The organism is Nocardioides sp. J9 (genome assembly GCF_007829375.1).
Taxonomy (GTDB): Bacteria; Actinomycetota; Actinomycetes; order Propionibacteriales; family Nocardioidaceae; genus Nocardioides.
In genome coordinates, this window is record NZ_VLJQ01000132.1 from 42,484 (window position 1) to 85,735 (window position 43,252).

At 73.1% G+C, this 43,252-nt stretch carries 40 protein-coding genes and 1 pseudogene; 12 read left to right on the top strand and 29 right to left on the bottom strand.

Annotated features, from left to right (window positions below; genetic code table 11):
- Nucleotides 1–721 (top strand): HAD family hydrolase (locus L615_RS21895; RefSeq protein ID WP_222430660.1); only part of this gene is annotated, 721 nt, incomplete at its 5' end.
- A 25-nt stretch (nt 722–746) separates the two neighbouring features.
- On the opposite strand, the gene proC is transcribed toward L615_RS21895, so the two are convergent.
- The 7 genes from proC to L615_RS21925 all read right to left on the bottom strand — a co-directional run bounded on the left by proC (nt 747) and on the right by L615_RS21925 (nt 5,915).
- Nucleotides 747–1,547, bottom strand: coding sequence for a pyrroline-5-carboxylate reductase (proC, locus tag L615_RS21900; RefSeq protein WP_028655583.1), 801 nt, complete (start codon nt 1,545–1,547; stop codon nt 747–749).
- Between the two features lie 13 nt (nt 1,548–1,560).
- A complete protein-coding gene (locus tag L615_RS21905; protein WP_145726463.1) occupies nt 1,561–1,956 on the bottom strand; it encodes a hypothetical protein in 396 nt (131 codons plus the stop codon).
- Between the two features lie 647 nt (nt 1,957–2,603).
- Entirely contained in the window at nt 2,604–3,338 is a 735-nt protein-coding gene (locus L615_RS21910) for an ABC transporter permease (RefSeq protein ID WP_145726464.1), read from the bottom strand.
- The gene (locus L615_RS21915; protein WP_145726465.1) at nt 3,335–4,054 is read right to left on the bottom strand and encodes an ABC transporter ATP-binding protein; all 720 of its coding nucleotides are present in this window, start codon (nt 4,052–4,054) and stop codon (nt 3,335–3,337) included. The genes L615_RS21910 and L615_RS21915 overlap by 4 nt, the downstream gene beginning before the upstream one ends.
- A gap of 13 nt (nt 4,055–4,067) precedes the next feature.
- The gene (locus L615_RS24790) at nt 4,068–4,343 is read right to left on the bottom strand and encodes a TIM barrel protein (RefSeq protein WP_396954783.1); all 276 of its coding nucleotides are present in this window, start codon (nt 4,341–4,343) and stop codon (nt 4,068–4,070) included.
- A 52-nt stretch (nt 4,344–4,395) separates the two neighbouring features.
- On the bottom strand, nt 4,396–4,980 hold the full coding sequence (locus L615_RS24795; RefSeq protein WP_396954781.1) for a sugar phosphate isomerase/epimerase: 585 nt from the start codon (nt 4,978–4,980) through the stop codon (nt 4,396–4,398).
- Nucleotides 4,977–5,915, bottom strand: coding sequence for a Ppx/GppA family phosphatase (locus L615_RS21925; RefSeq protein ID WP_145726466.1), 939 nt, complete (start codon nt 5,913–5,915; stop codon nt 4,977–4,979). The genes L615_RS24795 and L615_RS21925 overlap by 4 nt, the downstream gene beginning before the upstream one ends.
- Nucleotides 5,916–5,985: 70 nt before the next feature.
- On the opposite strand from L615_RS21925, the gene L615_RS21930 reads away from it, so the two are divergent.
- The 3 genes from L615_RS21930 (at nt 5,986) to L615_RS21940 (ending at nt 8,220) form a co-directional block, all read left to right on the top strand.
- Entirely contained in the window at nt 5,986–6,747 is a 762-nt protein-coding gene (locus L615_RS21930; RefSeq protein ID WP_145726467.1) for a hypothetical protein, read from the top strand.
- Between the two features lie 122 nt (nt 6,748–6,869).
- Complete coding sequence (locus L615_RS21935; RefSeq protein WP_028655576.1) at nt 6,870–7,505, top strand: VOC family protein; 636 nt, start codon at nt 6,870–6,872, stop codon at nt 7,503–7,505.
- A gap of 10 nt (nt 7,506–7,515) precedes the next feature.
- Nucleotides 7,516–8,220 carry a class I SAM-dependent methyltransferase gene (locus tag L615_RS21940; RefSeq protein WP_028655575.1) on the top strand — a complete coding sequence of 235 codons (705 nt, stop codon included), beginning with the start codon at nt 7,516–7,518 and terminating at the stop codon, nt 8,218–8,220.
- Nucleotides 8,221–8,253: 33 nt separating this feature from the next.
- On the opposite strand, the gene L615_RS21945 is transcribed toward L615_RS21940, so the two are convergent.
- Nucleotides 8,254–9,792 carry a S8 family serine peptidase gene (locus tag L615_RS21945; RefSeq protein ID WP_028655574.1) on the bottom strand — a complete coding sequence of 513 codons (1,539 nt, stop codon included), beginning with the start codon at nt 9,790–9,792 and terminating at the stop codon, nt 8,254–8,256.
- A 48-nt stretch (nt 9,793–9,840) separates the two neighbouring features.
- Nucleotides 9,841–10,872 (bottom strand): LacI family DNA-binding transcriptional regulator, encoded by a 1,032-nt coding sequence (locus tag L615_RS21950; protein ID WP_232221753.1) that lies wholly within the window; start codon nt 10,870–10,872, stop codon nt 9,841–9,843.
- 67 nt (nt 10,873–10,939) lie between these two features.
- Between L615_RS21950 and radA the strand changes: the two genes are divergently transcribed.
- Together radA and disA are read left to right on the top strand one after the other, a co-directional pair.
- Complete coding sequence (gene radA, locus L615_RS21955; protein WP_145726468.1) at nt 10,940–12,379, top strand: DNA repair protein RadA; 1,440 nt, start codon at nt 10,940–10,942, stop codon at nt 12,377–12,379.
- A 137-nt stretch (nt 12,380–12,516) separates the two neighbouring features.
- Nucleotides 12,517–13,590 carry a DNA integrity scanning diadenylate cyclase DisA gene (disA, locus tag L615_RS21960; RefSeq protein WP_028655571.1) on the top strand — a complete coding sequence of 358 codons (1,074 nt, stop codon included), beginning with the start codon at nt 12,517–12,519 and terminating at the stop codon, nt 13,588–13,590.
- A 24-nt stretch (nt 13,591–13,614) separates the two neighbouring features.
- On the opposite strand, the gene L615_RS21965 is transcribed toward disA, so the two are convergent.
- Nucleotides 13,615–14,406: a hypothetical protein gene (locus L615_RS21965; RefSeq protein WP_028655570.1), complete on the bottom strand. Its 792-nt coding sequence runs from the start codon at nt 14,404–14,406 to the stop codon at nt 13,615–13,617.
- 98 nt (nt 14,407–14,504) lie between these two features.
- Here L615_RS21965 and L615_RS21970 point away from each other — a divergent pair, with 98 nt between their 5' ends.
- Nucleotides 14,505–15,386, top strand: a complete 882-nt coding sequence (locus L615_RS21970) for an A/G-specific adenine glycosylase (protein ID WP_145726469.1) — start codon at nt 14,505–14,507, stop codon at nt 15,384–15,386.
- Between the two features lie 283 nt (nt 15,387–15,669).
- Here L615_RS21970 and L615_RS21975 read toward each other — a convergent pair whose 3' ends face one another.
- A complete protein-coding gene (locus L615_RS21975) occupies nt 15,670–18,234 on the bottom strand; it encodes an ATP-dependent Clp protease ATP-binding subunit (protein ID WP_028655568.1) in 2,565 nt (854 codons plus the stop codon).
- Nucleotides 18,235–18,379: 145 nt separating this feature from the next.
- Between L615_RS21975 and L615_RS21980 the strand changes: the two genes are divergently transcribed.
- Nucleotides 18,380–19,579, top strand: coding sequence for a hypothetical protein (locus L615_RS21980; RefSeq protein WP_051485739.1), 1,200 nt, complete (start codon nt 18,380–18,382; stop codon nt 19,577–19,579).
- Nucleotides 19,576–20,757: a DUF6270 domain-containing protein gene (locus L615_RS21985; RefSeq protein WP_145726470.1), complete on the top strand. Its 1,182-nt coding sequence runs from the start codon at nt 19,576–19,578 to the stop codon at nt 20,755–20,757. The genes L615_RS21980 and L615_RS21985 overlap by 4 nt, the downstream gene beginning before the upstream one ends.
- On the opposite strand, the gene L615_RS21990 is transcribed toward L615_RS21985, so the two are convergent.
- Nucleotides 20,744–21,865: a glycosyltransferase gene (locus tag L615_RS21990; RefSeq protein WP_036517585.1), complete on the bottom strand. Its 1,122-nt coding sequence runs from the start codon at nt 21,863–21,865 to the stop codon at nt 20,744–20,746. The genes L615_RS21985 and L615_RS21990 overlap by 14 nt on opposite strands.
- A gap of 156 nt (nt 21,866–22,021) precedes the next feature.
- Between L615_RS21990 and L615_RS21995 the strand changes: the two genes are divergently transcribed.
- Both L615_RS21995 and L615_RS22000 read left to right on the top strand, forming a co-directional pair.
- Nucleotides 22,022–24,115 (top strand): acyltransferase family protein, encoded by a 2,094-nt coding sequence (locus tag L615_RS21995; protein WP_145726471.1) that lies wholly within the window; start codon nt 22,022–22,024, stop codon nt 24,113–24,115.
- A gap of 1 nt (nt 24,116) precedes the next feature.
- A complete protein-coding gene (locus L615_RS22000; protein ID WP_145726472.1) occupies nt 24,117–26,723 on the top strand; it encodes a CDP-glycerol glycerophosphotransferase family protein in 2,607 nt (868 codons plus the stop codon).
- A 538-nt stretch (nt 26,724–27,261) separates the two neighbouring features.
- Here the strand turns inward: L615_RS22000 and L615_RS22005 are convergent.
- The 13 genes from L615_RS22005 to folP form a co-directional block, all read right to left on the bottom strand.
- Nucleotides 27,262–28,281 carry a sulfotransferase family 2 domain-containing protein gene (locus L615_RS22005; RefSeq protein ID WP_145726473.1) on the bottom strand — a complete coding sequence of 340 codons (1,020 nt, stop codon included), beginning with the start codon at nt 28,279–28,281 and terminating at the stop codon, nt 27,262–27,264.
- Between the two features lie 504 nt (nt 28,282–28,785).
- Nucleotides 28,786–29,127: an Lsr2 family protein gene (locus L615_RS22010; protein ID WP_028655564.1), complete on the bottom strand. Its 342-nt coding sequence runs from the start codon at nt 29,125–29,127 to the stop codon at nt 28,786–28,788.
- A 144-nt stretch (nt 29,128–29,271) separates the two neighbouring features.
- Nucleotides 29,272–30,045 (bottom strand): type III pantothenate kinase, encoded by a 774-nt coding sequence (locus L615_RS22015; RefSeq protein WP_145726474.1) that lies wholly within the window; start codon nt 30,043–30,045, stop codon nt 29,272–29,274.
- Nucleotides 30,042–30,962 carry a carboxylating nicotinate-nucleotide diphosphorylase gene (gene nadC / locus L615_RS22020; RefSeq protein ID WP_028655562.1) on the bottom strand — a complete coding sequence of 307 codons (921 nt, stop codon included), beginning with the start codon at nt 30,960–30,962 and terminating at the stop codon, nt 30,042–30,044. The genes L615_RS22015 and nadC overlap by 4 nt, the downstream gene beginning before the upstream one ends.
- Nucleotides 30,959–32,638, bottom strand: a complete 1,680-nt coding sequence (locus L615_RS22025; RefSeq protein ID WP_145726475.1) for an L-aspartate oxidase — start codon at nt 32,636–32,638, stop codon at nt 30,959–30,961. Before L615_RS22025 ends, nadC begins: the two co-directional genes overlap by 4 nt.
- Before the next feature lie 25 nt (nt 32,639–32,663).
- Complete coding sequence (panD, locus tag L615_RS22030; protein WP_028655561.1) at nt 32,664–33,083, bottom strand: aspartate 1-decarboxylase; 420 nt, start codon at nt 33,081–33,083, stop codon at nt 32,664–32,666.
- A complete protein-coding gene (gene panC / locus L615_RS22035; RefSeq protein ID WP_145726486.1) occupies nt 33,083–34,021 on the bottom strand; it encodes a pantoate--beta-alanine ligase in 939 nt (312 codons plus the stop codon). Before panC ends, panD begins: the two co-directional genes overlap by 1 nt.
- A 5-nt stretch (nt 34,022–34,026) precedes the next feature.
- Nucleotides 34,027–34,947, bottom strand: coding sequence for a Rossmann-like and DUF2520 domain-containing protein (locus tag L615_RS22040; protein ID WP_145726476.1), 921 nt, complete (start codon nt 34,945–34,947; stop codon nt 34,027–34,029).
- Nucleotides 34,948–35,118: 171 nt separating this feature from the next.
- Nucleotides 35,119–35,712 carry a hypothetical protein gene (locus L615_RS22045; RefSeq protein ID WP_028655560.1) on the bottom strand — a complete coding sequence of 198 codons (594 nt, stop codon included), beginning with the start codon at nt 35,710–35,712 and terminating at the stop codon, nt 35,119–35,121.
- 327 nt (nt 35,713–36,039) lie between these two features.
- On the bottom strand, nt 36,040–36,552 hold the full coding sequence (locus tag L615_RS22050) for a DUF3180 domain-containing protein (RefSeq protein WP_261376817.1): 513 nt from the start codon (nt 36,550–36,552) through the stop codon (nt 36,040–36,042).
- Between the two features lie 10 nt (nt 36,553–36,562).
- Complete coding sequence (gene folK / locus L615_RS22055; RefSeq protein ID WP_028655558.1) at nt 36,563–37,132, bottom strand: 2-amino-4-hydroxy-6-hydroxymethyldihydropteridine diphosphokinase; 570 nt, start codon at nt 37,130–37,132, stop codon at nt 36,563–36,565.
- Nucleotides 37,129–37,539 (bottom strand): dihydroneopterin aldolase, encoded by a 411-nt coding sequence (gene folB / locus L615_RS22060; RefSeq protein ID WP_145726477.1) that lies wholly within the window; start codon nt 37,537–37,539, stop codon nt 37,129–37,131. The genes folK and folB overlap by 4 nt, the downstream gene beginning before the upstream one ends.
- Nucleotides 37,536–38,378, bottom strand: a complete 843-nt coding sequence (gene folP, locus L615_RS22065; protein ID WP_145726487.1) for a dihydropteroate synthase — start codon at nt 38,376–38,378, stop codon at nt 37,536–37,538. The genes folB and folP overlap by 4 nt, the downstream gene beginning before the upstream one ends.
- Nucleotides 38,379–38,527: 149 nt before the next feature.
- Between folP and L615_RS22070 the strand changes: the two genes are divergently transcribed.
- The gene (locus tag L615_RS22070; RefSeq protein ID WP_028655557.1) at nt 38,528–39,436 is read left to right on the top strand and encodes a polysaccharide pyruvyl transferase family protein; all 909 of its coding nucleotides are present in this window, start codon (nt 38,528–38,530) and stop codon (nt 39,434–39,436) included.
- Between the two features lie 44 nt (nt 39,437–39,480).
- Here the strand turns inward: L615_RS22070 and folE are convergent, their stop codons facing one another.
- From folE to L615_RS23630, 4 genes and pseudogenes are all read right to left on the bottom strand, one after another.
- Nucleotides 39,481–40,098, bottom strand: coding sequence for a GTP cyclohydrolase I FolE (gene folE / locus L615_RS22075; protein WP_028655556.1), 618 nt, complete (start codon nt 40,096–40,098; stop codon nt 39,481–39,483).
- 7 nt (nt 40,099–40,105) lie between these two features.
- On the bottom strand, nt 40,106–42,169 hold the full coding sequence (gene ftsH, locus L615_RS22080) for an ATP-dependent zinc metalloprotease FtsH (RefSeq protein ID WP_028655555.1): 2,064 nt from the start codon (nt 42,167–42,169) through the stop codon (nt 40,106–40,108).
- A 234-nt stretch (nt 42,170–42,403) separates the two neighbouring features.
- The gene (hpt, locus tag L615_RS22085; RefSeq protein ID WP_028655554.1) at nt 42,404–42,955 is read right to left on the bottom strand and encodes a hypoxanthine phosphoribosyltransferase; all 552 of its coding nucleotides are present in this window, start codon (nt 42,953–42,955) and stop codon (nt 42,404–42,406) included.
- A gap of 5 nt (nt 42,956–42,960) precedes the next feature.
- Nucleotides 42,961–43,252: pseudogene (locus tag L615_RS23630) on the bottom strand (tRNA lysidine(34) synthetase TilS); the annotation flags it as partial.

Sequence of the window (43,252 nt, forward strand, 5' to 3'; positions counted from 1 at the left end):
GCTCGCCATGACGATCCAGGCCCTGCTCCTCGACCTGGACGACACGCTGGTGGACCACCGTGGCGCGGCCGAGCGCGGCGTGCGCACGTGGCTCAGCGGGCTGGGCCTGGCGGAGACGCCGGCGCAGCTGGAGGAGCTCGTCGAGCGGTGGTTCGTGCTGGAGGCGCGGCACTACGAGCGCGCCCAGCGGCGGGAGCTGACGTACCTCGAGCAGCGCCGGGTGCGGATCCGCGAGTTCCTGCCGGGGTGGGACCTCGCCGACGACGCGCTGGCCGACGACGTGTTCGCGGGCTTCCTGGGCTGCTACCAGGCGGCGTGGCGGGCGTTCGACGACGCGGCGGCCACGATCGAGCGGGCGCTGCGGGCCGGGGTGCCGGTCGGCATCCTCACCAACGGCGACCAGGCGATCCAGACCGAGAAGCTGCGCCGCACCGGCCTGCTGCGCCCCGACGTGCCGGTGTTCGCGTCCTCCGGCCTGCCGGCGGCGAAGCCGGACCCGCGCTCCTACCTCGCCGCGTGCGAGCGGCTGGGGTCGGCGCCGGCGCGGACACTGATGGTCGGCGACTCGCTGCGCCACGACGTCGTCGGGGCGCGTGACGCCGGCCTGCAGGCGCGCCTGCTGGACCGCTACGGGCGCTACAGCGGCCGCCGGGCGGTGCCGGGCGTGGTCGCGCTGCGCGGGCTGGCCGAGCTCGACTGGCCCGCCGCAGCGGCGAGCTGACCCCGGTCGCCGCCGGGGCGGGGACTCAGGAGCCGAGCTCGGCGGAGCGGTCCCGGGCGGCCTCGAGCGCGGCGAGGAAGGCCGCGCGCACGCGGTGCACCTCGAGCTCGCGCAGCGCGGCGGCCGTCGTACCGCCCGGCGAGGTGACCTGCTCACGGAGCACGGCGGGGTGCTCGTTGGTCTCGCGCAGCATCGCCGCGGACCCGACGAGGGTCTGCACGGCCAGCTCGTGCGCGGTGGTGCGCGGCAGGCCGAGGTGCACGCCGGCCTCGATCATCGCCTCGACGACGAAGAAGACGTAGGCCGGGCCGGAGCCGCTGATCGCGGTGACCGCGTCCTGCTGCTTCTCCGGCACCCGTACGACGCGGCCGACCGAGCTCATCAGCGCCTCGGCCTCGGCGAGGTGGTGGTCCTCGCAGTGGGAGCCGGGCGAGATGGCGGCCATGCCCTCGTCGACGAGGGCGGGGGTGTTCGGCATGACCCGGACGACCGCGATCCCGGACGGGACGTGCGACTCGATGAAGGAGGTGGTGATGCCCGCGGCGAGCGAGACGATCAGCTGGCCGGGGCGCAGCGCGGGGCCGATCTCGCCGAGCACGTCGGCCATGTCCTGTGGCTTGACGACCAGGAGCACGGTGTCGGCCTCGGCAGCGGCGGCGACGTCGGGGACCACCGGCACGCCGTACTTCTCGACCAGCTCGGCGGCGCGCTCGGCGCGCTTCTCGACGACGACGAGGTCGTCGGCGCTGCGGCCGGCGCGGATCAGGCCGGAGAGGAGGGTCTCCCCCATCACGCCAGCACCGATGACGGCGGTGCGCTTGCTCACTGCGGCAACTCACTCACTTCTTGGGGACCAGGGACGTCAGGAAGGGTGACAGGTTCCGGGGATGCTCCGCCAGTCGTCGGGCGACGTGGCCGTACCACTGCGGTCCCCACGGGAGGTGGACCCGGACCCGCTCCCCGGTCGCGACCAGCCGGCGCACCTCGGCCGGTCGGGCGTCGTAGGGCAGCTGCAGGTCGTAGGTGCCGGGCGCGCGGCCGTAGCGGCTGGCGAGGGCGATGGCGATCTCGACCAGACGCGGGTCGTGGGTGGCGACGACCGGGTGGCCCCCGCCGTCGAGGAGCACCTTGAGACACCGCACCCACGCCCGATCGAGCTCGGCGGGGTCGGTGATCGCGACGTCGGCCGGCTCGTCGCGGGCGCCCTTGGCGAGCAGGACGCGGCTGCGCAGCACGACCCCGGTGTCCGGGAAGTCGGCGCGNCCGCACCCACGCCCGATCGAGCTCGGCGGGGTCGGTGCTGCCGGCACCGGCGAGCGCGCGGCAGTCGTCCTCGGTACGCCGCAGGTGCGCGCGCAGCACGACCCCGGTGTCCGGGAAGTCGGCGCGAAGGGCGCCGAGAAGCGCGAGCACGACGTCCGTCGAGGCGTGGTCCTCCGAGTCGAGGGTGACCGTGACCCCGGCACGGGCCGCGGTCCGGCAGACCTGGCGGGCGTGGGTGAGGGCCAGCGCCTCGCCGCCCGGGAGGTGCAGCCCGACCGCCGCCGGCCGCAGGACGACGTCGACCTGCGCACCGAGGCCGGCGTCGGCGACGCGGTCCAGCAGCACCCGGTGTTCCTGCGCGACCGCCCTCGACCCGGCCTCGTCCCGCGCGTCGCGGCCGAGGTGCGCGACGGTACAGGCGAGGCCGTCGGCAGCGAGCTGCCCGGCCACGGCGACCGCCTGCCTGACGTCCGCGGCCGGCACGAACGCTCGCACGACGGGCGCCGGGACGGGCACCGCGGAGGCGACGGACTCCGCGACGGCGCTGCGCGACAGCGCCCGCAGGGCACTGCGCACAGGTCTCATGTCCCCGAATCTACGGGGGTTCCGCACCTCCCGGTCACTCGGTACGACGTCGCAGGGTCGCCGCCCCGAGGGCGAGTGCCGCGACGGCGAAGGCGGCGACGACACCGATGTCGCGCCACACCTGCCCGGTGGCGCTGGTCGTCGCCAGCTGCTCCATCGCGTCGACCGCCCAGGACAGCGGCATCACGTCCGAGACCACCTCGAGCACCCGCGGGAGGTCCTCCCGCGGGACGAGCAGCCCGCAGAGCAGGATCTGCGGGACCACGACCGCCGGCAGGAACTGCACGGCCTGGAACTCGGTGCGCGCGAACGCCGAGACGAACAACCCGAGCGCCGTGCCCAGCACGGCGTCGGCGACGCCCACCACCCCCAGCAGCACCGCCGGGCCGCGGACGTCGAGGTCGAGCAGCGTGAGCGCCACCGTGGCGGCGATCGCGGCCTGCAGGGCGGCGACCGCGCCGAAGGCCAGGGCGTAGCCGCCGAGCAGGTCGAGGCGACCCATCGGCATGGTGAACAACCGCTCCAGCGTGCCGCTCGACCGCTCGCGCAGGGTGGTGATGCTGGTGACCAGGAACATCACGAAGAACGGGAAGATCGCCAGCAGGGCCGGGCCGATCCGGTCGAACACCAGCGGCGTCGCCTCGAAGATCCACCACAGCAGCGCCTGCAGCAGGCACGGCAGCACCAGCAGCATCGCCAGCGTGCGGTGGTCGCGGCGCAGCTGCGTGAGCACCCGGGCGGCGACGGCGAGCGTGATCCGTGGTGTCACCGCGCACCACCCGCCCGCTCGACGAGCGCCAGGAACGCGCTCTCCACGTCGCTGGCGCCGACCCGTGCCTTGATCGCCGACGGCGTGCCCTGCGCGATGATCCGGCCCTCGCGCATCAGCAACAGCTCGTCGCACCGCTCGGCCTCGTCCATGACGTGGCTGGAGACGAGCACGGCCGTGCCGGACGCCGCGACACGGTGGAAGAGCGCCCACAGGTCCCGTCGCAGCACCGGGTCGAGCCCGACGGTCGGCTCGTCGAGCACCAGCACGTCCGGTCGTCCCAGCAGCGCGACCGCCAGCCCGACACGGGAGCGCTGCCCGCCGCTGAGCCGGTGGACGACGTGGTCACGGTGGGAGGTGAGGTCGACCTCGGACACGGCCTCGTCGACGCTGCCGGCCGGCCGGCCGAGCACCCGGGCGAAGAAGCGGAGGTTCTCGGCGACCGTCAGGTCGTCGTACACGCTGGAGGACTGGGTCTGGTAGCCGACCCGGTCGCGCAGCGGCGCGCTCCCGGCAGGCTCGCCGAGCACCGTGACGCTGCCGCCCGCGACCCGCTGCACGCCGACGATGCTGCGCAGCAGCGTCGACTTGCCGCACCCGGACGGGCCGAGCAGCCCGGTGACGCCGGGACCCACGGCGAGGTCGAGGCCGTCGAGCACCACCCGCCCGCCGCGTACGACGCGGAGGCCGATGGTCGTGACGACGGCTCCCTCCACGCCGGCCCCAGCCTCAGGCTCCGTGCGCGGGGCGGGCGACCTGCTCCCCGGTGTCCGCGGCACCGGCGGTGAGGTGCTCGATCGCGAACTCCAGCGACTCCCGCAGGTCCGCCTCCCGCTCCTCGCGGGTCGTGCAGCGGCGGGTGTTGATCTCGAGGACCACCTCGCCGGCGAACCCGGTGCGCGCCAGGTGCTGCAGGAAGTCCGCCGCGCCGGTGGTGCCGCGCCCGGGGACGAGGTGCTCGTCCTTCGCGGAGTCGGTGCCGTCGGTGAGGTGGACGTGGCGCAGCCGCGGGCCGAGCTGCCCTCCCCGGGCTCCTCCGCGACGTGCGGCTCCTCGTTCAGTGCGCTGCCTTCCCGCGCGGGCCGAGCCGCTCGGCCATCGCGACCACGTCGTCGCGCGCGATCGCCGCGTGGGACAGGTCGATCGTGGCGTTGGCGTAGGGCTCGGTGGAGGGGTCCCAGCCCGGCTGGTACATCTGCATCTGCCGGCGGGACGTCCGCCAGGGGTACATGTTCTCGACGGCGAAGGCGATGCCCGAGGACTCCTCGAGCGCCGCGATGCCGTTGACGAAGTCGCGGGCGTACTCGCGCTGCCAGCGGAACGGCGGGTGCACGACGACGACCTCGGCGCCGACCGCGCCGGCCATCGCGGCCGACCGCTCGAGCTTGCCCCACGGCTCGACGCCCCAGACCCGTTGGGTGAAGAGCAGGCAGGGTGCGTGGACCGCGCTGACCGGGAGCTGGTGGTGCTCGGAGAGCTGGCGCACGGCGTCGACCTGCTGGGAAAGCGCGTCGATGCCGACCATCACCTCGACGGCCTCGTAGCCGACCTCGGCGGCCCAGCTGAAGGCGTGCGCGGTGGACTCGGGGTAGACCGAGCTCGTCGACAGCCCGATCCGCGGGCGGCGTGCGGCAGCGGTCATGGCTCGTCGGTGACGCTCAGCTGGTCGATGCGCTCGAGGATGACGCCCTCCCGCAGCGCCCACGGGCAGATCTCGAGCTCGGGCAGGTCGAAGATGTCCATGCACGCCTCGGCGACCAGGGCGCCCGGCACGATCTGGTGCGTGCGGCTGGGCGAGACGCCGGGCAGGTCGGCCAGCTCCTGCGGCGACATCGCCACCAGCTTGGGGATCCAGCCGCGCAGCTCGGCGAGCGGCAGGGTCCGCGGCACCAGCGGGCCGTCGCCGGACGGTGCTGCGCCGCAGATCCGGGCGAGGGAGCGGAAGGTCTTCGACGTGGCGGAGGCGCGGTGGGTGGTCCCCGCGCGCAGGAGGTGCCCGGCGTCGCGGGCTATGTCGGTGCGGATCCGGCGGCGGATCGCGCGCAGCCGCTCCTCGTCGAGCGGCTCGGCGAACTCGGCCCGGGCCAGCCGGGCCGCACCCAGCGGCAGGGACCAGGCGACGTCGGGCCGCTCGTCGGCGCCTGCGGCGATCTCGAGCGAGCCGCCGCCGATGTCGAAGACGGCGAGCCGGCCGGCGGACCAGCCGAACCAGCGGCGCACGGCGAGGAAGGTCAGGCGCGCCTCGTCCTCGCCGGACAGCACCTCGATCTGCACGCCGGTCTCGCGCTGCACGCGGGCCAGCACGTCCTCGGAGTTGCCGGCGTCGCGCACCGCGGAGGTCGCGAACGGCAGCATCTCCTCGCAACCCTTCTCCTCCGCGACCCGCAGCGCCTTCGCGGTGAACGCGGACAGCGCCGCGACGCCCGTCGACGACACGTCACCGGCGTCGTCGAGGTGCTCGGCGAGGCGCAGCGGCTCCTTGTAGGAGTACGCCGGCAGCGGGGCTGCGCCGCCGTGGGCATCGACCACGAGGAGGTGGCCGGTGTTGGAGCCGATGTCCAGGACGCCCAGGCGCATGCGTCCACGGTACTAGCGCCGGTGGGAGCGGGCATGCGGCGTGACGCGGGGGCTCGACTAGATTGGTCCGGTGCCAGAGGTGTCGCTCGACTTCCCCCGTGCGTGGGTCGAATTCGTCAACCCCGCCGACGAGGGCGAGGTGATCAAGGCCGACCTGACGTGGCTCACGTCGGCCTACACGTGCATCTTCGGCAGCGGTTGTGCCGGCATCTACGCCGACTCCCCCGACGTCGGCTGCTGCACGCTCGGCGCGCACTTCGCCGACAAGGAGGACGAGCGCCGGGTCGAGGCGTACGTCCAGCAGCTCACGCCCGCGCACTGGCAGGCCCACCCCGGCCGGCCGGTGAAGCGCAAGGACTGGGTGGAGAAGGACGAGGACGGCGAGCGGAAGACCCGCATGCACGTCGTCGACGGCCAGCGCTCGTGCGTGTTCGCCAACCGCCCCGGCTTCGAGGGCGGATCGGGCTGCGCGCTGCACGCGCTCGCGCTCGAGCAGGGCCGCAACCCGCTGGAGACCAAGCCGGACGTGTGCTGGCAGCTGCCGATCCGTCGTACCTTCCGCGAGGTCGAGCGGATGGACGGCACGTCGTACGTCGAGGTGACGATCACCGAGTACGACCGCCGGGGCTGGGGCCCGGGCGGCCACGACCTCGACTGGTACTGCTCGGGCAACACCGAGGCGCACGTCGCCGTCGAGCCGCTCTACGTCACCAACGAGCCGGAGCTGGTCGAGCTCATCGGCCGCAAGGCGTACGACGAGCTGGTGCGTCACTGCGAGGCGCACCTGCGCTCCCGCTCGGCCCTCGCGCTGCACCCCGCCGACCCGCGCTGACGCGCGCCGGCGCCCGTCGGGGCGCGCCCCGTCGCCGGGTTCCTCGCTGTCGGCACATCTCGACGTCAAGAGACCAGCACCCCGGATGCACGTTCCGGGCGCGATGAGCACAGAATGTCCACATGCGCCTGGACCACCTCTCCTACGCGGCCGGACCCGACGGACTCGAGAGCACGGCCGAGCGCCTGGGCTCTGCGCTCGGGTGCGAGTTCGCCGACGGCGGTGTCCACCCCCGCTTCGGGACGCGCAACATGATCCTCCCGCTGACGGACAAGACCTACATCGAGGTCGTCGAGGCGCTGGACCACCCGGCGTCCGACAAGGCGCCCTTCGGCCAGGCCGTCAAGGCCCGCTCCGGGCTCGGCGGCGGCTGGCTCGGCTGGGCCGTGGCCGTCCCGGACATCACGGTCATCGAGGAGCGCCTCGGCCGCCCGGCCGTCCCCGGCTCGCGGCACCGCCCCGACGGCGTGGAGCTGCGCTGGCGCCAGATCGGCATCAACGGCCTCATCGCCGACCCGCAGCTGCCGTTCTTCCTGCAGTGGGACGACGTCGACCTGCACCCCTCGCACGGCGCCGACGGCACCGTGTCGCTGGCGGGCATCGAGATCGCGGGCGACCCGCAGCGGGTCAGCGAGTGGCTCGGCGAGACCGTCGAGGCGCCGCTGGAGGACGTGAAGGTGGAGTGGGTGGCGCCGCACGGCACCCCCGGCATCCTCGCCGCCCAGGTCCTCACCCCCAACGGCGTCGTCCGCATCTGACCCACCCGCGGTGAAGCCGGTCCGGGGAGCGATCCCCAGCCCGAACATCTGGAACCACACCGCGACCTACGAGCTCGAGAACCGGGCCGCCGACCCCGACGGGCGGCTGTGGGCCGCGATGGAGGCCCGCGCCGACTGGAGCGGTCGCGTCGTGCTCGACCTCGGCTGCGGCACCGGTTTCCACCTGCCCCGCTTCGCCGAGCAGGCCTCGTCGGTCGTCGGCGTCGAGCCGCACCCCGGCCTGGCCCGGCTCGCCCAGCGCCGGCTGCGCTCACGCGGCGTCACCAACGCAGAGGTGCGCGTCGGCGCCGCGCAGGAGGTGCCGCTGCCGGACTCCTCCGTCGACGTCGTGCACGCCCGCTGGGCCTACTTCTTCGGTCGGGGCTGCGAGCCCGGCCTCGCCGAGCTCGAGCGGGTGCTGCGGCCCGGCGGCGTCGCGCTGGTCATCGACAACGACGGGTCACGCTCGACTTTCGGGGCCTGGTTCCGCCGCGGCTTCCCGCACCTGGACCCGCCCGCGGAGACCGAGCGGTTCTGGAGCATGCGCGGGTGGACCCTCGACCGCGTCGACATGGGCTGGCGCTTCGAGGACCGCGCCGACCTCGAGGCCGTGGTGCGGATCGAGTTCAAGCCGGACGTCGCCGACGAGATCATCCGTCACCACGAGGGCCTCGAGGTCGACTACGCGGTCAACCTCTGGTCGCGGGCCTACTGATCAGCAGGCCCGCGACCGGGCAGGGACCGACGGTCACTGCACGGCGTCGAGCGCGTCGACCACGCCCTCGCCGTAGTAGCTGTTCTCCGCCGCGGTGCCCACGCACGGCGCGCCGGCGGTGGCCGCGACGCAGTCGTGGTCGTCGGCCTGGGCGCGCAGCGTGGCGACCATCTGCTCCGGTGTCCAGCCCGGGTGCACCGACTTCATCAGGGCCAGCACGCCGGCGACGTGCGGCGAGGCCATCGACGTCCCGGACTTCAGGCCGTACCCGTTGCCGGTCACGACGGTCGAGAGGATCCGTGAGCCCGGGGCGGCGACGTCGATGACGCCGAGGCCGCGGTTGCTGAAGCTCGAGAGCCGGTTGTCCAGGGACCCGGCCGGGAACCGCTCGAGCGAGGAGACGGTGACGACGCCGTCGAGCTCCGTCGGGATGTCGCGGCAGCCGCTGTTGATGGTGCGGGCGACGGGGGTGCCGTCGTTCGGGCTGCTGTTGTTGGTCGTCTTGCTCGACAGGTCGTACGCCGAGTTTCCGGCCGCAGCCGCGTGGACGACGCCCTGGTCGGTGGCCCAGGCGACCGCGCGGCGTACCGCCTCCATGGCGGCGGCCTGGTCGGGCTGGTCGTTGCACCAGAACTCGAACGGGTCGACGTAGTAGCTGTTGTTGGTCACGTCCATGCCGTGCTGGCCGGCCCAGACGAACCCGCACACGGCGTACTCCGGGTAGATGTAGCCGTCGTTGTTGACCACCTTGACCGAGGCCATCCGCACGCCGGGCGCGACACCGACGATGCCGGTGCCGTTGCGCGCGGCGCCGATGGTGCCGGCGACGTGGGTGCCGTGGTCACTGGTGGTGGGGTGCCAGCCGGTCGCCGAGGTGTCGGGCCGGCCCGCGTCGGAGCAGTTGACCGAGCTCGCCACGTCGATGTTGGCGGCCAGGTCCGGGTGGTCGGGGTCGATGCCGCTGTCGAGGACGCCGACGAGCACGTCGCGCGAGCCGTCGGTGACCTCGTGGGCCTGGTCGGCCTTGATCATCGCGAGGTCCCACTGCTCGGACTCACGCGGGTCGGGGACGACCGCGAGGGTGGCCTCGGTGCCGGTGGTGTCCTGCGCGCGGTCGGCCTTCGCGCCCTTGACGGCCGTGCGCAGCTGGCCCTTCCCGGGACCCCACGGCGCCTGCACGCCCTCGGGCGTGCCCTCGCTGACCGGGACGGTGCGGGTGGCGCCGACGGACTCGAGCGCGTTGCCGGCGGCGCGGCGCACGTCAGCGCGGAAGGCGGCGCGGTCGCTGTGCGCGACGACGACGCCGACCTGGGGCCAGGTCTGGACGACGACGCCGCCGGCCTGCCGGACCGCGCGCTCGACCAGGCGGGTCTGGCCCGGGTTGGCGTGCTTCGCGTTGAGCACGTACGACGACACGACCCCGTCCGGGGTGCTGATCGGGACCGGGGTCGAGACCGGCTCGTCAGCCGGGGCCGCGGTGGCTCCGCTGGTGGTGACCGCCAGGCCGGCCACGGTGAGGCCGGTCGCGACGGAGAGGGCGGCGGCACGCAGCCGCCGGGTACACAAGGACATCGAGGATCCTCCCGAGAAGTGGCGCAGGTCTTCCTGCGCCGCACATCCTCACACGGAGGTCTGCCGGATGGCGAGGGTCGGCGCGAGAAGGACTTCGCGTGTCGGGCGACCGGTCGCCGAGAGCACGTCGACGAGCGCAGCGACCAGCTCGACCGCCACCTGCTCCAGCGGCTGGCGGACCGAGGTCAGGCCCATGACCTGGGCGACCTGGGAGTCGTCGAAGCCCACGACGGCCACGTCGCTCCCGGCGCGCAGCCCACGGTCGCGGAGCGTGTGCAGCACGCCGACGGCGAGGGTGTCCGACGCGCAGACGAACGCCGTCGGCCCGGTCGCGTCGAGCAGGCGGGCCGCCGCCCCGCGCCCGGCGTCGACGGTGTCCGGCACCGCGGCCTCGAGCCCGGCGGTGGCCAGGCCGTGGCCGGTCATCGACCGGTACCACCCGGCCCGCCGGTCCTCGCCGATCCGCGAGCCGGGCTCCCACCCGAGCCAGGCGATCCGCTCGTGGCCGAGCTCCCGCACGTGGTCGGTGGCCGCCGCGACACCGGCCGCACCGTCGACGTCGACCCACGGGTGCGTCGCGTCCGGGTCGTCCCACGGGCGGCCGAACGCCACGAACGGAGCCCGTCGCCGGGTGAGCTCGACGGTCTGCGGGTTGCCCAGGTAGGTGTCGGTGACGACGAAGGCGTCCACGGAGGTGGAGCGGAACAGGTCGTCGTACCCGCCGAGGGGGTCGGGGACCTCGCCCTCGGCGACGGGGCCGCCGGAGAACAGCAGCACGTGGTAGCCGACCTCGCGGGCGGCCTCGACGAGCGCACGCACGAAGCGGTCCATGGCCATGTTGGCGGTGAACTCCTGCGCGGGCATGAGGCGCAGGCCGACCAGCCGCGAGGTGCGGGTACGCAGGTGGCGGGCCGCCTGGTTGGGCGTGTAGCCGAGTCCCTCGATCGCCTCCATGACCCGGGCGAGCGTGTCGGCCCGGAGCAGGTCCGGGTTGTTGATCGCGTTGGACACGGTCTGGCGGGAGACACCGGCACGTTCGGCGACGTCGGCCAGGGTGGCCGGCGGGCGGGGGTTCTCCACAGCCGAGATCCTGCCACGCCGGGGCCCTGCCACGGATCTGTCGGAGCCGTGCCCTACGGTCAGGGTCATGGCCTCTTCGAAAGCACGTTCGAACTACCGCTGCGGCGAGTGCGGCTGGACCACCGCCAAGTGGGTCGGCCGCTGCGGCGAGTGCCAGGCGTGGGGGACGGTCGAGGAGGTCGCCGCCGCGGCGACGGCCGGCAGCAGCCGCACGTCGGCCGCCCCGGTCACCCGCAGGGCGGTGCCGATCGGGCAGGTGCCCGCCCAGCACGCCGTGCACGAGCACTCCGGGGTGCCCGAGCTCGACCGGGTCCTCGGCGGCGGCTTCGTCCCCGGCGCGGCGGTGCTGCTCGCCGGCGAGCCGGGCGTCGGCAAGTCGACGCTGCTGCTCGAGGTCGCCGCGCGCACGGCGAAGCGGTCGGTGCGCACCCTCTACGTCACCGGCGAGGAGTCCGCCGCCCAGGTCCGCCTGCGCGCCGACCGGACCGACGGCATCCACGACGAGCTCTACCTCGCTGCCGAGACCGACCTCGGCGCCGTGCTGACCCACATCGACCAGGTCCGCCCGACAATGATCGTCATCGACTCGGTGCAGACCATCGGCGCGGCCGAGGTCGACGGCGTGCCCGGCGGCGTCACCCAGGTCAAGGAGGTCGCGCAGGCGCTGGTGCGGATGGCCAAGAGCCGCGACATCACGGTGGTGATGATCGGCCACGTGACCAAGGACGGCGGGATCGCCGGACCCCGCGTGCTCGAGCACCTCGTCGACGTCGTGCTGCACTTCGAGGGCGACCGCAACTCCCGCTTCCGGATGGTCCGGGCGGTCAAGAACCGCTTCGGCCCGGTCGACGAGGTCGGCTGCTTCGACCTCGGCCCCGACGGCATCCGTCCGGTCGAGGACCCCACCGGGATCTTCACCGAGCGCCACCACGGCCGGGTCCCCGGCACCTGCGTCGCGGTGACCATGGAGGGCCGCCGCCCCCTGCTGGCCGAGGTCCAGGCGCTGGTCACCCTCTCCCCCGCCGAGCGACCGCGGCGCACCACGTCGGGCCTCGACGGCTCGCGGCTGGCGATGATCCTCGCCGTCCTCCAGCAGCACTGCGGCATCAAGCTGCACCAGCACGACGTGTTCGCCTCCACCGTCGGCGGAGCCCGGCTCACCGACCCCGGCAGCGACCTCGCCGTGGCCGTGGCACTGGCCTCCTCGACGTTCGTGAGCGCACCGCCGGCGGGCGTGGTCGCGATGGGCGAGATCGGCCTGTCGGGCGAGCTGCGCCGGGTGCGCGACCTGCCCCAGCGCATCGCCGAGGCCGCGCGGCTCGGCTTCGAGATGGCCGTCGTGCCGGCCGACCCCGGTCGGGCCGCTGGCGACCGCCGTCCCGCGCGGGACCGGGAGGTCGAGGGCATGCGGGTGATCGAGGCGCCCGACGTGATCTCCGCCCTGCGCCTGCTCAACCTCGACCGCCGCACCAAGCACGCGCTGGAGGTCGTCGACGGGGCGGAGTGAGGGCCGATCCCGGCCGGCCGACAGCCCCGACGCCGATTTCTTCACCTTCTCCTGCGAGACCGCCGGACGTTCGGCGCCTCCCGGACCCCGTGCGCGGATAAGGTACGAGCGTCCGTCCCGGCGAGAGAGGAGCGCGAGTGGTCACGTCGGCCGATCCCCGACTGCGCGAGACCCTTGCGCGGATCGCCCCTGGCACGCCGCTGCGCGACGGCCTGGAGCGCATCCTGCGCGGGCGTACGGGCGCGCTCATCGTCATCGGGCAGGACCGGCTGGTCGACAGCCTCTGCACCGGCGGCTTCGAGCTCGACGTGCCGTTCACGGCCACCGGCCTGCGCGAGCTGGCCAAGATGGACGGCGCGATCATCATCGACGGGAGCCTCACCCGGATCATCCGCGCCGCGGTGCACCTGATGCCGGACCAGTCGATCCCCTCCGAGGAGACCGGCACCCGCCACCGCACCGCCGACCGTGTCGCCAAGCAGACCGGACACCCGGTCATCTCGGTCTCGCAGTCGATGCAGATCATCGCGGCGTACGTCGGCGAGACCCGCCACGTGCTCGAGGACTCCGGCCAGATCCTGTCCCGCGCCAACCAGGCGCTCGCGACCCTCGAGCGCTACAAGCTGCGCCTCGACGAGGTCTCCAGCACGCTGTCCGCCCTCGAGATCGAGGACCTCGTCACCGTCCGCGACGTCGCCGTCGTCGCCCAGCGGCTCGAGATGGTCACCCGCATCGCCCGCGAGATCGAGGACTACGTGCTCGAGCTCGGCACCGACGGCCGCCTGCTCGCCCTCCAGCTGGAGGAGCTGGTGACCGGCGTCGACACCGAGCGCGAGCTGGTCATCCGCGACTACGTCCCCTCCCGGCGCCGCAGCCGCGAGCCGGAGGAGCTGCTGTCCAAGCTGGAGCAGCTCTCCGCCACCGACCTCGTCGACCCGTCCGCCGTCGCGAAGGTGCTCGGCATCGGCACCGGCGAGCACCTCGACGGCGCCGTCGCGCCCCGTGGCTACCGGCTGCTCACCAAGGTGCCGCGGCTCCCGGCCAACGTCGTCGAGGGTCTGGTCGACCACTTCGGCACCCTGCAGAAGCTGCTCTCCGCCGGCATCGACGACCTGCAGGCCGTCGAGGGGGTCGGCGAGCTGCGCGCCCGCAGCGTCCGCGAGGGCCTGAGCCGGCTCGCGGAGTCGACGATCCTCGAGCGCTACGTCTGAGCGCTCCGCCCCGGCGGGGCCGGCCTAGTTGACCGGCTTCTTCGGCTTCTTCGTCGCCGTGCCCTTCGGCTTCGCGGTCCCCGTGGACTCGGGCGTCACCTCGACGGTCCGCGGCGCGGGCCGCACGAGCTCGAAGTCGGCGGCGGCCGGCTCCCCACCCAGCGCGGCGGCGGAGATCGTGTACTCCCCCGGCATGACCCACGCCGTGCGGCGCGCGCACCGCGCGGCCGACTCGCGGGCGTTCCAGGTCATCTCCACGACGGTGGCGACCGCACGGCGCACGACCACGCTCTGGTCGGGTACGACGCGGGGGCAGTGCTGGGTCGTCCAGAGCACGCGCGAGCCGTCGGCGATCCGGACCGAGACGCTGCTGCGGGAGACCTGCCAGGTGCAGGCCTCGGACTCGGTGGTCCTCAGCGACAGCCGGACCCGGACGTCGTGGCCGGCCTCGGCCGGTTTCGGGACGACCGGAGTCACGGTGACGTCGGCGGCCTGGCAGGTGCCCTGGGGGGCGGCCAGCGTCGGGGAGGCCGAGGCGGTCCCGCCGCGACGGGGGGTGGCCTCCGAGGCCGACTCCTCCTCGGCGCCGGCGGTCACGGTGCCGGTGGCCTCGACCCGGGCCGCGGCCTGCTCGGCGCCCGCGGCGTCCTCGGAGCTACCGTCGCTGCTGCCGGTGAGCCACCGCGCGATGACGAACACGACCGCGAAGGCGGTGCCGAGCACGAAGACGCGCCGGCGCCAGTAGACGCTGGCCGGCAGCGGACCACGCGTCGTCCGGCCCCGGGCGGGGGCAGGTCGACGGGGTGCGGCGGGCATGGCACGACGGTAGTCAGCGTGCGCCCGTCAGCCGGGCTGACCCGCCGGGGTGGACCCGAAGTCGGCGGACGTCACACCGCTGGCGACAATGGCTCGCGATGACCCCCGACCCCGCCGCCAGCCTCGTCGAGCCGATCCTGCGCTGGTACGACGAGCACGCGCGCGACCTGCCCTGGCGCCGTCCCGAGGCGTCGGCGTGGTCGGTCCTGGTCAGCGAGTTCATGCTCCAGCAGACACCGGTCGTGCGGGTGCTCCCCGTGCACAAGGCCTGGCTGCAGCGCTGGCCCACCCCGGCGGACCTCGCGGCCGAGGCCCCGGGCGAGGCGGTCCGTGCGTGGGGCCGGCTCGGCTATCCCCGCCGCGCCCTGCGCCTGCACGCCGCGGCGACCGCGATCAGCGAGCAGCACGACGGGCAGGTGCCGGCGTCCTACGACGAGCTGCTCGCGCTGCCCGGCGTCGGCGACTACACCGCCGCGGCCGTCGCCGCCTTCGCCCACGGCCGGCGCCAGGTCGTGCTCGACACCAACGTGCGGCGGGTGCTCGCCCGCACCGTGACCGGCGTGGAGTTCCCGCCGCGCTCGGTCACGCGCGCCGAGCGCGACCTCGGCGCCGCCCTGCTGCCGGCCGACCCGCCCACCGCCGCCACCTGGTCGGTGGCGGTCATGGAGCTCGGTGCGCTCGTCTGCACCGCGGACCGGCCCCGCTGCGAGGCCTGCCCGGTGCGCGCCGCCTGCGCTTGGCAGCAGGCCGGCGCCCCGCCGTACGACGGACCGCCGCGCCCGGTCCAGGCCTGGGCCGGCACCGACCGCCAGTGCCGTGGTCGCCTCATGGCGGTGCTGCGCGATGCGCCGGGCGAGGTCACCCAGGCCCAGCTCGACGCCACCTGGGACGTCCCCGCCCAGCGCGAGCGCGCGCTCGCATCGCTCCTCGCCGACGGCCTCGTCGTGCGCACCCCCTCCGGCCGCTACGCCCTCCCCTGAGGGGTCGAGACGTCACCTCTGGCCTGTTGAGTGGTCATCTGTGGCCCGTCGAGTGGTCATCTGTGGCCCGTCGAGTGGTCACTTGTGGCGCTGCCGGGACCACCGGGGCAGGAACTGACGCTTCAACAGGCGACAAGTGACGTCTCGACGAGCCAGAAGTGACGTCTCGACAGGCCACAGGTGACGTCTCGACCGAGAAGCAGACCGGCCCGGACCCTCGGGTGGAGGGTCCGGGCCGGTACGGCGTCAGCCAGCGGTCAGCCAGCGAACAGTCAGCCGGGGGTCAGGCGGACTCGTTGTCGTCGGGAGCGATCTCCGCACCCTCGCCGGGGGAGTTGGTCTCGGCGACCGTCTCCAGCGGCGGGAGGTCGGGCAGGTCGCCCATCTTCTGGCCCGTGAAGGTGAAGGTCGCGGCGGGACCCTGGCCCTCGACGTCGACGAGCACGATCTGGCCGGGGCCGACCTCGCCGTAGAGCATCTTCTCGGCGAGGACGTCCTCGATCTCGCGCTGGACCGTGCGGCGCAGCGGCCGGGCGCCCAGGACCGGGTCGAAGCCCCGCTCGGCGAGCAGGTTCTTCGCGGGCTGGGTGAGCTCGAGCTTCATGTCGCGGTCCTTCAGGCGGACCTCCACCGCGGCGATCATGTTGTCGACCATCGCGATGATCTGCTCCTGCGTCAGCGGCGGGAACACGATGATCTCGTCGACGCGGTTGAGGAACTCCGGGCGGAAGTGCTGCTTGAGCTCCTCGGAGACCTTGCCCTTCATCCGCTCGTACGAGCCCGCCGCGTCACCGGCCTGGTTGAAGCCCAGGTTGATGCCCTTGGCGATGTCGCGCGTGCCGAGGTTGGTGGTCATGATGATGACGCAGTTCTTGAAGTCCACGACCCGGCCCTGGGAGTCGGTCAGGCGACCTTCCTCCAGGATCTGCAGCAGCGAGTTGAAGATGTCCGGGTGGGCCTTCTCGACCTCGTCGAAGAGGACCACGGAGAACGGCTTGCGGCGCACCTTCTCGGTGAGCTGGCCGCCCTCCTCGTAGCCGACGTAGCCCGGGGGGGAGCCGAAGAGCCGCGAGACGGTGTGCTTCTCGCCGAACTCCGACATGTCGAGCTGGATGAGCGCGTCCTCGTCGCCGAAGAGGAACTCGGCGAGCGTCTTGGACAGCCACGTCTTGCCGACACCGGACGGGCCGGCGAAGATGAACGAGCCGCCGGGACGCTTGGGGTCCTTCAGGCCGGCGCGGGTACGACGGATGGCCCGGCTCAGCGCCTTGACCGCCTCGTCCTGGCCGATGACGCGCTTGTGGAGCTCGTCCTCCATCTTGAGCAGTCGCGTGGACTCCTCCTCGGAGAGCTTGACGATCGGGATGCCGGTCGCCACGGCGAGCACCTCGGCGATCAGCTCCTCGTCGACCTCGGCGACCTCGTCCATGTCGCCCGAGCGCCACTGCTTCTCGCGCTCGGACTTCTTCAGGATGAGCTGCTTCTCCTCGTCGCGCAGGCGGGCCGCGGCCTCGAAGTCCTGCCCGTCGATCGCCGCCTCCTTGCGCTGGCGGACCTCGGCGATCTTGTCGTCGTACTCACGCAGGTCGGCGGGGGCCGTCATCCGGCGGATGCGCAGCCGCGAGCCGGCCTCGTCGATGAGGTCGATCGCCTTGTCCGGCAGGAACCGGTCGGAGATGTAGCGGTCGGCCAGCGTCGCCGCCGAGACCAGGGCCTCGTCGGTGATGGTGACCCGGTGGTGCGCCTCGTAGCGGTCGCGGATGCCCTTGAGCATCTCGATCGTGTCGGCGATCGACGGCTCGGGGACCTGGATGGGCTGGAAGCGGCGCTCGAGCGCGGCGTCCTTCTCGAGGTACTTGCGGTACTCGTCGAGGGTGGTCGCGCCGATGGTCTGCAGCTCGCCGCGGGCCAGCATCGGCTTGAGGATGGAGGCCGCGTCGATCGCGCCCTCGGCCGCGCCGGCACCGACGAGGGTGTGGATCTCGTCGATGAACAGCACGATGTCGCCGCGGGTGCGGATCTCCTTGAGCACCTTCTTGAGGCGCTCCTCGAAGTCACCGCGGTAGCGGGAACCGGCGACGAGCGCACCCAGGTCGAGGGTGTAGATCTGCTTGTCCTTGAGCGTCTCGGGGACGTTGCCCTTGACGATGTCCTGGGCGAGGCCCTCGACGATCGAGGTCTTGCCGACGCCGGGCTCACCGATGAGCACCGGGTTGTTCTTGGTGCGCCGCGAGAGCACCTGCATGACACGCTCGATCTGGGCGGCGCGACCGATGATCGGGTCGAGCTTGCCCTCACGCGCGTCCTGGGTCAGGTTGCGGCCGAACTGGTCGAGCACCAGCGAGGACGACGGGGCGTCGCTCCCGCTCGTGCTGCCGGAGGTGGCCGCGGCCGCGCCGGTCTCCTTGCCCTGGAAGCCCGAGAGCAGCTGGATGACCTGCTGGCGGACCCGGTTGAGGTCGGCGCCGAGCTTCTGCAGCACCTGGGCGGCGACGCCCTCGCCCTCGCGGATCAGGCCGAGCAGGATGTGCTCGGTGCCGATGTAGGAGTGGCCGAGCTGCAGCGCCTCGCGCAGGGACAGCTCGAGCACCTTCTTGGCGCGGGGGGTGAAGGGGATGTGGCCCGACGGCGCCTGCTGGCCCTGGCCGATGATCTCCTCGACCTGGGCGCGCACCGCCTCGAGGGAGATGTCGAGCGACTCGAGCGCCTTCGCGGCGACACCCTCGCCCTCGTGGATGAGGCCGAGCAGGATGTGCTCGGTCCCGATGTAGTTGTGGGAGAGCATGCGGGCCTCTTCCTGGGCCAGCACGACCACCCGGCGGGCTCGGTCTGTGAACCGCTCGAACATCTGCACGCTCCTCACACGTCCTGGGGTGTTCATCGGATACAACCCCGCGGCCAGCCTACGCGTTCCCCCGAGGACCTCCGCGGCTGTGCGCTGTGAGCGAACACCGGGGGTGGTCGGAGGGGCCCCAGCGGGTAGGGTCCGGTGCGTGCCCGAGCAGTTCCCCGCGCTGGACCCGAACGCGATCCTGCTCCACGTGGGCCCGCACAAGACGGGTACGACGGCGATCCAGGGGATGCTCGGCGAGGCCCGTCCCGCGCTCGCTGAGCACGGCGTCCTCTACCCCGGCAAGAGGTCGAACCACCACGACGAGGCCCGTGCCCTGCTGGGCCGGGCGTCCGGGTGGGCGGCCGACCAGGACGAGCTCCCGCCGGTGCACCGCTGGAACAAGCTGGCCCGGGCGGCACAGCGCGCCCCGGGGCGGGTGGTGATCAGCAGCGAGTTCTTCGGCCTGGCCCACGACGAGCACCGGGCGACCATGGTCGAGCAGCTCGGCGCGGACCGGCTGCACGTGCTGGTCGCGGCCCGCAACCCCGGCGCCATCGCCCTCTCCACCTGGCAGCAGGTGCTGCGCGACGGCAAGGGCGCCGGCCTCGACGACTGGCTGCAGCGCTCCTTCAAGCGGGAGGCGCCCGGCCCCGCGACGGCCGGCTTCTGGTGGTGGGCCGACGCAGCCAAGCAGGTCGAGCGCTGGGCCCGGGTGCTCCCGGCGGACCACATCCACGTCGTGGTGATCGACGAGGCCGACCGGACCCTGCTGCCGACGACCTTCGAGCAGCTGCTGGGCGTCCCGGCCGGCGTGATCGCGGGGGCCACCTCGCGCAGCCACAGCAACCGGAGCCTCACCGCACCGGAGGCCGAGCTGCTCCGCGCGGTGGTCGCCATCGCCCGCCCGGAGCTGACCTGGAAGCAGTTCTCCCTGCTCCTGCGCTTCGGCTACAGCCGACGCCTGGTCTCCTCCCGCACCCCGGCCGCCGACGAGCCGCGGATGACGCTGCCCGCGTGGGCGGTCGAGCAGGCCGACCGCGAGGCCGAGGCGATGGTCGAGCAGCTCGGCGCGAGCGGCGTCCACCTCATCGGCGACCTCGCCCACCTCCGCCAGGGCCGCACGGCCACCGAGCCCGTCACGGTGGACGCGGTGCCCGTCGAGCTCGCCGCCGAGGGCGTCACCGGCGTCGCGGTGGCCGCGGCCCGCCGGATCGAGGCCCTCGAGCAGCAGCTGGAGCAGCTGCGCGCCTCGCGTCCCGCCATCGACGACATCCCCACCCGCGACCTCGCCGCCCACCTGCGCCGGCGCGCCCTGCGCCGGGCCCGCCGCGGGGGCCGGACGGACGGACGCCGGCCGTGAGCCAGCCCGACCCGGTCACCCCGGTCACCCCGGTCACCCAGGACGTCCCGGAGGTGTCGGGCCGCCCGGTCACGGTGTCCGTGCTCGGGAGCTGCATCACCCGCGACAACTTCAACTCGCGGTTCAACCCCGACTACAAGCGCTGGTACCGCGTCGGCCCGACGACCAACCAGAGCTCGATGATCGCGCTGATGTCCCCGCCGGTCGACGAGCCGTGGGAGCCGGTGCAGGAGATGAAGCCGTACGGCCTCTGGAACGTCCGGTCCGACCTGTCCCGCGAGATCCTCACCCTGCTGCCGGAGGAGCAGCCGGACGTGGTGGTGCTCGACTTCTTCGGCGACGCCCACTTCGGCGTCGTGCGGCTGCCGGACGGCCGGTTCGTCACCGACAACCGCTGGCGGATCCACAAGACCGACCTGTACGAGCGGATCCTCGCCATGCCCGGCACCGAGCAGTTGTCGTGGGAGCAGGACGCGGACGGCTACTTCGGGCTGTGGGTCGAGGCGATGGACCGGTTCGCGGCGTACGTCGCCGACCAGCTCCCCGACACCCAGGTCGTCGTGCACTGGGGGTTCAACGCCGACGAGGTCGTCCCGAGCGGTGAGTCGACCCCGCGGCGGATGCCGTCCAGGCGCCGCCGTGCGGCGCGCAAGCGCAACGCGTTCTGGCGCCGCCTCAACGAGCACGCCTCCTCGGCGTACGGCTGGGAGAGCATCGACCTGTCCCGGGAGTACTACGTCACGCTCGACGACCACCCGTGGGGACCGATGGAGGTCCACTACACGCTGGACTACTACCCCCGGTTCCTCGCCGAGCTCGACCGGGTGGTCCTCACCCGCTCGGCTCCGGAGGAGGTCCGGGTCCTCGCCCGGGAGCTCCACGAGGCGGCCGCCGAGTACACCCGCGACACCGCCCGGTGGAGGATCGCGGCGCACGAGCACCAGCGGGCCCTGGCCGTCGAGCGCGAACGGCCCACCTGGAAGCGGGTGCTGCGCCCGCGCGGCCCCGGCGCTGCGCCGGTGCCCCCGGCCCCGCCCGCCGCCACGGCGACGCTGCTCGAGGCCCTGCGCGGTGCCGTCGACGACGACGCGTTCGCGCGGCTGTCGCGCCTGGCGACCACGGCCGAGGAGCACGTCCGCTGGCTGCGGGAGACCCCGCCGACGCTCAGCGCCGACTGACCCGCCCGAGCTCCTCGGGCACCCCGGGCTCGTCGTGCCACGGGTGCAGGTAGCGCCCGTCCTCGACCGGCACGCCGGGACCGTCGATCTGCGCGACCAGCCGGGCCAGGTCGTCGCGCCGGTCCTGCGCGACCAGCCAGCCCATCACCCGCTGCCCCGCCGGCAGGTCGACCTGCTCGAAGGGCACGGTCTCCTCGTTCCAGATGCCGAGCAGGCCCTCGCGCAGCATCACCCAGTACCGGTCGGGGTCCTCGGTGGACGGGGCGACGGCGGCGCGGAAGTGCTCCCACATGTCGATCGGCAGCACCTGGTGGTAGAGCGTGTCCAGCAGCACCGGGTTGCGGTGGGCGCGGACCCGGTCGAGGGTCATGTGCTTGGTGCGGATCCGGTCGTCGAGGTTGTCGAGCCGGCCGCGGCGGTTGGTCGCCGAGGACTCGCCCTCGCGCACGTACCAGTCGTAGACGACCTCGGGGAGCACGTCGAAGCGCCGGGCGGCGAGGAAGGCGTCGGTGGCCCAGACCTGGTCCTCGTAGCGGACGCCCAGGGGGAAGGTGAGGCCGGCCGAGCGCCAGAAGTCCATCCGGAACACCTTGTTGCAGGGGAAGACGTCAGCCAGCATCAGCGGGGCGTCGTCGATGCCCACCGCCGTGCGCCGCTCGGCGTGGTTGCGCGCCAGCAGCGGCGGGCGCGAGCGCCGGCCGTCCTCCGTCACCTTCTCCATCATCCCGACGGCGAAGTCGGAGCCCGACCGGTCGAGGCTGCGCAGCAGGGGTTGCCAGGCGCGTGCCGGCAGGAAGTCGTCGGGGTCGACGAAGGTGACCAGGTCGCCGGTGCAGTGCTCCAGCGCGACGTTGCGTGCCGCCGACACCCCGGCGTTGGCCTGGCGGAGCACGACCACCTCGCGGTGCGTGGCGGCGTACTCCTCGGCCAGCTCGCCCGAGCCGTCGGTCGAGCCGTCGTCCACCACGACGACCTCGAGGTCCACCCCCGGCTGGGCCAGCACGCTGTCGAGGCTGCGCACCAGGTAGGGCGCCTGGTTGAACACCGGCACCACGACGCTCAGCCGCGGGCGCGCGGCCCGGCGCCACGGGAGGCGGAGGGGACTCACCCGACGACGTCCCGTCGGCCGGGGAGGGGGTGCGGGTGAGCGGCGTCCACGGGCAAGAAGCATAGGGCGGGCCGTCGGCGAGCCGGTGAAGTCGGTTTGGGAGCGGGGCGCGGGGCTGGTCTACTCTCGGACGGCACCATCGGTTGGGGGAGAGTATTGGCTAACGGCGAGGGGCGAGCGCCCCGCACCGACATCCAGGGACTCCGGGCGATCGCCGTCGGGATGGTCGTGGTCTACCACCTCCACAGTCCCCTGCTGCCGGGCGGGTTCGTCGGCGTCGACGTCTTCTTCGTCATCTCGGGCTTCCTCATCACCGCCCACCTCGTCTCCCGCCCGCCACGGCGCCCGCGCGACCTCGCCGACTTCTGGGGCCGCCGCATCCGGCGCCTGCTGCCCGCGTCGCTGCTGGTGCTGGCCTGCACGATCGCCGCGGTCTGGCTGGTCGCCCCCGAGACCGAGTGGCAGGCGAACGCGCGCGACGCGCAGCTGGCCGCCCTCTACGTCCTGAACTGGGGGCTGGCCGGGAGCGCGGTCGACTACCTCGCGGCCGACAACCTGCCGACGGCCGTCCAGCACTTCTGGTCGCTGTCGGTCGAGGAGCAGTTCTACTTCGTGTGGCCGATCCTCGTGGCGCTCGCCGTGCTCGCGGGCCGGCGCAGCGCACGCGCCACGACGATCGCCCTGGCCACCACGCTCGGCGCCGTGGTGCTGGCGTCCTTCGCGTTCTCGGTCGAGCGCACGGCGAGCAACCCGGCGGCGGCGTACTTCATCACCCCGACGCGGATGTGGGAGCTGGGCATCGGCGGCCTGGTGGCGCTCCTGGTCAGCCGGCGCGAGCTGCCGGTCGCCGACCTGCGGGTGCGGGCCGTCGGCGCCTGGGCCGGCCTGGCGATGATGGTCGCGACCGGCTTCCTCTACTCCGAGAGCACGCCCTTCCCCGGCTACCAGGCGGCGCTGCCGGTGCTGGGCACCGCGCTGGTCATCCTGTGCCGCCCGGACGTCGACGTCCCGCTGGGCGCCGGCCGCCTGCTGGCGCTCCCACCGGTGCGCTGGGTCGGCGACGTGTCGTACTCGGTCTACCTGTGGCACTGGCCGCTGATCGTGCTCGCACCCAGCGTGCTGGGCCACGAGCCGGGCTGGCGGTCCCTGCTGGCCATCGCCGCGGCGACCTTCGTGCTCGCCGGCCTCACCGAGCGCTTCGTCGAGCGCCCGTTCCGCAAGCCGGACCTCGTGCGCTTCCGCCGCACCACCTACGCCAGCGCGGTCGCCGGGATGAGCGTCGTGGTCCTGATGGGCTCGACCGTGGTGGGGCTGGTCAGCGGCGCCGAGGACGAGGACCGCGACCGGCTCGCTGCCGCGCTGCGCACCGGCGGGCCGTGCTTCGGCGCCGCGGCGCTGGACCCGGGCCAGGACTGCGCGCCCGTGGCGTACGACGACCTCGTGCCGGCCCCCGCGCTGGCCGCGAAGGACAAGTCGGAGGCCTACAAGGACGTCGGCGGACGCCAGTGCTGGTCGTTCACCCCGACCTTCGAGGACCGGCACTGCACCTTCGGCGACGAGGACGGCGACGTCACCATCGCCCTGGTCGGCAACTCGCACGCCGGGCACTGGCTGCCCGCACTGCAGCGGATCGCCGAGCAGCGCGGCTGGCGGATCGAGACCTACCTCGCGTCGCAGTGCGCGTTCTCCACGACGCCGCAGCTGTTCCGGACCGAGGCCTTCAGCCAGGCCTGCCTGGACTGGGTGGAGCGCACCACCGACGCGCTGGTCGCCGACCAGCCCGACCTGGTCGTGACGTCCAACCGGGTCTCGGTGCGCGCCGTCGGCCAGCCCGACCTGGCGTCCTCGCTGCCGCTGTACGCCGAGGGCTTCCGCTCCGTCTTCTCGACCCTGGTCGAGGCGGACCTGCCGGTGCTCGTCATCCGCGACACCCCCGCCACGGGGAAGCAGACGCCCACCTGCATCGCCGACGCCGAGGACGACTACGCCTCGTGCGACGGCACCGTCGACGACTGGTTGCCCGCCGACCCGGCGGTCGACGTCGTGGCCGAGATGGACGACACCCGGTTGCGCATCGTCGACCTGACGGACCGGATCTGCGACGGTGGGACGTGCTCCGTCGTCAACGGCGGAGTGATCACCTACTTCGACGCCTCGCACCTGACGGCGACCTACGCCTACACGCTCGGCCCCTACCTCGCTCCCGCGGTGGAGGCCATGACGCCCGACCGACCCTCGCAGGAAGGATGACATGGCCACCGACAGCCGGCCGCTGTTCAGCATCGTGAGCGCCGTCTACAACGTCGCGCCGTACCTCCCCGACTTCATCGACTCGATCGAGGCGCAGACCACCGGCCTCGACGACGTCGAGGTCGTGATGGTCGACGACGGGTCGACGGACGACTCGTCGCGCCTGCTCGCGGAGTGGGCGGCCCGCCGGCCCGGCACCGTGCGCGTGGTCACCCAGGAGAACGGCGGCCAGGGCGCGGCCCGCAACCGCGGGATCCAGGAGTCCACCGGCGCGTGGATCACCTTCCCGGACCCGGACGACGTCCTCGAGCCCGACTACCTCGAGGTGGTCCGCGACTTCGTCCGCGCGCACCCCGAGGCGCACATGGCCGCCACCAACCGCCTGATCTGGAACGAGCGCAGCGGCAAGGTGAGCGACAGCCACCCGCTCCGCGCGATGTTCGCCGGCAGCCCGTACGTCGACCTGAGCGCCAGCCCGGACCGCTTCCACGGCAGCTCGCCGGCCACCTTCTTCCTGCTCGACGCGATCCGTGATGCGGACCTGCGCTTCGACAGCCGCGTGCGCCCTAACTTCGAGGACGGCCACTTCAACTGCCGCTACCTCTTCTTGTTCGACCGGCCGCAGGTCGGCTTCCTGCAGCGCGCGAAGTACCACTACCGCAAGCGCGAGGACGCCAGCTCCACGCTGCAGACGGCGGGGATGCACCCGGGCCGCTACACCGCGGTACCGGAGCACGGCTACCTCGACGTGATCCGTCGCGGCAAGGAGGCCTTCGGCGAGCTCCCGGGCTGGGCCGCGACCTTCCTGCTCTACGAGCTGCAGTGGTACTTCTCGCGTCCCGACCCCAAGGCCGGCGAGCGGCCGGTCTCCGGCGAGGTCCCCGAGCGCTTCCACGAGCTGGCGCGGCAGATCCTCGACGAGGTCGACGTGCACGCCACCTCGCCGTACCTCCCGCCGTCGGTGCCGCCCCAGGCCCGGCTGGTGCTCGAGCACGGCTACGACCCGGAGCCGTGGGTCGAGCAGGAGGTGCTGCTCCACGACCTCGACACCACGCAGGAGCTGGTGCGGGCGACCTACTTCTTCACCGGCGACCTGCCCGAGGAGCAGTGGCTCGCGAACGGCCGCCCGATCGAGCCCAGCCACGGCAAGGTGCGGGCGTGGGAGTACTACGGCCGCACGCTGCTGCGCCAGCGCGTGGTGTGGCTCCCGGCCGACGTCAGCCTGCGCCTGCTCCGCAACGGTGAGCCCGCCGACTTCATCTACCGCCGCGACCCGCGCCGGGTCCAGGTGGCCCCGCCGGGGCAGCTGCGCTGGTGGCTCAACCCCGAGTCCGGCTTCGCCCGCAGCGAGATCCCCGACATGCTGCGCCAGCGCCGCCCCACCTCGCGGCTGAGCAAGGTCGCCGCACGCATCAAGGACCGGCCGGCCGTGGCGCGCCGGTACGCCGACGCGTGGGTCTTCATGGACCGGGTGCACGACGCCGCCGACAGCGCCGAGATCCTGTTCCGCTACGTGCGCGAGAACCACCCGGAGATCAACGCCTGGTTCGTCCTCGAGAAGGGCGGCAAGGAGTGGGACCGGTTCCGCGCCGAGGGGCACGGCGACCGGCTGGTCGCCTACAAGTCCCTGCAGTGGCGGGTGCTGATGTCGCACGCCACCCACCTGCTGTCCTCGCACGCCGACGCCGCGATCGTCCGGCCGTGGCCGGTGCTCGAGTTCACACACGCGAAGTGGCGCTTCCACTTCCTGCAGCACGGCGTGATCAAGGACGACCTGTCCTCGTGGCTGGACCCGAAGCGCATCGAGACCTTCGTGGTCAGCACGCCGCAGGAGCTCGCGTCGATCGCGGGCGACGACACGTCGTACGTCTTCACGACGAAGGAGGTCGCGCTCACCGGCCTGCCCCGCTTCGACCGCCTGCAGGCCGTCGGCGACCGCTTCCCCGTCGACAAGCGGGACCTGCTGCTGGTCGCACCCACCTGGCGCAACAACCTGATGCCGCCGATCATCGAGGGCAGCCAGCGCCGTGACCTCGACCTGTCCCTGCTCGACAGCTACTTCGTGAAGGCGTGGATGGAGTACCTCCGCGACGACCGCCTCGCGAAGGCCTGCCGCGAGCACGGGGTGACCCTCGGCTTCCTGCCGCACCCGAACCTGCAGCCGCTGCTCCCCCACCTGGACCTGCCGGCCCACGTGACGCCGCTGAGCTACGAGGGCCAGGACCCGCAGGAGCTCTTCGCGCGGGCGCGGGCGTTCGTCACCGACTTCTCGTCGGTGGCCTTCAACGCGGCCTACCTGCAGCGCCCGGTCGTCTACTACCAGTTCGACGCCGACCTGGTCCTCGGCGGCGGCCACGTCGGCCGCGCCGGCTACTACGACTACGAGCGCGACGGCTTCGGCCCGGTCACCGCGAGCGCGGAGGACGCCGTGCAGGCCACCCTCGACGTGCTCGCGGCCGGACCGCACCCGACCGGGGTCTACCAGGAGCGGATCGACGCCACCTTCCCGCTGCGCGACGGCCGCTGCTGCGAGCGCGTCGTGGAGCGGGTGCGCCTCACCGAGCGCGACCGCAGCGACCTGCCTCCGGTGCCGACCCCCCAGGCCTGACCCCCCTGCCGGCGGTCGAGTGCGAGGCGCCCGGCAACCTGCCGGGTTGAGGCGCGGGATCGCCGGCAACCTGCCGGTGATTGAGGTGCGAGGCGCCGCCGACCTGCCGGCGGTCGAGGTGCGAGCCGCCCGGCAACCTGCCGGTGGTTGAGGTGCGAGGCGCCCCAGCGCCGAGCCTCGAAACCACCGCCCCCGGTGCGCCGGAGTGTGCCCACCACAGCCCGCCCCGCAGGCCCCGGAGGTTTCGAGGCTCGGCCGCGGGCGGCCTCGCACCTCAACCACCGGGAGTAGTAAGAGTCCCTGGGAGTACGGCGAAGCGCACCCCAGGCTTGCCGCTAGACCAACGCGGCCACCGGGAGCAACGCTCGGACCACCTAGCCCGGTCTTGCCGCCAGGCGGACTGTGCCATCCACCGGAGGCAACCGCGCGCGCGGCAGCGCGGCGCCCGTGCCGAAGGCGCGTCGACGGATGCCCGCGGGCCGAGCTTGCGAGKGCCCGTGCGGCTTCCGTCGACAGGCGACGCGCTCGCGCAGAAGACTCAGCGGCGGCGGAGGCGCGAGGCGGCGGCGCGGGCCTGGCCACGCAGGCTGGTGCGCGCCTCGAGCTCGGCGATGCGGCGCTTCGCGGCGTCGAGCTCGGCGCGGGTGTCGGCGAGCTCCTTCTTGCGGTCGCGGGCGATCCGGTAGAGCTCGCCGATCCGCTTGCCGAGCGACGCCTCCTGCTCGCAGGCGTTGAGGGCGGCCTGGGTCCACGGCTCGGCGGCCTCGGTGCGGGAGAAGTCCCACAGGTGGCCGAAGCGCTCGAAGTCGGCGGCGTAGATGCTCTCGATCTTCTCGCGGACGCCGTTCTCGTACAGCGCGCCGATCGCCTTGAGCGGGGTCGGGTTGGCGCGCGGCAGCTTGACCGGCGGGCGGCCCTGGGCGGCGAGGTGCTCGTTGAGGTCGGCCTGGAGCTGCTTGATCTCGCTGATGTCGTAGATCTTCGTGTACGGGACGGCGTCCTCGCCCAGCATCTCGACCTGGTCGCGGAAGTGCGCGTCCTTGGCCCGCAGCCAGTGCGGCTCCTCCTGGCCCATGAGGTCGACGAACTTGGCGAAGTCCTCGATGACCGTCTCCGCGGTGAGCGGGTGGCGGGGGTACCACCACTCCTTGGCCCAGCGCACGCTGAACGGCGTCTCGATCAGCAGCTTGTTCTGCCACGCCGAGAACAGGCGCACCCGCGGGTCGCGCACGACGGCGAACACGAACCACCCGTTGTCGGGGTGGATCTCCGCGCGCTGCGCGGGGGTGAGCGAGTCCAGCCGTGGCGAGATCTTCCACAGGTCGCGGTTGTGGATCGGCTCGGAGTCGTCGAGGTAGGGCATGTCCCGCGCCCGGAAGCTCGCGGGGTCCTCGCCGGCCAGGTCGGCCATCATCCACTTGAGACTGGTGCAGGCGTTCTTGTTGAGCGCCTCGAAGACGACCTTCGACTCAGGGGCGATGTAGGTGCGCCAGACCCCGCCGGGGATCTCCCGCAGCCGGGTGAGCATGGCATCGGTCGCAGGCTGGCCGTCGATCACCCGGACAGCATAGGAGATCCGGCACGCCCGCCCGGACGCGCCACCGCCCCCGGTCCACCCGGCTGTGCCTCCACAGCCCGCCGTCGAGGCCCGGCGGTTTCGAGGCTCCTCGCTGGCGCTCGTCGCACCTCAACCACCGGGAGCAACGCTCGACCGCCTGAGGCTCGCCCGCACCAGTTGCCGGTGGTTGAGGTGCGAGGCGCCCCGGCGCCGAGCCTCGAAACCACCGGCCACGGTCCACCCGGCTGTGCCCGCCACAATCCGCCATCAACGCCCGGAGGTTTCGAGGCTCCTCGCTGACGCTCGTCGCACCTCAACCACCGGGAGCAACGCTCGGACCACCTACGCCCGTCTTGCCGCCAGGCGGAGGCAGGACGTACGGAAGTCAACCGCGCCCGCGGCAGCGCGGCGCACCGCGCCGAAGGCGCGTCGAGGGCAAGTGCGGGCCGAGCTTGCGAGGCCTGCGCGCAGTCCTCGACAGGCGACGCGCTCGCGCCACTCAGGTCAGTTCGAGGCCTCGTACGCCTGCCGGACCTCGGCGGGGATGCGGCCGCGGGCGGGGACGTCGTAGCCGTTCTCGCGCGCCCACTCGCGGATCTCGGCGGCGGACGCGCCGGACGACGAGGCGGATGCGGTGGACTTCGAGGCCCGTCGGCCACCGCCGCCGCCGCGGCCGACCTTGCGGGCGTGGCCGAGGTACGGCGCGAGCGCCTCGCGCAGCGCGGCGGCGTTCTCGTCGTTGAGGTCGATCTCGTAGCTGGCGCCGTCGAGGCCGAAGGTCACGGTCTGCGTCGCATCGCTGCCGTCGATGTCGTCCACCAGGACGATGTTGACGCGCTGGGCCATTGCATTCTCCTCGAATATCACGACGATTTCCCGGATCCCGGGAATCCGGATATTAGCGAAATGCGCATTCCGGAGAAAGCGACCGGCCGGGGAGGAATGGAAAATGTCGCTCCGGGATATCGGAAATGACGCCCCGCCGATATCTCAGGTGTTCCGGGCGTAGACCAGCCCGAGGCCGCGCAGGGTCAGCCAGGGGGCGTGGTCGGTGAAGCAGCGGCACTCGTCGAGCACGAGCGGGGCGAGGTAGCCGGTGGCGATGACCGCGACGTCCTCGACGGGGGCGCCGAGGGCGGCGACGAGGCGCTCGACCATGCCCTCGACCTGGCTGGCGACGCCGAAGACCATGCCGGACTGCAGGGCCTCGACGGTGTTCTTGCCGATCACGCTGCGGGGGCGGACCAGCTCGACCATCCGCAGCTGCGCGCCCCCGCGGCTGAGCGCCTCGAGGGAGATCTCGATGCCGGGCGTGATCGCGCCGCCGACGTACCGGCCCGCGGCGTCGACGACGTCGAAGGTGGTGGCGGTGCCGCCGAAGTCGACGACGATCGCGGGCCCGGAGTAGTCGGAGGCCGCGGCGAGGGCGTTGATGATCCGGTCGGTGCCGACCTCGCGCGGGTTGTCGACGACGATCGGGACGCCGGTGCGGATGCCGGGCTCGACGATGACCCGCGGCACCTCGGGGAAGTGGTCGGCGAGCATCTCCCGCCACGCGTTGAGGACCGAGGGGACGGTGGAGCACACCGCGACGCCCGTGACGGCGTCCTCGTCGTGGCCGAGGAGGCCGCGCAGCAGCACCGCCCACTCGTCGGCGGTGCGGTGCTCGTTGGTGCCCACGCGCCAGTCCGCGACGACCTCGCCGTCCTCGAGCAGGCCGAGGACGGTGTGGGCGTTGCCGATGTCGGCGGCGAGCAGGCTCATGGCTGTGGCGTCCGGAAGTCCAGCCCGAGGTCGAACACGATGACGGAGTGGGTGAGCGCGCCCACCGAGATGAAGTCGACGCCGGTCTCGGCCACCTCGCGCGCCCGCTCCAGGGTGAGCCCGCCGGACGCCTCGAGGGTGGCGTGGCCGCCCGCCTCGGCGTTGATCCGCACGGCCTCGGCCATGTCGGCGGTCGACATGTTGTCGAGCAGCACCTCGGTGCACCCGGCGGCGAGCACGGCGCGCAGCTCGTCGAGGTCCATCACCTCGACCTCGACCCGCAGGCCGGGGTTGGCGGCGACGACGGCCTGGTACGCCGCCACGACGCCGCCCGCCGCGACCGCGTGGTTGTCCTTGACCATCGCCCGGTCGACGAGGCTCATCCGGTGGTTGACGCCGCCACCGCAGCGCACGGCGTACTTCTGCAGCGCCCGCCAGCCCGGCAGGGTCTTGCGGGTGTCGAGCACGCGCGCCCGGGTGCCGGCGAGGGCGTCGACCCACCGCGAGGTCGCGGTCGCGACGCCGGAGAGGTGCGAGGCGAAGTTGAGCGCGGTCCGCTCCGCGGTGAGCACGCCCTTGACCGGACCGGTCACGGTGAGCACCACGTCGCCGGGCTGGACCCGGGTGCCGTCGGGCACGCGCCCGGTGACCTCGACGGTGTCGCCGAGGGCGTAGGCGAAGGCGAGCTCGGCGATCGCGAGGCCGGCGACCACGCCGGGCTCGCGGGCTGCGAAGTCGGCGACGGCGGCGCCCATGTCGGGCATCGCGGCGCTGGTGACGTCGTCGACGCCACCGGGGAGGTCCTCCTCGAAGGCGAGGGCGACGTGGTCGTGGACCGCTCGCGGGTCCAGGCCGGCAGCGGCGATCTCCTCGACGAGGGCGACCGGCAGGTCGTCGTACGGCGTGCGGGCGATCATCGGGGCACCCCCGCCACGGGTCCGACACTCGGGTCGGTCTGGACCGCCGGGGTGAACGCCACGACGGTCGCGCCGTCGACCATCCGCACGTCGTAGTGGCCGGCGAAGACGGAGTCGTCGCGCTCGGGGTGGTCCTCGCGCCAGTGCGACCCGCGGGTCTCCTCGCGCAGCGCGGCAGCCTCGGCGAGGGCGGTGGCGATGGTCAGCAGGTTGGTGGTCTCCCACGCCTCCTGGTCGATGACCGCGGACTCCACGGCGGCCACCTTGTCGAGCAGCTGCACCGCCTCGGCGAGGCCGTCGGCGTGGCGCAGCACGCCGACGCGGGAGGTCATCGTCTCCTGCAGCTCGCGGCGCGCGCTGCCGGGGACGAGGCCCTGGGCACGGTGGTCGGTCGCGGGCTCGGCCCAGTCGCGCAGCTCGCCCGGCAGCACCTTCGCGATCCGGCGGGAGAAGACGAGGCCGTCGAGCAGGGAGTTCGACGCGAGCCGGTTGGCGCCGTGCACGCCCGAGCAGGCGACCTCGCCGCTGGCGTAGAGGCCGGGGACGTCGCTGCGGCCGTCGAGGTCGGTGCGCACGCCGCCGGAGACGTAGTGGCACGCCGGGGAGACGGGGATCAGCTCGGCGACCGGGTCGACCCCGTGCGAGCGGGCCGTGGCGAGGATGGTCGGGAAGCGGCGCTCCCAGAAGTCCGCGCCGAGGTGACGGGCGTCGAGCCACATGTGCGGCCGTCCGGTCTCGAGCATCCGCTTCATGATCGCCTTGGCGACGACGTCGCGCGGCGCGAGGTCGGCGAGCTCGTGGACGCCCTGCATGAACCGGTTGCCCTCGTCGTCGACGAGGAAGGCGCCCTCGCCGCGGACCGCCTCGGAGATCAGCGGCTGCTGGCCGCGTGAGTCGGGTCCGAGGTACATCACCGTCGGGTGGAACTGCACGAACTCGAGGTCGCGCAGGGTGGCGCCGGCGCGCAGCGCGAGCGCCATGCCGTCGCCGGTCGAGACCGGCGGGTTGGTGGTCTGGGAGAAGACCTGGCCGAAGCCGCCGCTGGCCAGGACGACGGCACGACAGTGGACCGCGCCGACGCCCTCGCGCTGGCCCTCCCCCATCACGTGCAGGGTCACCCCGGCGACGCCGCCGTCGGCGGCGAGCAGCAGGTCGACGGCGAGCGCGTGCTGGATGACCTCGATGTCGGGGGCGGCATCGATCGCCGCGACGAGGGCGCGCTGGATCTCCGCGCCGGTGGCGTCGCCGCCGGCGTGGGCGATCCGGTCGCGATGGTGCCCGCCCTCGCGGGTCAGCGACAGCTCGCCGTCGGCGGTGTGGTCGAAGTTGGTGCCGAGCGCGATCAGCTCGTGCACGGCCTCCGGGCCCTCGTCGACGAGGACCCGCACGGCGTCGGCATCACAGGCGCCGGCACCGGCGACGAGGGTGTCGACCTCGTGCTGGCCGGGGGTGTCCTCGGGGCCGAGGGCCGCGGCGATGCCGCCCTGCGCCCACTGCGTGGAGCCGGCCGACAGCACGTCCTTGGTCACCACGAGGACCTTGTCGACGTGCTCGCGCAGGCGCAGCGCAGCGGTCAGTCCGGCGATGCCGGAGCCGACGATGACGACGTCGGCGCGGGTCGTCCACCCCGGTTCCGGTGCGGTGAGGCGGCCGGGGAGGCGCAGGTAGTCGGGCATCCCAGCAGGCTACTGAACGGCGGGGTCAGCGCGTCGCGGTGACGTCCCCGCGGGACAGGGTCGGGTCGCCGAAGGTCTCGGCCGGGTCGAAGCCGGTCGCCAGGACCTTGTTGTCGGCGTCGACGAAGACCACGTGCGGCTGGTACTCCCTGGCCTCCTCGGTGCTCATCTGGCCGTAGCCGATGAGGATCACCAGGTCGCCGGGGTGGACGAGCCGGGCGGCTGCGCCGTTGATGCCGATGACGCCGCTGCCGCGCTCGCCGGCGATCGTGTAGGTCTCGAGCCGGGCACCGTTGGTGATGTCAACGATGTGCACCAGCTCGCCGGGGAGCAGGTCGGCCGCGTCGAGCAGGTCCTCGTCCACGGTGACCGAGCCGACGTAGTGCAGGTCGGCCTGCGTCACGGTGGCGCGGTGGATCTTGCTCTTCATCATGGTGCGGAGCATCAGCTGTCTCCCTCGGTGGTGGTGCCCGCCGCAGGTGCGGTCAGGTCCTCGGTGGTGCCGGTGAAGTGCAGGGGCAGGTTGTCGATCAGCCGGGTCGTGCCGACCTTCGCGGCGACGAGGATCCGTCCCTCGGTGCCGGGCTCCGGGTGGTCCGGGAGCTCACCGAGCCCGGTCGAGGTGATCGCGAGGTAGTCGAGCTCGACGCCGGGCTCGGACTTCAGCACGCCCATCGCCGCCCAGCGGGCCGCCGGGACGCCGTACGCCGCGCGCTCCTGGGCCGCGCGCAACGCGCGGCTGAGCACGACCGCCTGGCGGCGCTGCTCGGGGTCCAGGTAGCGGTTGCGGCTGGAGCGCGCGAGGCCGTCGGGCTCGCGGTCGGTCTCGGCACCGACGACCTCGATGCCCAGGCACAGATCGGAGACCATGCGGCGGATCAGGGTGAGCTGCTGGTAGTCCTTCTCGCCGAAGACGGCGACGTCCGGGCGGACCAGGCCGAAGAGCTTGGCGACGACGGTCAGCACGCCGCGGAAGTGGCCCGGGCGGCTGGCGCCCTCGAGGACGTCGGCCAGCGGGCCGGGCTGGACGGTCACCGCCTCGGAGGCGACGCCCTCGTGCGGGACCCCGTCGGGGTACATCTCGGCGACGACCGGCGCGAAGACCACGTCGACGCCCTCCTGCGCGGCGACCTCGAGGTCAGCGTCGAAGGTGCGCGGGTAGCGGTCGAGGTCCTCGCCGGCGCCGAACTGGAGCGGGTTGACGAAGATCGACAGCACCACGGTGCCCGTGTCGCCCGCGCGCTCGCGGGCGACGCGTATCAGGCTGGCGTGGCCCTCGTGCAGCGCACCCATGGTCGGCACGAACACCACCGGGCCGCCGCCCTGGGCGCGGAGCAGGGCGCGGAGGTCGGCCCGGCTGCGCGCGACAGCCGGCCGGGTGATGGTGCTCACGACTTCTCGACCGACTTCTCGACCCGCGCCGGCAGGATCCGGTGCTCGCCGTACGCGTTGAGCACGTTGGCGATCTGCTGGGCGCGGATCGGCAGGAGCCGGCCGTCGACGACGGCGCGGTCCAGGGTCGCCCACGCCATCGCGACGTACGACGGCACGGTGTCGGGCGCGTTGGCGGAGATGTCCTTGAGGTGCGAGGCCACGGTCTGCACGTCGCCGCGCACGATCGGCCCGGTGAGGGCGGCGTCGCCGTGGTCCAGCGCGTTGTCGAGCGCCGCCTCGAGCAGCGGGCGCAGCGTGCCGGACGGGTCGTCGACACCGGCCGCGGCGAGCAGGCCCATCGCCTCGCTGACCAGGGTGACGAGGTGATTGGCGCCGTGCGCGAGGCCGGCGTGGTAGAGCGTGCGCATCTCCTCGGGCACCCACGTGGGGCGGCCGCCGAGGTCGGCGACGAGGGACGCGGCGAGCTCACGCTCCCCGGGGCCGGCGGTCAGGCCGAAGACACAGCCGTGCAGGCGCTCGAGGTCGACCGCCGTACCGGTGAAGGTCATCGCCGGGTGCAGCGCGATCACGCGGGCACCGACGGCGGCGGCCGGCTCGAGGACGGCGAGGCCGTGCCGGCCGGAGGTGTGCGCGACGACCTGGCCCTCGCGGATCGCGCCGCTGTCGGCCAGCACGCGGACCACGTTGGGGAGCATGTCGTCCGGCACCGTGAGCAGCAGCAGCTCGGCAGCGCGCGCGACGTCGCTGGGCTTGCGCAGGGGCACGCCCGGCAGGAGCTCGGCGGCACGGCGGCGCGAGGCGTCGGACTCGCCGGCGGCGGCAGCGACGGGGTGGCCCGCGGCGAGCAGGCCAGCAGCAAGGACGGCGCCGACGCGGCCAGCGCCGATCACGCCCACCCGGAGAGTGTGGGTCATCGTGAACCTTTCGTTCCCGTCCCACCGACCACTGCCGCGGCGCGGCAGCCGGTGTGGGTACCGGACGTTGTGCTCAAGAGGAGTACCCGGGGTCCCGGGGACGATTCCACGGTACGCCCGCACGACGCCCGGGCGGAACGGGTCCGTCCGGTGGGCTAGGTCACACCCGGGTCAGGCGGTGCGGCCCTTCTGCCAGGCCTGGCTGGCGGACCGCTCGGCGTGGAGCTCGCTGGTGACGACGTCGAGCTCGGCCTCGAGCTCGGCGACGCGGATGACGGCCTGGCTGGCCCGCTCCTCGGCGTCGGCGAGGCGGGCGGTGAGCCGCTCGGCGGCCTCCTGCGCCGACGTGGCCTGCTCACGGGCCTCGTCGAGGTCGCGGCGCGCCTCGGCGAGCTCGGCCGCGGCGTCGTCCAGCCGCTTCTCGAGGCGGGAGATGGTGGCGTCACGGCGGGCGACCTGCCCGGTCATGTCGGCGGCGAACTCGACGTTCTCGGCCGTGCGGGCCTCCGTCAGCTCGGCGTACGCGCGGGCCTGCTGCGCCCGGTCGCGCGCGGCCTCCTCGCGGGAGTCCATCAGCTCGGTGTGGGTGATCTTCGTGGCGGCCGCGCCCAGCAGGACGGCGGCCGCGCCGGCGACGGTGACGAGCAGCCAGGACCCGGTGAGGGCGGTGCCCAGGACCGCGGCCGCCGAGACCACGGTCAGGAGGGCGGCGACCACGAGGCGGGTCGACCGCTGACGACGACGGTTGCCGACGGGGGAAGTCATGCCAGCACGGTATGCCGCCGCGGCCCCCTCATCTCGTAGACACGCTTGTCACACCCGTCCCAGCCGTCACACTCGTGGCCGCCGTGCCTGGACGCCCGGCGCGGTAGTCCCTGACGAAAAGCACCGTGACACGCCGTACGACGGTGCTTTTCGTCAGGGACTATCCCGCCGGGGCCCTCCAGAAAGGTGTCGAGATTGTCGGACAACGGCGGTAGTCCCGGGTCAAAAGCACCGGGACACGCCGGTGCAGGGTGCTTTTGGCCCGGGACTACCGCGAAGGGCTTGACACCACGCGTCTCGGGTGGGTGGGCCGCCGGCAGGCGGGGCTCAGGTGTCGGGGTCGTCGTGGACGCGGCAGGCGCGCTCGAGGAGGACGGCGGCGAGGACGGCGAGCAGGGCGCACACGCAGGCGGCGGAGGCGCCGATGATCCGGTCGTCGGCCTGGTCGGCGGCGTCGCCGACCCACGAGAGGGCGTAGCCGGCGTACCCACCGGCGACGAGGGCGGCGACGAGGGCGCTGGCGCGGGCGAGGACCAGCCGGTTGACGGCCTGGTGGGCCTCGAGCCGCTCGCGGCGCACGTGGACGGCGCGGTGGGTCACCCAGGCGACGTAGCCGAGGATCCCGGCGAGCAGCAGCAGCGCGAGCGGCTGGGCGAGCGTCACCAGCGGGGGTACGACGCCCAGCCGGTCTGAGACCGGGTGCAGGGCCCAGCCGCAGACGAGGCCCACGGCCGCCCAGCCGACGAGGGTCAGCGGCGGGGTGGGGCGCAGCGAGCCGGCCGGCTCCCGGCGCTCGTCCGGGTCGGGGTCGGGCTCCCGGTGGGCGGGGTCCCGGCTCACCGTGCGGCGGTCACTCGTACTCGAGGACCAGGTCGGGGCGCGGGGTGAGCCCCTCCGTGCCGACCTTCGCCAGCAGCTCGGCGACGGGGCCGTGGCCGAGGAACTCGGCGTCGGGCTCGAGGTCGAGCCACGGCTTGAGCACGAACGCGCGCTCGTGGGCCCGCGGGTGGGGCAGGCGCAGCTCGTCCTTGTCGCTGCGGCGGTCGCCGACGACGATCAGGTCCACGTCGAGGGTGCGCGGCGCGTTCTTCACCTCGCTGCGCAGGCGGTCGAAGGCGTCCTCGACGGCGAGGGCACGGTCGAGGAGGCGGTGCGCCGACAGCGTGGTGTCGGCGAGCACGACGGCGTTGAGGAACGGCTTGGAGTCCGGCGGGCAGCCCACCGGCTCGCTCTCGTAGACCGGGGAGACGCCGGTGACCCACACGTTCGGGGTGTCGGCGAGGGCCGCGACGCCGCCCTGGAGGTTGCCGAAGCGGTCGCCGAGGTTGGAGCCCAGCGCGATCACCACTCGCCGGATCGGACGCATCTCCCCGGTGAGGGTGTCCGCGTCGATGATGTTCGGGTTGGGGGTCTCGGTCATGCTCGGGCCTCTGCCTTTCCGGTTCGGTTTCCCGCTTCGCCTGCCACCTCGCGGTGGCGGGTGATGGTGAGGCGGACGTCCTGGAACGTCGCCTGGATGGGCGCGTCCGGCTTGTGCACCGTCACCCGCGCCCATTCAACACGACTGTCCATGAGAGCGACATCGGCCACCCTCTGGGCGAGGGTCTCGATGAGGTCCACGGGGTCGGTCCGGACGGCGGCGACGACACGGTCCACGAGGACGCCGTAGTCGACGGTCTCACGCAGGTCGTCCGAGGCAGCGGCCGGCGCGGTGTCGACCCCGAGCACGAGGTCGATCACGAAGACCTGCCCGTCGCGTCGCTCGTGGTCGAACACGCCGTGGTGGGCGAAGCACTCGATGCCCAGGATGCTGAGCTCGTCGGTCACGCTGGTGCTCCTTCCGCCCGCTGCCCGATCAGCGGTTGTCCGCTCCACTGTGCCGCAACAGCCAAGGCGTCCCGGTGCGCGCGCACATCGTGGACCCGCAGGCACCACACCGGCGCGCCCCCCAGGCCGGCGGCGAGCAGGGCCGACAGCGCGACGCCCGCGGCCTCCCGCTCGGGGATCGGGCGGGGCTCGCCGTGCTCGTCCTCCAGCAGCCGGCCGAGGAAGGTCTTGCGGCTCGCGCCGACCAGCAGCGGGAAGCCGAGGGACAGCTCGTCGAGGTGCCGCAGCAGCTCCCAGTTGTGGTGGGCGAGCTTGGCGAAGCCCAGGCCGGGGTCGAGGACCACCTGCTCGTCGGCGACGCCGGCGGCGCGGATCGCCTCGACCCGCTGCGCGAGCTCGGCGGCGACGACGGGGACCACGCCGCCGTCGTACTCGGTGAACTGCTGCATGGTCGCACTGTGCGCGCGCCAGTGCATCGCGACGTAGCGGGCGCCGCTGCGGGCGACGACGTCGAGGATCCCGGGGTCGGCGAGACCGCCGGAGACGTCGTTGACGATGCTCGCGCCGGCGTCGAGCGCGCGGGCGGCGACCTCGGCCCGCATGGTGTCGACCGAGACGGTGGCGCCCTCGGCGGCCAGCGCCKCGATGACGGGTACGACGCGGTCGAGCTCCTCCTCGAGCAGCGGCCTCGTGGCGCCGGGCCGGGTGGACTCCCCGCCCACGTCGAGGATGTCCGCCCCCTCGGCCAGCAGGCGCCGGCCGTGGGCGATCGCGCGCTCGGGGTCGTCGTACCGCCCACCGTCGGAGAACGAGTCCGGGGTGACGTTGACGATCCCCATCAGCAGCGGCGCGGTCACACCGCGACCCTATCCACCGCACGGCCCGCCGCGCGCCCTGCGCCGGGCGGTCGGGGGCGACCCGCACGGGCTAGACTCCCCGGCGGTCGTCGACCGGACAGCACTCCTCCTCTCCCCCTGGGTGGCACGCGATGCGCATTGGGCTCCGCCGGGATCTCGACGCGCCGGGTCACCTGCGCCGGCGGGTGGTGAGCCTGCCGCTGCCTCTGCAGCGCCGCCTGAACCGGCGCGAGCTGCCGATCCGGATGTACTGGTGGCGCCCGCCGCGGTTCCGCAACTTCGGCGACGAGCTCGCCGTCGACGTCATCGAGCGGCTGTGGGGGCTGCGCTGCGAGCACACCCCCCTCGCCAGCTGCGAGATGGTGAGCGTCGGGTCGCTGATGGAGCTGACTGCCGAGACCCGCCGGCCCGGGCAGGAGATCGACGTATGGGGCTCCGGATTCATCAAGCCCGCCAGCGAGGACGTCGAGCACGACCTCGAGGGCCTGCGCATCTTCGCGCTCCGGGGGCCGGCGACCGCGCGCCGGGCCGGCCTGAAGCCCGCGGAGGTGCCGATGGGCGACCCCGGGCTGCTGGCGAGCCGGGCCTACCGCCCGGCGCGGGCCAGGAGCCACCGCATCGGCCTCGTCTACCACTACGCCGACGAGAAGGTCGCCGCGCTGGACACCGCGCGGGAGGACCCGCGGTTCCTGCTGATCGACGCGCGGCAGTCGCCGCGCAAGGTCGTCCACGACATCACGTCGTGCGAGCTGGTGCTGTCGTCCAGCCTGCACGGGATCATCGTCGCGGAGAGCTTCGGGGTGCCGGCGTACTGGGTGAAGCTGTCGGGTCGGCTCGCGGGCGGCCGCTACAAGTTCCGCGACTACTTCCGCGGGACCGGGCGCAATGACGTCGCGCAGCTGGACCTGGCGGAGTTCCTCGCCGACCCCGGTGCGGAGGCGGCGGCGATCCGCGACCACGTGCCGGTGCCGGACCTGGCGAAGCGGCAGGACGCGCTGATCCGCGCGTTCCCCTACAACCGGGTCCTCGACCTGACCTGAGGAGCGGCGGACCGCCCGACCGGCGGGTGGGCCGGGGCCGGAGGTCAGCCGCGCGGGCTGTGGATCAGCGACATCGCCTCGGCGCGGGTGGCGGGGTTGTGCATGATGCCCCGGACCGCGGAGGTGATGGTGCGCGCACCGGCCTTGCGGACGCCGCGCATGGTCATGCAGAGGTGCTCGGCCTCGATGACGACGATGACGCCGCGGGCCTCGAGGATGTCCATGAGGGAGTCGGCGACCTGCGTGGTCAGCCGCTCCTGGACCTGGGGCCGCTTGGCATAGACGTCGACGAGCCGGGCCAGCTTGGACAGCCCGGTGATCTTGCCGGACTCCGCCGGGATGTAGCCGACGTGCGCGACGCCGGTGAACGGCACCAGGTGGTGCTCGCACATCGACCACAGCTCGATGTCGCGGACCAGGACCATCTCGTCGTGGCCGAGGTCGAAGGTCGTGGTGAGCACGTCCTCGGGCGTCATCCGCAGGCCGGCGGTGAGCTCGGCGTACGCGCGGGCCACCCGGGCGGGGGTGTCGTGCAGGCCCTCGCGGTCGGGGTCCTCCCCCATCGCGTGGAGGAGCTCGCGCACCGCGGCCTCGGCGCGGGCCTGGTCGAAGGCGGGCACGTCGGCGGGGCCGCGGTCGGGGGCGGCGATCGGGTCGGTCACGCGTTCCTCAGGTGCCGGGGTTGGGCGACGGGGGCGTCGGGTCGCTCGACGGGGACGGCGGGCCGCCGTACACGTCGCCGCCGGGGCCCGGCGGGGTCAGGATGGCGCCGCCCTCCGGGCCGACCTCCTGCGGCTGGCCGTTCTGCTCGGCGCGGCGGCGGATCTCCTCGGGGATCTCCACGGGCGGGATGTCCGAGGGGATGCGCGTCGGCGAGCCGGTCCAGGCGGGCCGCTCGGGGCGGAGGCGCAGCGCGGTGAAGATCTCGGCGACCTCCTCCTTGTCGAGCGTCTCCTTGTCGAGCAGCGCGAGCACGAGCGCGTCGAGCACGTCGCGGTTCTCGACCAGGATGTCGAAGGCCTCCTGGTGCGCGGCGGCGAGGAAGTTCTTCGTCTCCTCGTCGACGATCGCGGCGACGTCCTCGGAGTAGTTGCGCGAGTGGCCCAGGTCGCGGCCCAGGAAGGGCTCGGAGTTGGACTCGCCCAGCTTGATCGCACCGAGGCGCTCGGTCATGCCGTACTGCGTGACCATCGCGCGGGCCAGCGCCGTGGCCTTCTCGATGTCGTTGCCCGCGCCCGTGGTCGGGTCGTGGAAGATCAGCTCCTCCGCCGCCCGGCCGCCCAGCATGTAGGCGAGCTTGTCGAGCATCTCCGAGCGGGTCTGGGAGTACTTGTCCTCGTCGGGCAGCACCATCGTGTAGCCGAGCGCACGGCCGCGCGGGAGGATCGTGATCTTGTGGACCGGGTCGGTGCCCGGCAGCGCCGCCGCGACGAGGGCGTGACCGCCCTCGTGGTAGGCGGTGATCAGCTTTTCCTTCTCCGTCATCAGGCGGGTACGACGCTGCGGACCCGCGATCACGCGGTCGATCGCCTCGTCGAGGGTCTCGGCGGTGATGACCTTCTTGCCGTTGCGGGCGGTCAGCAGGGCGGCCTCGTTGAGCACGTTGGCGAGGTCGGCACCGGAGAACCCGGGGGTGCGCCGCGCGACGGCCATCAGGTCGACGTCCTCGTAGAGCGGCTTGCCGCGGGAGTGGACGTCGAGGATCCGCTTGCGGCCGGCGAGGTCGGGGGCGTCGACCTGGATCTGGCGGTCGAACCGGCCCGGGCGAAGCAGCGCGGGGTCGAGCACGTCGGGACGGTTCGTGGCCGCGATCAGGATGACGCCGCCGCGCACGTCGAAGCCGTCCATCTCGACGAGGAGCTGGTTGAGGGTCTGCTCGCGCTCGTCGTGGCCGCCACCCATGCCGGCGCCCCGGTGGCGGCCGACCGCGTCGATCTCGTCGATGAAGACGATCGCGGGGGCGTTCTCCTTGGCCTGCTCGAACAGGTCGCGGACGCGGGAGGCGCCGACGCCCACGAACATCTCGACGAAGTCGGAGCCGGAGATGGAGTAGAACGGGACGCCCGCCTCGCCGGCGACGGCGCGCGCGAGCAGGGTCTTGCCGGTGCCCGGCGGGCCGTAGAGCAGCACGCCCTTCGGGATCTTGGCGCCGACGGCCTGGAACTTTCCGGGCTCGGAGAGGAACTCCTTGATCTCGCCGAGCTCCTCGATCGCCTCGTCGCAACCGGCGACGTCGGCGAACGTGGTCTTGGGCATGTCCTTGCTGATCATCTTGGCCTTGGACTTGCCGAACTGCATGACGCCCCGGCCGCCGCCCTGGACGTTGTTCATCAAGAAGATGAACAGCAAGATGATCAGCGCGAACGGCAGCAGGGTGGCCAGCAGCGACCCGAGCAGGCTGGGCTGCGGGTTCTTGGAGTTCGACTCCTCGATCGTGCCCTTGTCGACCTGCTCCTTGACCGCGGCCAGGATCGCCTCCTGCTCGCCCTGGACGTAGTGCGAGAGGACCTTGTCGCCGCCGTCGCGGGTGCCGTCGTCGAGGGTCGCCTCGATCGCCTGGTCACCGTCGATGAAGGTGATCTCCTTGACGTCGCCCTGGGCGATGTACTTCTCCATGCGGGACGTCGGGATCTCGTCGAACCCGCCTCCGGGCGCGAGGAACTCGAGGGCGAGGACGACGGTCACGACCGCCACCACGATCCAGAGCCAAGGGCCCCTGAACACGCGCTTCACGTACTTACCCGCTCCCCACACTCCACGACAGGATCAGTCGACGGTACACGCCGCCCACGCACCCATTCTGTCCGGTCCATGGTGACCGGAGCCAGCGGAGCCCCCGTTCGGGGGCTCCCGCGGACGACAACGGGTGGCGCCGGCGTGGAGTTCCGCGGGGTCGCAGCAGGTGTGCGCGGGGGTCGGGTCGGGGTTCCGGGGCCGTGGCTGGCCCCGCCGGGTCAGGAGCAGGCGTCAGGAGTAGACGGCCGGCGAGAGGGTGCCGATGTCGCGCAGGTTGCGGTAGCGCTCGCGGTAGTCGAGGCCGTAGCCGACGACGAACTCGTTGGGGATGTCCCAGCCGACGTACCGGGCCGTGACCGGCATCTGCAGCGCCTCGGGCTTGCGCAGCAGGGTGGCGATCTCGACGCTGGCCGGGCCGCGCGAGCGCAGGCTGGAGGTCAGCCACGACAGGGTGAGGCCGGTGTCGATGATCTCGTCGACGATCAGCACGTGCCGGTTGGTGATGTCGGCGTCGAGGTCCTTGAGGATGCGGACCACGCCGGAGGACTTCGTGCCGGAGCCGTACGACGACACGGCCATCCAGTCCATCTCGACGTGCGACTTCAGCGACCGGGCGAGGTCGGCCATGATCATCACCGCGCCGCGCAGGACGCCGACGATGACGAGGTCCTTGCCCTCGTAGTCCCGGTCGATCTCGGCGGCCAGCTCGGCCACCCGGGCCTGGATCTGCTCCTCGGTGAAGAGCACCTCGACAAGGTCGTCCGCGACGTCGCTGGCGTGCATGGACGTCAGCCTGCCACAGGTGTCGCGCGGAACCGGAGGTGGGCGTCCTCGCGGTAGGCCGTGGTGTGACCTGGCAGCTGCACCTCGCCGTTGATCCCGCCCAGCGCGAGCTGGTGCAGGGCGGTGACGTGGACGTGGAACAGCTCGCTGTCGCGGGCGCCGGCGGCCAGCGCGGCCAGGCGCAGCACCCGGGTCGCGACCGCGGGCAGCCCGTCGGCACCCGCCAGCGCGTCGTACGACGCCTGCGCGATCGCGTCCAGCGCCTCGACGTCGGCGCGGACCTGGTCAGCCGTGCGG

What these genes read in the sequence shown, in the direction of transcription:
- L615_RS24795 (WP_396954781.1), bottom strand. Translation starts at nt 4,980, where the DNA reads ATGACCGCTGCCGCACGCCGCCCGCGGATCGGGCTGTCGACGAGCTCG.
- L615_RS21925 (WP_145726466.1), bottom strand. Translation starts at nt 5,915, where the DNA reads ATGCGCCTGGGCGTCCTGGACATCGGCTCCAACACCGGCCACCTCCTC.
- L615_RS21935 (WP_028655576.1), top strand. Translation starts at nt 6,870, where the DNA reads ATGCGCCTGGACCACCTCTCCTACGCGGCCGGACCCGACGGACTCGAG.
- L615_RS21945 (WP_028655574.1), bottom strand. Translation starts at nt 9,792, where the DNA reads ATGTCCTTGTGTACCCGGCGGCTGCGTGCCGCCGCCCTCTCCGTCGCG.
- radA (WP_145726468.1), top strand. Translation starts at nt 10,940, where the DNA reads ATGGCCTCTTCGAAAGCACGTTCGAACTACCGCTGCGGCGAGTGCGGC.
- L615_RS21965 (WP_028655570.1), bottom strand. Translation starts at nt 14,406, where the DNA reads ATGCCCGCCGCACCCCGTCGACCTGCCCCCGCCCGGGGCCGGACGACG.
- L615_RS21970 (WP_145726469.1), top strand. Translation starts at nt 14,505, where the DNA reads ATGACCCCCGACCCCGCCGCCAGCCTCGTCGAGCCGATCCTGCGCTGG.
- L615_RS21975 (WP_028655568.1), bottom strand. Translation starts at nt 18,234, where the DNA reads ATGTTCGAGCGGTTCACAGACCGAGCCCGCCGGGTGGTCGTGCTGGCC.
- L615_RS22000 (WP_145726472.1), top strand. Translation starts at nt 24,117, where the DNA reads ATGGCCACCGACAGCCGGCCGCTGTTCAGCATCGTGAGCGCCGTCTAC.
- L615_RS22010 (WP_028655564.1), bottom strand. Translation starts at nt 29,127, where the DNA reads ATGGCCCAGCGCGTCAACATCGTCCTGGTGGACGACATCGACGGCAGC.
- L615_RS22015 (WP_145726474.1), bottom strand. Translation starts at nt 30,045, where the DNA reads ATGAGCCTGCTCGCCGCCGACATCGGCAACGCCCACACCGTCCTCGGC.
- nadC (WP_028655562.1), bottom strand. Translation starts at nt 30,962, where the DNA reads ATGATCGCCCGCACGCCGTACGACGACCTGCCGGTCGCCCTCGTCGAG.
- L615_RS22025 (WP_145726475.1), bottom strand. Translation starts at nt 32,638, where the DNA reads ATGCCCGACTACCTGCGCCTCCCCGGCCGCCTCACCGCACCGGAACCG.
- panD (WP_028655561.1), bottom strand. Translation starts at nt 33,083, where the DNA reads ATGCTCCGCACCATGATGAAGAGCAAGATCCACCGCGCCACCGTGACG.
- L615_RS22040 (WP_145726476.1), bottom strand. Translation starts at nt 34,947, where the DNA reads ATGACCCACACTCTCCGGGTGGGCGTGATCGGCGCTGGCCGCGTCGGC.
- L615_RS22045 (WP_028655560.1), bottom strand. Translation starts at nt 35,712, where the DNA reads ATGACTTCCCCCGTCGGCAACCGTCGTCGTCAGCGGTCGACCCGCCTC.
- folK (WP_028655558.1), bottom strand. Translation starts at nt 37,132, where the DNA reads ATGACCGAGACCCCCAACCCGAACATCATCGACGCGGACACCCTCACC.
- L615_RS22070 (WP_028655557.1), top strand. Translation starts at nt 38,528, where the DNA reads ATGCGCATTGGGCTCCGCCGGGATCTCGACGCGCCGGGTCACCTGCGC.
- hpt (WP_028655554.1), bottom strand. Translation starts at nt 42,955, where the DNA reads ATGCACGCCAGCGACGTCGCGGACGACCTTGTCGAGGTGCTCTTCACC.